The organism is Nocardia barduliensis (assembly GCF_013315795.1).
GTDB classification, from domain to species: Bacteria; Actinomycetota; Actinomycetes; order Mycobacteriales; family Mycobacteriaceae; genus Nocardia; species Nocardia barduliensis.
Genome location: NZ_JABLTE010000035.1, coordinates 1 through 57,671 on the forward strand (window position 1 = coordinate 1; position 57,671 = coordinate 57,671).

Annotated in this window: 49 protein-coding genes (1 of these 49 running past the window's edge); 19 read left to right on the top strand and 30 right to left on the bottom strand. The window is 68.8% G+C overall.

Annotated features, from left to right (window positions below):
- Positions 1-295 precede the first annotated feature (295 nt).
- From HOV91_RS16840 to lexA, 3 genes are all read left to right on the top strand, one after another.
- The gene (locus tag HOV91_RS16840; RefSeq protein ID WP_174186350.1) at positions 296-778 is read left to right on the top strand and encodes a nitroreductase family deazaflavin-dependent oxidoreductase; all 483 of its coding nucleotides are present in this window, start codon (positions 296-298) and stop codon (positions 776-778) included.
- Between the two features lie 64 nt (positions 779-842).
- Positions 843-3,137 carry a molybdopterin-dependent oxidoreductase gene (locus HOV91_RS16845; protein WP_174186351.1) on the top strand — a complete coding sequence of 765 codons (2,295 nt, stop codon included), beginning with the start codon at positions 843-845 and terminating at the stop codon, positions 3,135-3,137.
- Between the two features lie 142 nt (positions 3,138-3,279).
- Positions 3,280-3,942, top strand: coding sequence for a transcriptional repressor LexA (gene lexA / locus HOV91_RS16850; protein ID WP_174186352.1), 663 nt, complete (start codon positions 3,280-3,282; stop codon positions 3,940-3,942).
- Positions 3,943-4,587: 645 nt separating this feature from the next.
- Here lexA and HOV91_RS16855 read toward each other — a convergent pair.
- From HOV91_RS16855 to HOV91_RS16885, 7 genes are all read right to left on the bottom strand, one after another.
- A complete protein-coding gene (locus HOV91_RS16855) occupies positions 4,588-5,598 on the bottom strand; it encodes a DUF5914 domain-containing protein (protein ID WP_174186353.1) in 1,011 nt (336 codons plus the stop codon).
- On the bottom strand, positions 5,595-7,190 hold the full coding sequence (locus HOV91_RS16860; protein WP_174186354.1) for an FAD-dependent oxidoreductase: 1,596 nt from the start codon (positions 7,188-7,190) through the stop codon (positions 5,595-5,597). The genes HOV91_RS16855 and HOV91_RS16860 overlap by 4 nt, the downstream gene beginning before the upstream one ends.
- The gene (locus HOV91_RS16865; protein WP_174186355.1) at positions 7,187-7,519 is read right to left on the bottom strand and encodes a lycopene cyclase domain-containing protein; all 333 of its coding nucleotides are present in this window, start codon (positions 7,517-7,519) and stop codon (positions 7,187-7,189) included. The genes HOV91_RS16860 and HOV91_RS16865 overlap by 4 nt, the downstream gene beginning before the upstream one ends.
- On the bottom strand, positions 7,516-7,869 hold the full coding sequence (locus tag HOV91_RS16870) for a lycopene cyclase domain-containing protein (protein WP_174186356.1): 354 nt from the start codon (positions 7,867-7,869) through the stop codon (positions 7,516-7,518). Before HOV91_RS16870 ends, HOV91_RS16865 begins: the two co-directional genes overlap by 4 nt.
- A 9-nt stretch (positions 7,870-7,878) precedes the next feature.
- Entirely contained in the window at positions 7,879-8,877 is a 999-nt protein-coding gene (locus HOV91_RS16875) for a phytoene/squalene synthase family protein (RefSeq protein ID WP_174186357.1), read from the bottom strand.
- Positions 8,874-10,034, bottom strand: a complete 1,161-nt coding sequence (locus tag HOV91_RS16880) for a glycosyltransferase (protein WP_246350263.1) — start codon at positions 10,032-10,034, stop codon at positions 8,874-8,876. Before HOV91_RS16880 ends, HOV91_RS16875 begins: the two co-directional genes overlap by 4 nt.
- A gap of 671 nt (positions 10,035-10,705) precedes the next feature.
- Complete coding sequence (locus HOV91_RS16885) at positions 10,706-11,251, bottom strand: fasciclin domain-containing protein (protein ID WP_438822675.1); 546 nt, start codon at positions 11,249-11,251, stop codon at positions 10,706-10,708.
- 864 nt (positions 11,252-12,115) lie between these two features.
- On the opposite strand from HOV91_RS16885, the gene HOV91_RS16890 reads away from it, so the two are divergent.
- Positions 12,116-12,904 (top strand): 2-phosphosulfolactate phosphatase, encoded by a 789-nt coding sequence (locus HOV91_RS16890; protein ID WP_174186360.1) that lies wholly within the window; start codon positions 12,116-12,118, stop codon positions 12,902-12,904.
- Here HOV91_RS16890 and HOV91_RS16895 read toward each other — a convergent pair.
- The 5 genes from HOV91_RS16895 to thrS form a co-directional block, all read right to left on the bottom strand.
- Positions 12,901-13,518, bottom strand: a complete 618-nt coding sequence (locus tag HOV91_RS16895) for a TetR/AcrR family transcriptional regulator (RefSeq protein ID WP_312884659.1) — start codon at positions 13,516-13,518, stop codon at positions 12,901-12,903. The genes HOV91_RS16890 and HOV91_RS16895 overlap by 4 nt on opposite strands.
- Before the next feature lie 10 nt (positions 13,519-13,528).
- Positions 13,529-15,070 carry a flavin-containing monooxygenase gene (locus HOV91_RS16900; RefSeq protein ID WP_174186361.1) on the bottom strand — a complete coding sequence of 514 codons (1,542 nt, stop codon included), beginning with the start codon at positions 15,068-15,070 and terminating at the stop codon, positions 13,529-13,531.
- Entirely contained in the window at positions 15,067-15,222 is a 156-nt protein-coding gene (locus HOV91_RS16905; RefSeq protein ID WP_174186362.1) for a hypothetical protein, read from the bottom strand. The genes HOV91_RS16900 and HOV91_RS16905 overlap by 4 nt, the downstream gene beginning before the upstream one ends.
- On the bottom strand, positions 15,219-16,562 hold the full coding sequence (locus HOV91_RS16910; RefSeq protein ID WP_174186363.1) for a cytochrome P450: 1,344 nt from the start codon (positions 16,560-16,562) through the stop codon (positions 15,219-15,221). The genes HOV91_RS16905 and HOV91_RS16910 overlap by 4 nt, the downstream gene beginning before the upstream one ends.
- Before the next feature lie 126 nt (positions 16,563-16,688).
- Complete coding sequence (gene thrS / locus HOV91_RS16915; protein ID WP_174186364.1) at positions 16,689-17,909, bottom strand: threonine--tRNA ligase; 1,221 nt, start codon at positions 17,907-17,909, stop codon at positions 16,689-16,691.
- Positions 17,910-18,181: 272 nt separating this feature from the next.
- Between thrS and HOV91_RS16920 the strand changes: the two genes are divergently transcribed.
- From HOV91_RS16920 to HOV91_RS16945, 6 genes are all read left to right on the top strand, one after another.
- Positions 18,182-19,468: an ABC transporter substrate-binding protein gene (locus HOV91_RS16920; RefSeq protein WP_246350265.1), complete on the top strand. Its 1,287-nt coding sequence runs from the start codon at positions 18,182-18,184 to the stop codon at positions 19,466-19,468.
- Positions 19,465-21,279, top strand: coding sequence for a hypothetical protein (locus HOV91_RS16925; protein ID WP_174186365.1), 1,815 nt, complete (start codon positions 19,465-19,467; stop codon positions 21,277-21,279). The genes HOV91_RS16920 and HOV91_RS16925 overlap by 4 nt, the downstream gene beginning before the upstream one ends.
- Before the next feature lie 34 nt (positions 21,280-21,313).
- Positions 21,314-23,008 (top strand): tetratricopeptide repeat protein, encoded by a 1,695-nt coding sequence (locus HOV91_RS16930; protein ID WP_174186366.1) that lies wholly within the window; start codon positions 21,314-21,316, stop codon positions 23,006-23,008.
- A gap of 103 nt (positions 23,009-23,111) precedes the next feature.
- Positions 23,112-23,735: a phosphoribosylglycinamide formyltransferase gene (gene purN, locus HOV91_RS16935; RefSeq protein WP_174186367.1), complete on the top strand. Its 624-nt coding sequence runs from the start codon at positions 23,112-23,114 to the stop codon at positions 23,733-23,735.
- A gap of 222 nt (positions 23,736-23,957) precedes the next feature.
- Positions 23,958-24,257 carry a trypco2 family protein gene (locus HOV91_RS16940; protein WP_174186368.1) on the top strand — a complete coding sequence of 100 codons (300 nt, stop codon included), beginning with the start codon at positions 23,958-23,960 and terminating at the stop codon, positions 24,255-24,257.
- Positions 24,254-28,528 (top strand): HEAT repeat domain-containing protein, encoded by a 4,275-nt coding sequence (locus tag HOV91_RS16945; protein WP_174186369.1) that lies wholly within the window; start codon positions 24,254-24,256, stop codon positions 28,526-28,528. The genes HOV91_RS16940 and HOV91_RS16945 overlap by 4 nt, the downstream gene beginning before the upstream one ends.
- 77 nt (positions 28,529-28,605) lie before the next feature.
- Here the strand turns inward: HOV91_RS16945 and ligD are convergent, their stop codons facing one another.
- Positions 28,606-29,544, bottom strand: a complete 939-nt coding sequence (gene ligD / locus HOV91_RS16950) for a non-homologous end-joining DNA ligase (protein ID WP_174186404.1) — start codon at positions 29,542-29,544, stop codon at positions 28,606-28,608.
- A gap of 345 nt (positions 29,545-29,889) precedes the next feature.
- Complete coding sequence (locus tag HOV91_RS39895; protein WP_246350267.1) at positions 29,890-30,150, bottom strand: hypothetical protein; 261 nt, start codon at positions 30,148-30,150, stop codon at positions 29,890-29,892.
- A gap of 118 nt (positions 30,151-30,268) precedes the next feature.
- Here HOV91_RS39895 and HOV91_RS16960 point away from each other — a divergent pair, with 118 nt between their 5' ends.
- Entirely contained in the window at positions 30,269-30,862 is a 594-nt protein-coding gene (locus HOV91_RS16960) for a TetR/AcrR family transcriptional regulator (protein ID WP_174186370.1), read from the top strand.
- 33 nt (positions 30,863-30,895) lie between these two features.
- Here the strand turns inward: HOV91_RS16960 and HOV91_RS16965 are convergent, their stop codons facing one another.
- Positions 30,896-32,101: a site-specific integrase gene (locus tag HOV91_RS16965; RefSeq protein WP_174186371.1), complete on the bottom strand. Its 1,206-nt coding sequence runs from the start codon at positions 32,099-32,101 to the stop codon at positions 30,896-30,898.
- Between the two features lie 523 nt (positions 32,102-32,624).
- Here HOV91_RS16965 and HOV91_RS16970 point away from each other — a divergent pair.
- Both HOV91_RS16970 and HOV91_RS16975 read left to right on the top strand, forming a co-directional pair.
- Positions 32,625-33,056, top strand: a complete 432-nt coding sequence (locus HOV91_RS16970; protein ID WP_174186372.1) for a MarR family winged helix-turn-helix transcriptional regulator — start codon at positions 32,625-32,627, stop codon at positions 33,054-33,056.
- On the top strand, positions 33,053-33,898 hold the full coding sequence (locus tag HOV91_RS16975) for an alpha/beta fold hydrolase (RefSeq protein ID WP_174186373.1): 846 nt from the start codon (positions 33,053-33,055) through the stop codon (positions 33,896-33,898). The genes HOV91_RS16970 and HOV91_RS16975 overlap by 4 nt, the downstream gene beginning before the upstream one ends.
- An 81-nt stretch (positions 33,899-33,979) precedes the next feature.
- Here HOV91_RS16975 and HOV91_RS16980 read toward each other — a convergent pair whose 3' ends face one another.
- Positions 33,980-34,921 carry a sigma-70 family RNA polymerase sigma factor gene (locus tag HOV91_RS16980; RefSeq protein WP_174186374.1) on the bottom strand — a complete coding sequence of 314 codons (942 nt, stop codon included), beginning with the start codon at positions 34,919-34,921 and terminating at the stop codon, positions 33,980-33,982.
- Between the two features lie 10 nt (positions 34,922-34,931).
- Positions 34,932-36,122 carry an NAD(P)/FAD-dependent oxidoreductase gene (locus HOV91_RS16985; protein WP_174186375.1) on the bottom strand — a complete coding sequence of 397 codons (1,191 nt, stop codon included), beginning with the start codon at positions 36,120-36,122 and terminating at the stop codon, positions 34,932-34,934.
- Positions 36,123-36,699: 577 nt separating this feature from the next.
- Between HOV91_RS16985 and HOV91_RS16990 the strand changes: the two genes are divergently transcribed.
- Genes HOV91_RS16990 through HOV91_RS17000 form a run of 3 tightly spaced genes read left to right on the top strand, consistent with a single transcriptional unit; the run spans position 36,700 to position 39,794 of the window.
- Positions 36,700-37,656, top strand: coding sequence for a coiled-coil domain-containing protein (locus HOV91_RS16990; protein WP_312884660.1), 957 nt, complete (start codon positions 36,700-36,702; stop codon positions 37,654-37,656).
- Between the two features lie 56 nt (positions 37,657-37,712).
- A complete protein-coding gene (locus HOV91_RS16995) occupies positions 37,713-38,309 on the top strand; it encodes an HdeD family acid-resistance protein (protein WP_174186377.1) in 597 nt (198 codons plus the stop codon).
- Between the two features lie 54 nt (positions 38,310-38,363).
- Positions 38,364-39,794 carry a S8 family peptidase gene (locus tag HOV91_RS17000; RefSeq protein WP_174186378.1) on the top strand — a complete coding sequence of 477 codons (1,431 nt, stop codon included), beginning with the start codon at positions 38,364-38,366 and terminating at the stop codon, positions 39,792-39,794.
- A gap of 343 nt (positions 39,795-40,137) precedes the next feature.
- Here the strand turns inward: HOV91_RS17000 and HOV91_RS17005 are convergent, their stop codons facing one another.
- Positions 40,138-40,380: a MarR family transcriptional regulator gene (locus HOV91_RS17005; protein ID WP_157227173.1), complete on the bottom strand. Its 243-nt coding sequence runs from the start codon at positions 40,378-40,380 to the stop codon at positions 40,138-40,140.
- A gap of 199 nt (positions 40,381-40,579) precedes the next feature.
- On the opposite strand from HOV91_RS17005, the gene HOV91_RS17010 reads away from it, so the two are divergent.
- The 3 genes from HOV91_RS17010 to HOV91_RS17020 are packed head-to-tail and all read left to right on the top strand — an operon-like array spanning position 40,580 to position 42,244.
- A complete protein-coding gene (locus HOV91_RS17010; RefSeq protein ID WP_043725354.1) occupies positions 40,580-40,864 on the top strand; it encodes a hypothetical protein in 285 nt (94 codons plus the stop codon).
- Positions 40,864-41,457, top strand: coding sequence for a DUF6879 family protein (locus HOV91_RS17015; protein WP_246350271.1), 594 nt, complete (start codon positions 40,864-40,866; stop codon positions 41,455-41,457). The genes HOV91_RS17010 and HOV91_RS17015 overlap by 1 nt, the downstream gene beginning before the upstream one ends.
- Positions 41,408-42,244 carry a helix-turn-helix domain-containing protein gene (locus tag HOV91_RS17020; protein WP_174186380.1) on the top strand — a complete coding sequence of 279 codons (837 nt, stop codon included), beginning with the start codon at positions 41,408-41,410 and terminating at the stop codon, positions 42,242-42,244. Before HOV91_RS17015 ends, HOV91_RS17020 begins: the two co-directional genes overlap by 50 nt.
- Positions 42,245-42,439: 195 nt before the next feature.
- Here the strand turns inward: HOV91_RS17020 and nuoN are convergent, their stop codons facing one another.
- The 12 genes in view from nuoN to HOV91_RS17080 are tightly spaced (at most 20 nt apart) and all read right to left on the bottom strand, a layout consistent with a single transcriptional unit that may run on beyond the window.
- Positions 42,440-44,041 carry an NADH-quinone oxidoreductase subunit NuoN gene (nuoN, locus tag HOV91_RS17025; RefSeq protein ID WP_174186405.1) on the bottom strand — a complete coding sequence of 534 codons (1,602 nt, stop codon included), beginning with the start codon at positions 44,039-44,041 and terminating at the stop codon, positions 42,440-42,442.
- A 20-nt stretch (positions 44,042-44,061) separates the two neighbouring features.
- On the bottom strand, positions 44,062-45,687 hold the full coding sequence (locus HOV91_RS17030) for an NADH-quinone oxidoreductase subunit M (protein WP_174186381.1): 1,626 nt from the start codon (positions 45,685-45,687) through the stop codon (positions 44,062-44,064).
- A complete protein-coding gene (nuoL, locus tag HOV91_RS17035; protein WP_174186382.1) occupies positions 45,684-47,570 on the bottom strand; it encodes an NADH-quinone oxidoreductase subunit L in 1,887 nt (628 codons plus the stop codon). The genes HOV91_RS17030 and nuoL overlap by 4 nt, the downstream gene beginning before the upstream one ends.
- 1 nt (position 47,571) lies before the next feature.
- A complete protein-coding gene (gene nuoK, locus HOV91_RS17040; RefSeq protein WP_174186383.1) occupies positions 47,572-47,871 on the bottom strand; it encodes an NADH-quinone oxidoreductase subunit NuoK in 300 nt (99 codons plus the stop codon).
- Positions 47,868-48,698 (bottom strand): NADH-quinone oxidoreductase subunit J, encoded by an 831-nt coding sequence (locus tag HOV91_RS17045; RefSeq protein WP_174186384.1) that lies wholly within the window; start codon positions 48,696-48,698, stop codon positions 47,868-47,870. Before HOV91_RS17045 ends, nuoK begins: the two co-directional genes overlap by 4 nt.
- A complete protein-coding gene (nuoH, locus tag HOV91_RS17050; protein WP_174186385.1) occupies positions 48,695-50,560 on the bottom strand; it encodes an NADH-quinone oxidoreductase subunit NuoH in 1,866 nt (621 codons plus the stop codon). Before nuoH ends, HOV91_RS17045 begins: the two co-directional genes overlap by 4 nt.
- Positions 50,553-53,090, bottom strand: a complete 2,538-nt coding sequence (locus HOV91_RS17055; protein ID WP_174186386.1) for an NADH-quinone oxidoreductase subunit G — start codon at positions 53,088-53,090, stop codon at positions 50,553-50,555. Before HOV91_RS17055 ends, nuoH begins: the two co-directional genes overlap by 8 nt.
- A complete protein-coding gene (gene nuoF, locus HOV91_RS17060; RefSeq protein ID WP_174186387.1) occupies positions 53,087-54,409 on the bottom strand; it encodes an NADH-quinone oxidoreductase subunit NuoF in 1,323 nt (440 codons plus the stop codon). The genes HOV91_RS17055 and nuoF overlap by 4 nt, the downstream gene beginning before the upstream one ends.
- Positions 54,406-55,167: an NADH-quinone oxidoreductase subunit NuoE gene (nuoE, locus tag HOV91_RS17065; protein ID WP_174186388.1), complete on the bottom strand. Its 762-nt coding sequence runs from the start codon at positions 55,165-55,167 to the stop codon at positions 54,406-54,408. Before nuoE ends, nuoF begins: the two co-directional genes overlap by 4 nt.
- Positions 55,164-56,498, bottom strand: coding sequence for an NADH-quinone oxidoreductase subunit D (locus tag HOV91_RS17070; protein ID WP_246350275.1), 1,335 nt, complete (start codon positions 56,496-56,498; stop codon positions 55,164-55,166). Before HOV91_RS17070 ends, nuoE begins: the two co-directional genes overlap by 4 nt.
- Positions 56,498-57,274 (bottom strand): NADH-quinone oxidoreductase subunit C, encoded by a 777-nt coding sequence (locus HOV91_RS17075; protein ID WP_174186389.1) that lies wholly within the window; start codon positions 57,272-57,274, stop codon positions 56,498-56,500. Before HOV91_RS17075 ends, HOV91_RS17070 begins: the two co-directional genes overlap by 1 nt.
- On the bottom strand, positions 57,271-57,671 hold the 3' portion of the coding sequence (locus tag HOV91_RS17080; RefSeq protein WP_043691073.1) for a NuoB/complex I 20 kDa subunit family protein. The gene runs 154 nt beyond the window's last position; the window shows 401 of its 555 coding nt (coding positions 155-555); the start codon falls outside the window, past its right edge; it ends in the stop codon at positions 57,271-57,273. Before HOV91_RS17080 ends, HOV91_RS17075 begins: the two co-directional genes overlap by 4 nt.

The window sequence follows — 57,671 nt, forward strand, 5'->3', positions numbered from 1 at the left end:
GCCGTTGTACCGGTAACGCATACCGGGGTTCAGCAGCATGTCCGCGTTCCGGGGAGTGGGGAGGCGTGCGTGGAGAAGAGTCGCGGCACCTTTCGATGCCCCTGCGTGGCAGCAGTAAAACATATGGCTACGTAGATATGCGCATCCAACAATCAATCGAATCGATAGTGGCCTTCCACAGGCACCTAAAACAAACCAAGCAAGGAGCAGGGGGGTGGATACTCGCATGTGACATGCCCCTCCGTTCGCGGTTTGCGGAGGCCGCCCTGTCCCGGGGGCGTGTCAGGATTCGACTATGGTCTCGAATCCGTTGCCGCGAGTGGCCCGGCGCGTCGCCCAGCAGCGCTGGGTGATGCGGTCGGCGCCGGTCGTGCTCCGGTTGGAGCGCCTGCTCCGGCGGGTGAGCGGTGGGCGGATGGGCGTCCTGGACGTGGCGGGGTTGCCGTCGATCGAAGTCACCGTGGCAGGGCGCAAGACCGGGATACCGCGCACCACGTCGCTGCTGTATGTCCCGCACGGTGCGGACTTCGTCGTCCTCGGGTCGAATTGGGGAAGTCGCGCGCATCCCGCGTGGTCGGCGAATCTGCGCGCCGCGCAGACCGCCTCGGTTCGGCACAAAGGGGAGCAGTTCTCGGTGACGGTACGGGAGATCACCGGCGTGGAACGAAAGCCGTTCTGGGATCGCGCGGTCGCGTTCTGGCCGGGTTACGCGATGGAATACGAACTATCCGGCGGCAGGGTGTTCCGCATCTTCGAGCTGCGTCGGCAATCCGCCTGAGCCGGGCGCGGGATCGGGAACGAGCGGCGGGCGTGGTGTCGGTGGGCGCGGCTACGGTGGGACGGTGACCACGCATCTGACTCACTGGGGCGCGTTCGAGGCGGACAGCGATGGTGAACGGCTCACGGGGGTCCGGCCGTGGCGTGGTGACCCGGAACCGACGCCGCTGATCGACAATGTCGCGTCCGCGCAGCATCATCCCACTCGGATCGACCAGCCGTACATCCGGCGCGGCTGGCTGGAGCACGGGCCTGGCGCCGGTCCGCGCGGCTCGGAGTCCTTCGTCCCGGTCTCGTGGGACCGAGCGTTGGACTTGCTGGCCGCCGAGCTGCGGCGGGTGTACGGGCGGTACGGGGCGGAGGCGGTGTACGGCGGTTCGTACGGCTGGGCCAGTGCGGGCCGCTTCCATCACGCGCAGAGTCAGTTGCACCGGTTCCTGAACTGTCTCGGTGGCTACGTCCGGTACGTGAACAGCTACAGTCTGGGCACGTCGACGGTGTTCCTGCCCTATGTCCTCGGCGATATCGGCTGGGTGACGCAACGGGCGACGGCCAAGACCGTGCTGGCCGAACATTCCGAGCTGGTGGTGGCTTTCGGCGGTCTGTCGCCGAAGAACGCGGCGGTGTCGCCGGGCGGTGTCTCGCGGCACAACACCCGCGGCTGGATCGCGGCGGCGCGGGCGCGGGGCTGCCGGTTCGTGTCGATCAGTCCGCTGCGCGACGACACCCCGCCCGAGAGCGAAGCGGAATGGATCGCGCCGCTGCCGGGGACCGACGTGGCGATGATGCTCGCGCTCGCTCAGGTGCTGGATGCGGAAGGCTTGGCGGACCAGGAGTTTCTGCGCGAATACACGGTCGGCTACGACCGCTTCTCGGCGTACCTGCGTGGCGCGGTGGACGGCGTCGCGAAGGATCCGGAGTGGGCGGCGGCGATCACCGGCGTTCCCGCGAACCGTATTCGGGCGCTGGCACGTGAGATGGCGGCCGTGCGGACGCTGGTGACGGTGAGCTGGTCACTGCAGCGCGCGCGGCATGGTGAGCAGCCGTTGTGGGCTGGTGTGGCGCTCGCGGCGATGCTCGGGCAGATCGGGCTTCCCGGCGGCGGGTTCGGGCACGGTTACGGGTCGGCCGCCGGCGTAGGTGAACCGGCGCGTGTGCCGGTGCCGCGGCTTCCGCAGGGGCGCAACGGCATCGACGTCTTCATTCCGGTCGCACGGATCGCGGACATGCTGCTGAACCCCGGTATGCGTTACCGGTACAACGGCCGGGAGCTGGTTTATCCGGATGTGCGGTTGGTGTATTGGTGCGGCGGGAACCCGTTCCATCACCACCAGGACCTGGCCCGGTTGCGTACGGCGTTCACGCGTCCGGACACGGTCGTGGTGCACGATGCGTTCTGGACGGCGACCGCGCGGCACGCCGACATCGTGCTGCCGTCGACGATGTCCATCGAACGCGACGATTTCGGCGTCGGTGAGGGCGACAGCGTGTTCTTTCCCATGAGGGCGCTGACCCGCCCGCGTGCCGAGGCGCACGATGACTATTCGATTTTCGCCGCGGCGGCCGATCGGCTCGGTGTCGGCCCGCAGTTCACCGAGGGGCGCTCCGCCGGTGAATGGTTGCGGCATCTGTACGAGCAGTGGCGCCTCGCGCAGTCGCGTGCGGGCCACGAGCTGCCGGATTTCGATGCGTTCTGGACGGGCGAGTGCCTCGAGCTTCCGGTGCTCGACCCGCGGCAGGTGCTCGCGGCGGATTTCCGGGCCGACCCGGCCCGGCATCCGCTCACCACGCCCAGCGGAAAGATCGAGCTCTTCTCCGCGACCATCGCCGGTTTCGGCTACGCCGATTGTCCGGGACATCCGGTGTGGTTGGAGCCGGAGGAGTGGCTCGGTGGTCCGGCAGCCGAGCGGTACCCGTTGCAGTTGGTGGCGAACCAGCCGCGGACCAAGCTGCACAGCCAGCTCGACGTGGGGGCGCACAGCCGGTCGGTGAAAATCGCTGGGCGGGAGCCGATTCGGATGCACCCCTCGGACGCCGCCGCGCGTGGTCTGCGTGCGGGTGCGATCGTGCGGGTGTTCAACGAGCGGGGTAGTTGTCTGGCCGGACTCGTGGTCGACGACGGGGTGCGGGCTGGTGTGGTGCGGCTGTCCACCGGGGCGTGGTACGACCCCGACCCGGCCGACCCGAGGTTCTGCCGTCACGGTAATCCGAACGTGCTCATCGCCGACCGTGCCTCCTCCACGCTGAGTCAGGGGTGCGCGGGGCAGCTCACACTGGTGGAGGTCGAGGGCTATGCGAGTCCGATCGCGGAGGTGGACGTATTCCGGCCGCCGCGGGCCGAGGTCGTACCCGGACAGTAGGTCACGGCGGTGCGGTGGTTGGCCGCGTCCGAACGTGCGGCGTTTTGGCGATCGTCGGCCCACCCCGGCCCATCCGCTGGCGCTGGTGTGGTCGACGGGTAACCGGCACGGGTCGTCCGCCTGTGCCTCTACCATTCCCCGGGTGACCGGATACGACCAGCTCGACGCGTTCGAGCATCTCGACACCTCGACGTTGCCGCCGCGACAGCAGCGAATTCTCCTCACGATCCGGGACTGGGTGCTGCGGTACGGGTATCCGCCGAACACGCGCGAGATCGGTGATGCGGTGGGTCTGCGGTCGGCGTCGTCGGTGTCCAAGCATTTGCGGAGCCTGGAGGAGCGTGGTTTTCTGCGGCGCAGCCGGACGGTGTCGCGTCCGATCGACGTGCGGATGTTCCTGCAGACGTCGGCGCGGCGGGAGATCGCGGAGGACGCGGTGGCAGTGCCGGTGGTCGGCGATATCGCGGCGGGCGCTCCGATCCTGGCCGAGGAGCACGCCGACGACACGATGACGTTGCCGCGCGAGCTCGTCGGACGGGGCACGGTGTTCGGGCTGCGGGTGCGGGGCGATTCGATGATCGAGGCGGCGATCTGCGACGGTGACATCGTGGTGGTGCGCAAGCAGCACGAGGCGCATTCCGGCGAGATAGTGGCGGCGATGATCGATGGGGAGGCCACGGTGAAGGTGTATCGGCGACGCAACGGTCACGTGTATCTGGAGCCGCGCAACCCGGCGTACGAGGTGATCGACGGCGACGAAGCGATCGTGCTGGGGAAGGTCGTTTCGGTGATGCGGCGGGTTTGACCTCCGCGATCACCCCTGTGCCGGAGGGCGCCCCGGTGGCGGCAGTGTGGTCACCGGTAGGGTGGCTCTCGGGTGGCGGCCCCTGGTTCCTGTTATGGAACGAGATCGAGCACGGCGGACCCCGTCTCGAAATCCGTAGGGGCGGAGGTGTGGTGGTGGACTACGAGCCACCGGAAGGCTTCGACCCATTCATCGATGATGTGGCGGATCGCTGTTTCGTCTCGGCTGCTGCTCATTTCGCCCCTGGCGGTCGGTACTGCAGCGCGGCGCAGATGGCGCACGGGCGCTGCGACGGCGGGATGCCGACCTTCGTAGTTTCTTACCGTCGCTCGGTACGGGCCGAGTACGCACGTTCCACCGGGTTACCTACGCGCAGGTAAGTGACCAGCGCTGAGGACCGGCATGGGCAATTCGACTGAGGCACATCACTTTCGGCAGCGTGCCGTCGAACGGCTGCCGGGTAGTGGTCGAGACGGGCGAGTCAGGGTTTCGAGCACGGGATTCCGTGAGGTGATGACATATCCATTCCGGGGTAGTTCAGGATCGCGGTGAACGCGATTATTTTGCGCGTCGGCCACGCGCCTTACTGTTCCGGACAGTACCGATGCTTCTTCCACGAGGACGGGCGAGTGCTCGAGGGCGCGTCTACCGCCGGCGGGTGCGCAGCTGATACCGGCGCTCGGCGTACGCCAGGTCGTCGCGCCACAGCCGGGCGGCGGCGCGAGTCATCAGCGGGCGCAACACCGGCAGGGCTCGACGCGCGTACCGGAACCCCGGCCGCTCCGAATTCGCGATCACAGCTTCGATCACGGCGGTGCGCGGTCGGCCGTCGGGGCCGTGACCCAGCGGCGTCGCGTGGGTTTCGACCACGCTTCCGGTTCCCTCACCGGCCACGATTCGCATGACGATCGTGCGCGGATCCGGACACGTGAACTCGGCCTCGACCGGTATGCCGAGCCGCCGGCTCACCCGGAACGTCACGGTGAGCACGAACCGGTGGTTCTCCTCGGTGATGTCGTGCCGCGGCGGAGCCTGTGTCACATCCAGACGGGTGAACGAGTAAGGATGCAACCAGGAGCCGTGCCATGGGTCGAGTCGGTTCTCGATGATGTCGCGGGGCTCGCAGACGCCGGTCAAGCGCGTCACCGCGTGCACGGTGGTGTCGTTGGGGCGAGGGCCGAGGATCGGAGCGTCGGTGGCTGTCTGCTGTCCGATCGTGTCGAGGCGCACCCAGGCCAGTACACCGTCGTCGTAGCCGGGTAGCGAGCGCCATCGAGCGAACCCGGTCGCTTCCACCCGCAGACCGTGCCACCGGCAGATCAGCGCGGCGTCGTCGACCTCGGCGTCGTCGAGCGGTGCTCCCAGGTGCGGACACGCTCCCGGACCGACGTGCAGGGTGTTCCGCTCGTCGCGCCAGGCAACGAGTTCGACCCCGCCGATGGTGGTCCCGTACGGGCGATCACGACCGATATCGCGACTGGCGGCGAAGGCGTACCAGTTACCCGACGGCCGCTGTTGTGACCATCGCAGTGCGGCGGCGATCAGACCGGGGTCCGCGTCCCGGTGGGTCGGTTGCCGCCGGGACCGATCCTCGGGCGAGAATCGCTGTAGTGGATTTCCTTTCGGCCGTCTGCCGAACTCGGCGCGCTTGCTCATGGTGTCCTCTGACGAGTGGCGAGTGTGCGCAGGATCGCCGATCGACCCTGGCTCGGGACCGTCTGCAAATCGTGTCCCGCGCCGGACCACTGACGCAGCAGGGTGTTCGCCGCGATCCATCCGGTTGTCGCGGCCCGTTCCATGAGAGCGACCGGCAAGTCGACACGTATCCCGTCGCCGGCCAGCACCAACCGGGGATGTGGGGTGGACACGCCGGGCCGCCGAGCGAAGTCCCCTGGTGCGAATCGGGGGCAATCCTGCCGCCACAGCGTCTTCTCTCCCACGATGCGGGCGTCGGCGACCTCGGGGTAGATCTCGTACAACCGGGCCAGCAACCGCTCGCGCACCGCATGGCGTGCCGCGTCGTGCGGGATGTGGTCCGCGACGGCATAGGCGTGCAACTCGAGGACGCTCCCACCGTTTCTCCGCGCCCAGTCCGCTGCTTGCTTCTCGTATCTGTCGACCACGCTGATGTTGTCGAGCGGATCGAGATTTCCGGTGCCGAGAAAACCTGGACGGTGGATGCGCACCGGTCGGTCCAGCCACAGGCGATGCACAGCGAAGGACGGTGCGACAGCCAGGTGGGCGACTTGTGCACGCCACGGGGCATCGCCGAGCGTCGGTGACGCGGCGACGACGCGACGCAGCCCGGCGACATCGACGGCGAGCACCACTGATTCGGCGATCATCTCGGCGCCGGTGTCATCGAACAGCCGGAACCCGGTCGCCCCGTCGGCGTCGATTCGCTGGACGGAGACGCCCCTGTGGAAACGGACCGTGCCCGGCCGCTCGGGCACGTGGGGCGCGGTGAGGTAGTCCGCGAGCGGTGTCCACAGACTGACATCGAAATTGTCCTCCGCCACATCGAAGATCAGGCCTTCACCGGAGCCCAGGAAGTAGATGTGGAACATCACCGCCAGTTCGGCGGCGGACATGTGCTGCGGCGCGACGAAGAAACTGCGCGAGAAGACATCGAACGCCAGGTGGCGGGCCGCGTCCGGGAAGTTGATTCGACGCAGGAATGTGTCCGCGTCCAGGTGATCGATCCGGTGGTAGATGTCCGGCACCGAGACCGCGGCCAGCGGCGCGGCAGCGCGTGGGTCCATGCGGATCAGGTCGCGCAGTCGAAAGGTCGGGCTGCGCAGCGCGAAAGCGAGCGCGTTCCACGGCGGGGTGCTCGGCAGATGGCGGAAGGTGTCGCGGCGGCCCTCGGCGTCGATGAGCGGGTAGTCGTCCAGCCGCCGCAGCCTGCGTAATCCGGGATCGGTGCGAGCCAGCAATTTCCGCAGGTTGTAGTACTGCGCGAAGAAGGCGTGGAAGCCACGATTCATGCCGACCGCGCTGCGGTCGGGCAGCTGTTCGGTCCAGCCCCCGACGCGTCCACCCAGGTACCGCTCGCGTTCGATCACCTCGACGTGGAATCCTCGTTCGGCCAATCCCGTCGCGGCCGCCAAGCCCGCGATGCCGGCGCCGACCACGACGGCCCGCGGCCGCTGCCCGTCCCGGCCGACGTTCATGTGCCCCGGAACTGCCGGATAGCGCACTCGCCGGGGATCCCCACCCCGGCGAGAACTGGACACACCGAGTCTCATTGCCGCACGTCCCGCTGCCGCTGCCGTGTCCATTCCCAGCCGAGTAGCGCCGACGTCACCAAGGCGAAGCCGAACAAGAAGTCTTCCACCGGGATGTCCCATGGAAATCGAAGTCCGAGGATGTGGTCCGGGTTGTACCGCACGATCGGTGCGTCGAGCCTGGTCAACCACCCGTCGACGGGGATCTGGAACCCCAGGACGATCAGCATCGTCAGCCAGTAGCCGGGTCGCCGAAACAGTCCGGTCCGCAACAGCGTGCACTCGGCCAGACACACCACGACGACCGCCACAACGGCGGGCAGCGTGTAGCCCGCACCCGCGACGCTCATCGCCGTAACCCTTTCGACGCGTTTCTGCCTGCGCGGCGGCGACCCAGGTCGAGCAGCGATTCGACCGCGACATAGGTCAGCAGCCCGCACAGGGGGACGACGAAGAAGAACAGCAGCTCTTCCAGCGGAATCCCGTCGGGCAGGAACACACCGAGGAGATAGCGGGGATTGAAGTCCCACACGCCGGCGGAAGACGCCAGCAGGTCCCAGACCACGAACACCGTGACGGTGGGCAGCAGGGCGCCGAGCAGCAGCCGCGGCCTGCGGTAGACACCGGGACCGAGGAACTCCAGCGGAGCGGTCAGCGCCAGGCAGGCGAGGAGAACAAGGAGATAACGCCAATGGTCCATACCAACTCCTCATTCGCGCGAATCGGCGGAATCGAGTGGAAACGCGGAATCGCTCGGCGTCGCGGGCGAGGATTTCGGAGCAGCCGCTGCGGCTGGTCGCCGGGCCCACCACGCTCGCAGCTGGCCTGCCGCGCCGACCTGTAGTCGCCGACCGGTTCCGACGCTGGCACGTCGGCCGAACACCTCGAAATCAGCGGCTTCGATGCGGTCGAGTATTTCCGCGTACAGCCTCGACGCGGTCGTCACGCATGGCCGCGAGCGGGGCGCGAGCAAGTCGATCCCGCCGCGCGCGTGATCGTAGATTCTCCTGGTGATCGCGTGTTGTGCCGCCAACGCGCGACGCACTCGCGGCTCGACTCGGCCATGCCGGCGGCACCAGGACAGCAACTCCCGGTCCACACCGTTTGCGGCCAGCTCGTCCGCGGGCAGATAGATGCGACCACGAGCCAGGTCCTCGTCGACATCGCGCAGGAAGTTGGTCAGCTGAAACGCCTTGCCGAGGGCTGCCGCGTACGGCGCGGCCGCCGCCGGGTCCTCGGTGCCCAGTACCGGCAGCAGCTGTAGTCCGATCACCTCCGCCGAACCGTAGACGTAGCGGTCCAACGCGGCGCGGTCCGGGTAGTCGGTGACGGAAAGGTCCAGACGCATCGAGGCCAGGAACGCGCTGAACAGGTGGTTCGGTATCCGGTAGTTCCGGGCGGTGTGCAGCACTGCGGCCACGACCGGATCGCCACCGGTATCGTGCGCCTCCAGTTGCCGTGCCAGCTCGTCCAATCGGGCACCGCGTTCGGCCGTGGACAACGACGGATCGAATTCGTCCAGGATGTCGTCAGCACGTCGCGCGAATCCGTACAGCGCGTGCACGGCGGGCCGTTGGTCGGGTGCGAGCAGTCGAGTGGCGAGAAAAAAGGTTTTTCCGTGGCGGGCGTTGAGTTCGCGACAGATCCGATACGACCGGCGTAGTCGCTGGTCCCTGATGCCGGCGGCATCGAGTTCCGTGCCTATCATCTTCCACCTCCTCTGCCAAGGGTCGGAAGGTGCCGCATGGCGCGGCGTTCTCCGGTGCTCGCACTCGGATGTCGTTCCCGAAAACCGGACGCGGTGGGTCGCGGGCCAGAGCCGGCCTCGGCCAGTACGGCCGTGACTACGTCGAAGGGCGACCGATTCGCCATTTCCGCGGCCAACCGGCTCGCCGTGGCGCGGATGCCGCCGGAGGCCAATACCGTGTCGACGGCCGACGCGATGGCGGCGGGCCGTGGCCATGCGGTGCGGAGATCGACGCCTGCCCCGGTGTATGCCACCCGGGCGGCGGTTTCCGGCTTGTCGGCGGCGTCGCCCGCGACGATCACGGGCACCCCGTAGCTCAGTGCCTGGTTGACGCCGCCGTAGCCACCATTGGTGATCATCACCGCCGCGCGCGGTAGCAACTGTTCGTAGGGGAGGAAATCGGCCGCGTACGCGTTCGGGGGCAGGGGCCCGATGGGTGTTCGTGAGCCGCCGGTGCACGCGACGACCAGTACATCGGAGCGTCGGCTCAGCGCGGTGAGGGTCGGGCGGAGCAACTGATCGAAACACCGGTTGTCCCATGTGCCCTGTGTGACATGAACAATTCTCTTCCCGCTCTCGAGGGCCGGCCACCAACTCGGCAATTCGGCGTCCGTGCGAGCGGGGCTCGGAACCGGTCCGGTGAAGACGACCGACGGAGGCAGATCACCGCGCGGGTACTCGAATCCGGGCACAGTGAACTGCAGGATTCGATCGGCGAGGAGGGGCCAGTCCAGCAGAAAAACCGGCAAGGGCGCCAGGCCGAGCGCGCGCAGAATCAGGTCGAGCCTGGCTTGATCCGCCCGGAACAACACCTGCTGCACAAACCGATGCATTCCTGTGTAATCACGACCGGGGCGCGGCTGCCAGCCGATCCCGAACGGCGGGCAGTCGGCGCTGGACAGCATCAAGGGAACGACGCCGCAGACGATCACCGGCGGACGCTTCTGCTGCGACAACAACAGCGGAATGGCCCCGGTGAACATCACGTCGACGAGGACTGCATCGAATTCCGTTCGATCCAACTCGGTGACCAGTGCACGGTACTGCGCCGGCAGCGGGGCCAGAAAAGCGGATCGCAGTTCCGCCCGACCGGTTCGCCACCGCCTGATCAGGTCCAAGACCCCACCCCGTGGCGGCGCGGCTCGCGCCACCTCCGCCGCTCGAGGCAGCGCCGAGAATTCGACGCCCGGCGCTCGGGGGGATGCGCGAAAACCTGTCCCGGTAAGCAGGCGCACCTGATTTCCACGCTGCCGCAAGTCGCTCGCGACGGCCTGCATCGGCGCCACATGCCCAGGTATCGGACTCGCTGCCACAAGATACTGAGCCATGCCGAGATTTCCTTCGCTGATCGCCTGTCGCATCGCAATGGATTCGAGCGCGTCCGCCATACCGAAAACGTCGGCTCGATATCGCCGACTCACGCACCGCATGCTCACGGCGGTGCAAGTCGCAGCCTCTGACGCGAGGACGAGACGCTCGGTTGCACACACCGGTCTGTCGCCATACCTATTGTCGCAAAACTGCGCAGGTCATCGGACCGGACACGCAAAAGACACGCCAATCCCGGCCAGAGCGTCTCAGCTGATGCCCAGCGTCGCAGGACGCGTCAGAGCTCCAGCCACCAACCGCGGCGGACCCACAGAAGCGAGGGGGTGCGGGGGCATGCGGCGGCCGGAGGGTGGTTTCACCTGCTCGCCCCACTCGACGAACCCGGGCATCGAGGCCGCGTGCAGTTCGTTGACCGGACGGGAGCGGGCGGCTCACCGCCCGCTCCCGCCCGAGGTCGGCCTCATGCCGCCGGGGGCGTCAACACCGTGTCGATCAAGTACACGGTGGCGTTCGCGGTCTGCAGGCCACCGCAGATCACACCGGCGCCGGCTACTTCGAGGTCGTCGCCGCTGCCGGTCACCGTGACCGTGGAGCCTTGGACGGTCTTGTGGTCTCCGGCGATCTCGCCCGGTCCGATGCGCCCTGGCACCACGTGATACGTGAGGAGCGCGTTGAGCGCGGCCGAGTCGGTCTTCAGTGTTTCGATCGTCGCGGGATCGACCTTGGCGAAGGCGTCGTCGACCGGTGCGAACACGGTGAACTGGCCGCCGTCGAGCGTGCCGACCAGGTTCACCTGCGGGTTGAGCTGACCGGAGACCGCAGCGACGAGCGTGGTGAGCAAGGGGTTGTTCGCCGCGGCGACAGACGCCGGTTCGGTCGCCATGCCGGCCACCGAACCCGGCCCGGTCGGCACCTGCTCGGCATACGCGGCGCAGCCCGGCCCGACAGGAGCCGCCGCAGGCGTTCCCGTCGAGGGGGGCGATGTCTGCGCTGCCGTCGTCGTCATGGCGGCCGGACTGGTGGTCGAGGTAGCGGAGGACGTGTCGTTGTCATCCGCGCAGGCCGACGTCCCTAGGACGGCGGCGGTGACGGCCGTAGCCAGAAAGAATGATCTTTTCGCGTTTCGCATAACGGGTTGCTTCCTTCGGTTGGAACCTCAGCGGTCGTGATCCTCATGGCGTGCGAGTGTCGGCGCCTTGGCGGTTCGTTAGCGAGACAGCCACCGCCGCGTTCACGCGCCCCGTGCGGGAGCGCCCGCACAAGCGGATATTCACATCTCGAAGTCTGGCACTGATCGCATCTAAATGCATCGTTTTTGCGTCGATTGAGACTGAATTTTTGCTGAGAGTTCGCCATATCGAGCGTCGATGGTAGCGAAGGGGGGTGTCAGCGATGCACTGTTCCGCATCGAAATCACGAGACAGAGGCGGCCGCAGTCGCGGCAACCAATGACGGTGTCGGACTCCCAGCATCTGCCACACTGCGGCCAATATGCGGTCGTCTGCGGTGTGATCTTTCGGTGTCGCGGCCGCCGCCGGGTGCGTCAGTGGGTGGTGACGGCGGGAGATCAAGTAGCGGACCGCGTAGTCGGCGATTCAGCAGGAAGGTCGCTGTGTTCGAGATCGACCAATCGAGCGAGGACCAGTTGCGCGAGGTGTTCGGTGCGGATCGGCGGTGGTCGCGACAGGCAGTCTCGTCGCGGTGGGTCCGCCTCTACCGCACGGCGCCGCGTCGGCGCGGCTGCCGAAACGGTGCACGAAGCTTCCGGTGTGACCGCCATCCTTCCCGCCACGCAGCGGGGACGCCATCAGGTTTCGGAGACATGGGAATGCGACGCCGGAGCGTCGCGGGAGAATATGGGAGGAAGTGCATGCGGGAGATCGCCGAGTGGGCGCGGCAGCGGCCCTGGGGTGTGGGTCTGGAGTGGGGCTCGGCGGGTGCGATGGCGCTCGGGCCCGGCAGCGCGTGCGTGGTGGTGGTCGACGTGCTGTCGTTCACCACGGCGGTGTCGGTGGCGGTCGAAGCCGGGACACGTGTGCTGCCCTACCCGTGGCGGGACGGCGGGGCCGCGGAGTTCGCGGACCGGCACGACGCACGGCTGGCGGTGGGGCGGCGAGCGGTGTCCGAGCGACAGCCGTGGTCGCTGTCTCCTGCGGCGTTGCGGGCCGCGCCGGTCGCGGCGCGGCTCGTGCTGCCCTCACCCAATGGGTCGGCCATCTCCGCGGCCGTCAGCGGGGTGCCGGTGGTCGCGGCGTGCCTGCGCAACGCCGGCGCGGTCGCCCGCTGGATCGTGCGGCACGGATGGGGCAGTGCTGAGCGGCCGGTGGCCTTGATCGCGGCAGGCGAGCACTGGCCCGGACGCGACATACTGCGGCCCGCGGTCGAGGATTGGCTCGGTGCGGGTGCGGTCGCCGCGGCGCTGGCGCGTATCGGAGCAGGCCCGCTGTCGCCGGAAGCTCATGCCGCAGCCGTGGCGCACGACGGGGTCGCTGACGTCGCGGCGCTGATCCGAGACTGCGCCTCCGGCCGGGAACTCTCCGGCGGCGGTTTCGCGCAGGATGTCGCGGTGGCCACCGAACTCGACAGCAGCGAGGTGGTGCCGGTGCTGACCGACGCGGCATTCGCCGACGCCGCCGGGGAGCCGGAGCGGCCGCGCTAGCGGTGTGGTCCGACCAGCGCGATCGCGGATTCGACCGCCACGTCGACGATTCCCGCGATGTCGTCGCCGTCTTCCACGGTGGTGGCGATGAGTTCCCGGAAGCCGCCGAACAGGATCGTCGCCACCTGGCGGGACGGCGGCCGCAGTCCGGCGGCGGCGAATTCCGGTGTGTCGGCGAGTTTCTGGATCAGTGTCACGAACGCCTCGCCGACCTCGCGCTGCAACTGCCGCGTGTCGTCACCGAGGGCGGGGACGACACGGATCCAGCTGAGGGTCAGGGAGGGCTCTTCGCGTGCGGTGCGTATCCACGCTTCGATGGCCTGGCGCACCTGTGTGCGCCAGGGCATGTGCGGGTCGACCGCGGAATCGATGCGCTGGATCATCTCCTTGTGGTGCTCGCTCAACAGGGCGATGAAGCAGTCCTGTTTGCTGCTGAAGTGCTCGTAGAAGGTGCGGCGCGAGGTGCGGGCGTGACGGACCACGTCGGCGACGGTGGTCTCCTGGTAGCCGCGCTCGCGCACCGCGACGGCCATGGCGTCGAGCAGGCGGCGGCGGAACGCCGAATCCGAGCCGTTGTCGGCGGAGGTGCGGGATACGGGCGCGGCGCGGGTCACGAGAATCAGGTTAGTTACTCCGTTCGGTTCCTCGTGTCCGGCCCGAGCCCGGGGCCGCGCGCTTGTCGTGTCCCGATGTCACGGCGTGGTGATCGTCGGACGGTGCGCCGCCACGGGTGAAGCGGAGGGCGCCGTCATCGATGCGGCCGTAGCGGAGGGTGAGCACGTCGTGGGCGTAGCTCATGCCCAGCCGCCACGGAGCCCGGGAGCCCGCTGTGGGGAATCGGTCGATGTCGCGCAGTACGTACCCGGCCTGGAAGTCCAGCAGTGGCGCCGGCGTCACGGTGGAGTCCGGCCACGGGGTGGTCTGGCGGTAGCCGCCCGCGTCCATGTGCCGCAACAGCCGGCAGACGAATTCGCTGACCAGATCGGCTTTCAGGGTCCAGGACGCGTTGGTGTAGCCGATGGTGAAGGCGAAGTTCGGTACGCCGCTCAGCATCATTCCCTTGTAGGCCATGGTTTGTGGCAGCGCGACCTGTTGCCCGTCCACCGTGAGGCGGATGCCGCCGAGCGCGAGCAGGCGCAGGCCGGTGGCGGTCACCACCACATCGGCCTCGAGGTCGCGCCCGGAGGCCAGGCGCAGCCCGGTCGGGGTGAATCGTTCGATGTGATCGGTGACCACCGTGGCGCGGCCGTCGCGGATCGCGCGGAACAGATCTCCGTCCGGTACCAGGCACAGGCGCTGATCCCACGGCTGATAGACGGGCTTGAAATGGGTGTCCACGTCGTAGCCCGGCGGCAGTCGCTTGACGGTCAAGTCGCGGATGAATTTTCGCATCTGCTGGGGACGCCGCCGGCTCAGTTGGTAGATGAGTGTGCTGACCAGCACGTTCTTCCACCGGACCACGGTGTAGGCGCGTTTCGGTCCGAGCAGTGTGCGCAGCCGGTCGGCCAGGGCGTCCCGCGCGGGCACCGGGAGGATGTAGGTGGGGGAGCGTTGCAGCATCGTCACGTGCGCGGCGGTGGCGGTCAGGGCCGGTACCAGGGTGATCGCGGTGGCGCCGCTGCCGATCACGACCACTCGCTTGCCCGCGTAGTCGAGGTCTTCGGGCCAGTGCTGCGGATGCACCACCCGTCCGTGGAAGTCGCCGATTCCGGCGAATCGCGGTGTGTAACCCTCGTCGTAGTGGTAGTAGCCGCTGCACACGAGCAGGAAGTCGCAGGTGAGTTCGCGGGTGTCGCCGTTGTGCTCGGCCAGCACGGACCAGCGTGACTCGGCGCTGGACCAGGACGCTTCGGTCACCCGATGCCCGTAGCGGACGTGCCGGTCGATGCCGGCGTCGGCGGCCGTCTGGTGGATATAGCGCAGGATCGCGGGACCGTCGGCGATAGCTTCCGCTTGCGTCCACGGGCGGAATCGGTACCCGAGGGTGTGCATGTCGGAGTCCGAGCGCACTCCCGGGTAGCGGAACAGGTCCCAGGTCCCGCCGATGGTGTCGCGCGCCTCCAGGATCGCGTAGGTGCGGCGCGGAAATGCCGCCCGCAGGTGGTGGGCCGCGCCGATGCCGGAGAGGCCGGCGCCGACGATCAGGACGTCGAGGTGTTCGCTCATGCTCGCGCTCCTTCCGCGTCGCGGGTGCGCAGGCGGCGCTCCAGCAGCGCGACCACACCGTAGTAGTGGCGGCCGGACAGCGGCCTACGGGTGCGGGCATGGGTGTTCCTGCTTTCGCGGGTGCGGACGAGGTCGGTGAACCGCTCGCTCATGCTGTCGCCTCGACGGCGCGGTCGAGCGTTCGTTCGCCGGGACGCGGCGTGCGCCGGTGCACCACGGCGCGGCCCTTCCCGGCCGGGACGAGCGCGACGCCGCGGAAGTGGGTGCGCTCGTCGCGGGCGGCGGTGGGCTCGAGGGTGAAGTCCCGCAGCAGCGTGCGCAGCACGACGTTCATCTCCATCGTGGCGAACGCGGCGCCGATGCAGCGGCGGCTGCCACCGCCGAACGGGATCCAGCTGAACGTGCCAGGACGGACCCCGAGGAACCGGTCGGGGTCGAAGGCGCGGGCATTCGGGAAGAGGTCCTCGTTGTCGTGCATCAACCGGATGTTGACCACGATCTTCTGGCCCTTGGGCAACGTCCATCGGCCCAATGGCAAGGTATCGGCCCGGACCTGGCGCAACGTCATGTCGATGACCGGCCGTACGCGCTGCACCTCCAGCAGCGTGGCCTCGCGCAGTTGCGAACCACCGGCATCGGCTTCGGCGACCAAGCGGCGCAGGACATCCGGGTGCCTGCGCAACCGCTCGATCGTCCACGACAGCGTCGTCGCCGTCGTCTCGTGCCCGGCGGTGAGCAGGGTCAGCAGTTCGTCGGCGATCTCCTCGCGGGACATGGCCGTGCCGTCGTCGTAGCGAGCCTGCAGCATCATCGCCAGCACGTCGTCGCGCTCGTCGACTCCGTCGCGGGTGGCGCGGTCGATGAGTCGGCCGACGATCTCGTCGTAGCGGCGACGGTAGGCCGTGAAGCGTGCCCAGGGACCGAATCTGCCCAGCGCACGCTGGGGAACCGGGATCGCGGCGAGCGCTGACGCGATCAGGACCAGTTTGGGCAGCAGCCGGCGCAACTCCTCGAACTCCGCGCCCTCGGCGCCGAAGACCGCGCGCAGGATCACGTTCAGCGTGATCCGCATCATCGAGTCCATCGTCGCGAACTGGCGGCCCGACGGCCACTCGGCCATCTCGCGGACGGCCTCCTCTTCGACGAGCGATTCGTACACGGCCAGCCTGCGGCCGTGGAACGGCGGCGTGAGCAGTTTGCGCTGCTTGCGGTGTTCGGCGCCGGTCAGCGCGAACAGCGAGCCCGGCCCGAGGAATTGACCGAGGTTGACGTCGATGTTGTCGACGAGGTCGGTGCTCGTGGTGAACAGGGCTTTGATCTCGGCCGGGTCGGCGAGCACGACGCAGTCTCCGAATCGGGGCAGCTGGATGCTGAAGGCCGATCCGTAGCGGCTGTGCATGCGGCGCCAGGTCCGGGTGCGCCCGGTCAGGATCTGCAGGTTCTGCACGATCGGCGGGGTGGATGGCCCGTCGGGAAGTCGCACAGCGGGCATGCGCCCACCTCCTCGTGTGGTACTTCGATGTACCACCCGTACGGTACGCGCATGTACCGCGCTGTGACAAGGGTTACACAACAAGCATCGGTGCGCACCGGTCACCGTCGGCCGGGCACTTCGAGCTCACGCGCCATCCCACAGGTCGGCGCTGTGCACGGCGAGCAAGGCTCCGATGCGCCGGAGCGCTTCGTCGACCGGCAACGAACCTGGGCGGCGTCCGTCGCGCAGGCGCAGCGCCACCTCGCCGACCGCTGCCTCCTCGGCGCCGATGATCGCTTGATAAGGCACGAAGCGGTGATCGCGGACGCGTGCGCCGAGGCTGCCGCGATCCGGCGACGACACCGCTACGCGCAGCCCCAGGTCACCACAGCGGCGCTCGAACTGCGCGGCTTCCGACCGCTGGGCATCGGTCACCGGCAGCACGACCACCTGGGTAGGCGCCAGCCAGGCCGGGAACCGGCCGCCGTGGCATTCGATCAGGTGCGCCACGGCCCGCTCGACGCTGCCGATGATGCTGTGGTGCACCATGACCGGCCGATGTGCCGCGCCGTCGGCGCCGGTGTAGCGCAATCCGAACCGCTCGGGCTGGTGGAAATCGACCTGCACGGTGGACAGGGTGGACTCCCGTCCCGCGCTGTCACGGACCTGCACGTCGATCTTGGGCCCGTAGAACGCCGCCTCGCCTTCCACCGCGTCGTAACGCAGGCCGCAATCGTTCAGGACAGCGGTGAGCAGGGCGATCGATTGCTCCCACAAGCGCGGTGCGGCAACGTATTTGCCATCCGGACCGGGCAGCGACAACCGGTAGCGGGCGGCACGGATGCCGAGCGCGGCATAGGCGTCGGCGATCATCGCCAGCGCCGCGGCGACCTCGGCGGCAGCTTGATCGAGGGCGCAGAAGATGTGCGCGTCGTTGAGCTGGATCCCACGCACCCGGGTCAAACCGCCCAGCACGCCGGACAGTTCGGAGCGATACATGCCACCCAGCTCCGCGATCCGCAACGGCAGTTCCCGATAGCTGTGCGCGCGCGAACGGAACAGCAGCGCGTGGTGCGGGCACAGACTCGGGCGCAACACCACTTGCTCGCCGCCGAGGTCCATCGGCGGGAACATGTCGTCGCGGTAATGCTGCCAGTGGCCGGAGATTTCGTAGAGTTCGCGTTTGCCGAGCACCGGCGAGTACACGTGGCGGTAGCCCGCGCGGCGTTCGGCAGTGCGGATGTAATCCTCCAGTGCCTGGCGCACGATCGCGCCGTCGGGCAGCCAGAACGGCAGGCCGGAGCCGATCAGCGGGTCGGTATCGAACAAATTCAGCGCACGGCCCAGGGTGCGATGGTCGGGCATGGTGGTCTCCTCGTCGACAGGGGGCGAGTGACCACGAGACGAAGCCCCAGGGCACTCGCCCCGGGGCTCGGACAAACGTGGATCAGCGCGCCGGGACGGATTCCGGCGTCGTCGTCACAGCAGCACGCTTCACACGGGCGACCGTAGCAGAGGCCGCCGCGGCCACGCACGGGAATTTCCGGGGACAGCGGCGAAGATCGCGAAGCGCCCACCATCGCGACGACTTTGCCGCATAATCGGGTTCGATTGGCACGCAAGGGCATCGGGGGTCGATGGGGACGCGCAGAGCGCTGCTGCAAGCGGGAATGGTCCTCCCGCTGGCCGCCGCGTGCGCGCCGGACCTGCTGCTGGGCAGCTCGGCCGCGGTACGCGTCGGCGTGTCCTGGAGCGGGGCGGAACTGGCCGCCTTCCACGCCGTGCTGGACGGCCTGGACCTCGCCTTCGACGTCGAGGTGATCCCCCTCGGGGACAACACCGACACCGCCTTCACCGCAGGCGGTCGCTCCGCCCCGGACGTGGTGCTGCTCCCGCAGGCCGGGCGGGTTCGGGAGCTGACCCGCGAACTGCGGCCGATCGCCGAGACGGTGTGGACCGACGAACGCGGCGCCCGCTACGCCGGGCACTGGCAGCTGTTGCTGCGCCACGAGGGCCGGGCGTTCGGGGTGCCGTTCAAGGCTGCCGACAAGTCACTGGTGTGGTTCGACCGGCAGCAGTTCGCCACCTACGGTCTGGGCGATCCGACGGGATGGACCCTGCCCGACTGGGTGGACCGGATGGAGGTCCTCGCGCAGTCACCGATCCGCCTGCTCGCGCTGGCCGCCGCCGACGGGTGGGTGCTGACCGACTTCTTCGAGAACGTTCTGCTCGCCGAATCACCGCGCATCTACGACGAATTGGCGTCGAGGAACCAGCGAGAGTGGGACAACCCGGCAGTGCGGGCCGCCCTGAAACATCTCGGAATCCTGTGGGGACACCGGCACGCCTTCCCCGGAGGCGTCGGAGTCGCGTTGACCCGGCAGTTCTCCGACGCCGTGCGGGACGTGTTCCAGCATCGCCGCGCCGCGGCCGTCGTCGCCCCCGATTTCGCGGAACCGATCGTGCGCAGCGGGGTCCGCGCGTCCGGCCGCGAGGTCCGGGAGGTGGTCGGTGTGGTGCCCTTCCCGGCGGTCACTCCTGTGTCGGGGCGGCCGAAGATCGTCGGCGGCGACGTGCTCGTGGTGACCCACGAAGCGAACCGGCGCGCGGAGGAACTGGTCGAGAAACTGGCCGGTGCCCGCGCCCCGCTGCCCTGGATCGCGCGTTACGGCGGTTTCCTCGGGCCGAACCTGCGCACCGAGGCGGAGTACTCACCGCTGCTGGCGCCCTCCGCGCGTGAGCTGAACTCCCGCAGCGCCTTCGACCTGTCCGACCGCATCGGCGCGGTGGGCGGACGGGCGGGACTGTGGCGGGTGCTGACCGAATTCCTGATCGCGATCGGCGACGGAGCGCGGACACCGGTCACCGAGGCAACCGACCGCGCCATCGCCGCGCTGAACGACTTCGAGCGGCGGCGCCGATGACGCTGCCCCCGGATTTCGAAGTCAACGGCCTGCGTATCGAACTGGCCACCCGCCGCATGCGCGGACCGCTGGTTCCCGGCGGACGCCCGCGGCGCTGGCTCGGACGGCTCACCGGACTGCCCGCGGCGGTGCTGACCGCGGCCCTGCTGGTGCTGCCCGCGACCTGGACGGTGGTCATCGCCACCCGGGCGCGCCCGGCGGAGGTGCTCGCGTGCGCGATCGTCGCGGTGAGCGCGCTACTGCCGGCCGCGCTGCGCAGGCGGTCGACCGCGCCACGGATGAGAATTCTCCTCTGGCTGACGGCGATCGGCGCAACGGCAGGCGGACTGTGGCTGCTGGCTGTCGCGATGAGCCCCGACGGGAGAGGCGCGTACCTGCGCACACTGGTGTGGGTGGCGTTCGCGGTGGGGTTGCTGATCGTGGCGTTGGCGCTCGCGTGGTGGGGGCGCGCGGCGCGCTGGCTGTGGCTTCCGCTGATCGTGCCCTTCGGAGTGTCGGCGTTCGTGTCGGGCGTGGCGTTCCGGGTGATCTTCGGTTCCGGCGCGCGATGGCTGGACATCGAGGACGCCGGGATCTACCGATGGTGGCTCGCGGCGATGCTGGGGTCGGCGTTCCTGTGGACCTGGCTGGGCTTTCTCACCGCGCTGTTCCGCGCCGGAATCCATGCGATAGAGGCCGATCCGGCGCGCGCGGGGTACCTGTACCGCGACGACGGCAGGCCACTGGCGCTGCGACTGTACGAGTTGCTGCGGCCGGTGCTGCTGATCGCCGGGCTGGCGGTGGGGGTCGCGGCCGCGCGCGTCTTCGATGTCGTGCTGATCGGGGTCCCCGGCGCCCTGGAGTACCAGGTGGACAGCGCCACCGTGCGCTGGTGGCGCCTTTCGGCCGACACCGAGCCCGGTGCCGCGGCGGCCTACGCGCTGCCGCTGGCGGTGCTCGTCGGCGCGGTCGCCTGGCTGCTGCAGGTGGACGTGCGCAGACATCGCGCGAGCTGGTCGGCGGTGCGCGCGATGACGGTTCCGGGGCGGCGGCGCGTCGGCCCGGTGCGGGCGGCGGGCATCGGGCTGGTCTCGGTGCTGGCGTTGTTCCCGATCGGCGTGCTCGCCTACACCGGCGTGCACGGGCACGACGGATTCGGATTCTCGGCGTTCGGTCTGGTGTGGGGCGACGACGGGCTGTGGCGTTCGTTGCAGACCACGGCGTGGGTCGCTGGGATCGTGACAGTGGTCGTGGTGACGGCGGCGGCTCCGGTGGCCTACCGGCTGGCCGCGCTGCGTCCCGACGGCACTGCCGCGCGAGTTGCCGTGGTGGTACTGGTGGTGCTGGCGGTGATCCCGGCACAGACCTACCTCGGGCCGATCGACGGTCTCGTCGAGGCTTACGAGCTGTCGGGAACGCGGATTCCGCTGATTCTCGTACACGCCGCGGCCGGGTTGCCGATCGCCATCCTCGTGTTGCGCGGCGCGATGCTGGCGCCGCCGGGCAGTGGCGCGGCTGATGCCCTGCACGGCTTGGCCAGCCCCGGCACCATCGCGCGGCGAGTGCTGGCGACCTCAGGGCCCGCGCTGGGAGCGGTGGCGGTGCTCGAATTCGTCCAGGTGTGGAACGACTTCTTCATCGGCTTGGTGATCAGCGGGGCGGGGGCGAGCCCGTGGTCGCTGCTGCTGTGGGGCGAGGCGCGGCAGTTCGGCGAGAACGCCGCGCAAGTGGCCGCGGGATCGCTGGTGTCGGCCGTGCTGCCGGTGGCGCTGCTGCTGGTGACCTGGCGGCGCTGGGTGGTACCGGGACTGACCGGGGGAGTGCTGCGATGAACCCAACCGAGCGATCGGCCCACGAGGAGCCGCGGTGAGCGCGCCGACCGGACCGACCGAAGCGGCCGGGCAGACCGCGACGCCGAGATCGACGGTCTGGCTGGGATTTCTGGGCACCGCGTCGGTGGTGGCCTACACGGTGCTGTTCGAGCTGGTGCGCACCCTGGTGGTGAACTCCTTCGGCGAGAACAGCGTCGTGCAGTTCTTCAACGGCCCGCTGCGGTGGTTGTCGGTGCTGTTCATCGCCGCGGCGGCGACCTATGCGCTGTCCCGGTTCGCCCGCGGATACCGCATCAGGTTGCGCACCGCCCGCGACCTCGATCTGATCGCGGGTCTGGTCGAACCGGGGCCCGCGCTGGCAGACCCGAGACCACGGGCGGCCGCTCCGCCCCCGCGCCGGGTCGCCGCACTCGACGGGCATCTGATCGCCGCGGTACTGCGCGACCTGCCGGTGCACGACTACGAGACGGTCGCGCTGTTGGCCGTGCTCAACGCCATTCGCGACACACCCGGCCGGTTGCCGTTGGCACGGGAACCCTCGGCCCGCACCGCGACGATGCTGCTGGAGGGCCTGTGCCGCCGTGGCGTCCTCGCGCGCGACGGTGCCCAGCGCTTCGCGGTCCGGCAGGTGCCCAGGCTGCCGGATCGAGCGACGGTCACCGCGGGCCCGCACTGGGGCGCGGCGCTCACCGCGCTGCTGCACCACTACGCGGATCGAGCCGGACGGTGGGCGGTCGCGCTGGAATCGCGGCGCTTCGCCGTGGGCGCGCGCCGATGGTTCGAAGTCGAGGAGCCTTACCTGCGCGCCCTGGTGTCGGCATGCGCGCGTCCCCGCGGGGATTACCCCACCGCGGCGCTCGCGCACCTGATCGACATCGGCAACGCACTCGACGTCTGGTACGCCCGCATCGGATTGCGCGAGAACGAGCGCGGTGTACCCGGGGATCTGTGTTCGCTGCCCGGGCTCGACGAGCTGAACCGGGATCTGGTGGCGCTGCGGGCGGACCTGCTGGCCGAGCGGCCGCGGGACTACCGGCCACGGCGGCTGTCCACGAGCCTGGCCGCCCGCTGGGAACACCACGCGGCGCTGCGCGGGCTCACCACGGCGCCGCTGAATCTGGACGAGGCCGCCGACCGGCTGGAATCCGCGTGGTGGCTGCTCCCCCGCGACGATGTCGCGGGCGAGGTGTGCGCGCTGATCAACCTCGCCGTCGTGCACATCCGGCAGGGCCGCCTCGATGCCGCGCAGGATCGTCTGGAACTGGCCGAATCCCTCACCCGCGCCGGCATCGATCCCGACGGCCGCGCCCAGACCCACGAGACGATGGGGGCGCTGTGGTGGGCACGCGGCGAGCCCCGCCGTGCCCTGCGCTGCTGGCAGCTCGCCCTGACCGCCTACCGCGCCCTCGCCGACGACCCGGGCATCGGCCGCTGCCTGCAACACCTCGGCTCCGCGATCGTCGTCGACCCGGACCACGCCACCCTGCTGCTGCCGACCGACCCACCCCTCACCCGCGCCGAGGCGCTGCGCCAAGCCACCGGATGGCTCGCCGAAGCCCGCCGCAGGCACCCGGCGGCCCGCCACGCCGAAGAGTATGTCGCACAGGCCCGTTCGACCCTGCGCGCCGACCGCGGCTTCCGCGACCTGCTCTCAGCCCGCCGCCGCACCGCCGCGCTGTCCCACATCGACCAATGGCCCGCCCCTGTCGAGGACCACGCAGCTCGCTGACATCGCCGGGCTGCGATCGAGTCCGGCCTTCGGCGTAGCACTCGACCTCGGCGACGCTCGTACCGCCGCCCGTGAACGAGCGCGTGTGCGAAACTACCCAACCATGACGGAGCTTCGAGTGGCGGTGATCGCCTCCCACAACGGGTCGAATCTCCGTGCGCTGCATCAGGCTTCCCTCGTCGCTGACGCACAGTTCGGCATCGTGCTGGTCATCAGCAACAACAGCGAGTCCGGCGCGCTGCGCTACGCCCGGGACAACCGGATCCCCGCCCGGCACCTGTCCGGGCGCACCCATGACGACCCGGACGAAGCCATGCGCGCCGCACTCGTCGAGCACCAGGTCGGCCTGGTGGTGACCGCGGGATACCTGAAGAAGATCGGGCCGCGGACCAGGAGCGAATTCGCCACCCGGATCATCAACGTCCACCCCGCGTTGCTGCCCCGCCACGGCGGCCCCGGAATGTACGGCAGGCACGTGCACCAAGCCGTCCTCGACGCCGGAGACCAGGTCAGCGGCGTGTCGGTCCATCACGTCTCCGGTGAATACGACGCCGGTGCGGTCATCGCCCGGATCGAAGTGCCGGTGCGGCCGGGCGACACCGCCGAGACGCTCGGTGCGCGGGTCCTCGAAGCCGAACACACTCTGCTGCCCGACGTGGTACGGCGAATCGCCCACGACTCGAACGCGCTGCGCTCGCGCCCACTCGAGCCCACCTCTGACCGGTGACTCGCGATCATCCCGCGACCTGCGCCCGGCTCGTCCGACCGGAGAATCGGCTCGCCTGCACGGGAAGCCGCCGACTTCGGCGGGTGCCGCGGTGACAGTCGCGCCGGCTGTCTTGTCGGTGGCGTGACCGTACCCGGTCCGAAACGGTAGGGGTACTCGTGCTGGCGTAACAGTCAACCCTCTGCGACGATCATCCGGTAGAAACCACCATCGGGGAGGGTCATGGAAATCGATCTGGCGGAAACGGTCGAGGCGTTGCGTGCCGAACTGCGGAAAGCGGTTTTGGCGGGCGAGGATACGGAGATCCAGTTCCCGGTGACGGGGGTGCAGGTCGAATTTCAGGTCGGCATCAAGAAGACGGCCGACGGTAAGGCGGGGCTCAAGTTCTGGGTCGTGGAACTCGGCACGGGTGGCGGATACGCGGCCGAATCGGTGCAGAAGGTCATCCTCAATTTCGGGCCGCCGGTCGATCGCAGCGGGGCGCCGATCAAAATCGCCAGGCAGGCCCAGCGTAAGCCATGACCGAGGGGCCGGTCCTGGCTGATCGGGTCGTCGAAGTATTGCATTGTGAAGACGGCCGCTGGCAGGTGGGTTCGGGTTTCGTCGTGCGCGACGGGGTGGTGCTCACGGCCGCGCACGTGGTCGGCGCCGGGACGATATCGGTGCGATTTCGTGGGGCGTGGGAGCGGCCGGCGCGACTGTGTCGATTGTCGAACGGGCGACTGGCGTTCGATGAGAAAATGGATTTGGCGCTGATCGAATTCGACGGCGTCAGCGACGGGGCCGTATCGTTCGCGCTGCTGCGCGATGATCCGGCACTCGGCACGCCGAATCTGCGCGACTGTGTCGCCTTCGGTTTCCCTACCTTCGCCGAGAAGGACCGCGAAGGACGTGAGGTGCCGCTGCGTGAGGTAGTGCGCGTCGACGGGTACGTCCCGACCGGCGAGGGTGCGGTGGAAGGACTTGCCACACTGCGGGTTCCGGACGCGCCGCGCGATCTTCCGGACGGGCCGCTGACCGGTTCGCCTTGGCAGGGTTTCTCCGGTTCGGTCGTCTTCGCCGCTGCGCATGTGATCGGCGTGATCAGCGAACATCATCGGCCCGCCGGGATGAACGGCCTGACCATGGTTCCGCTGAGCAGGCTCGACACGCTCGAGGACGGCGCGTGCTGGTGGGAGGTACTCGGTGTGGCCGACGCCGCCGCCTTGCCGCGACTACCCGCCGATATCCGCCTGGAAGCACGGCTGCCCAGCGACGAGGTGGAGCGGCGGCTGCGGGCGCTCATCCTCGCTCAACCCGAACTCACGGTGCTGTCGAGTCCCTTCGGCGGCCTGCCCACCGATTTCTTCCGGCAGCGACTGCTGGTTTCGGAGCGACCGGGCGACAACGGACAAGCGAGTCCGGTACCGGATGTGATCGGCTCCGTCGAGCGACTGGTGATCATCGGCGAGGCGGGAATCGGCAAAACCACCCTGCTGCACGAGATCGCGCGACGTATGGCGGCGGGCGACTATCCCGGTATTCCCGTTCTGGTCCGGCTGCACGATCTCGCCCGGCGCGGGATGGACACCGACCTGCTGACCTTCGCGATCACCGAACATTTCGGTGACGCGCTCGGCGGGGCGGAAATCGCGCGGTTGGTCGAATTTCTGCGCGAGCGTGACGATGTCGTATTCCTGTTCGACGCGTTGGACGAAGTGGCGGTCGGCCAAGTGGACGATGTGCTCGCCAGGGTGCGGCGGGCCCGCAGTTTCATCATGACGACCCGGCCGATGGCCAGGAGCGATGTCTTGCAGAACGTCGCGGCGACATTCCGGATCACCGAACTCTCCGATGCCGATATCGCCGGATTCGTCCAGCAGTGGGTGGTGCGGGAACCGCGCGCGGCGAATCTGCCGGACCGGATCGCCGAAGACCGGGGGATGGCCGAACTGGCCCGATTGCCCCAACTGCTCGTACTGCTGTGCTGGCTGTGGCAGTCGACCTCGAACGCCGGATTCGAAACGACGGCACAGATTCTCGCCAGCGGCGTGGACGAGGCGATCGCCCGCGCGGTACGGATCAGCAGACTCGCCGACGGCGAGGAGGAAGTGGTGCCCTGGCAGGTGCGCGGAGCATTGCGGGCACTGGCGCTCGAGGTGGCGAGCGAGGGCGACGGCACCTCCATCGGTTTCACCCGCGGGCGCTTGCTGGCTCTGCTGGAGGAATCGGGCGGCCGGGACCGGGCGGGTGCGCTGCTGGCCTTCACCCGACGCACCGGACTCGTGGTGGCCGCTGGTGGTTCCGGCGACGAATTGTATTTCCTGCATTCGCTATTCCGTACATTCCTCGCTGGCGAAGCACTCGCCGAGATGCCGGATCCGGTAGCCGATATCGATCGGCTCGCGGACCGGTTCGCCGGGCACGACATCCTGGTCGTGGCCGCTGCGTTGGATTCACGGCGGATACCCGGGCTGATCCTGGACCGGATGTCGGCGCGCGAACCGGATATCTTCGGCATGAATTCCTGGTTGGCCGCGCTGTGTATGGGAGGTGTGCGGGATCAGCGTGCTATCGCGCACCGGCTGGTGGCGGTCGCGGACGAGGTGTTCGCGCGGGCGTGCGAATGGTGGTCGCGGGACCGGTTCGCGCCGGTGCTCGGTGGTTTGCGCACCGATTACGTGCGCGGACTGCTCTTCGACGGGCTGTTCGACTCGGAGATGTTCGTGCGGTGGGCGTGCGCGCTGGCGTTGGATCATCGACGTGAGTCGGACGCGGTGCCGTATTTGCTGGCACGGCTGCCGGACGAGACGGCGCCCCCGGTGCGGTCGGCGATCATGGAAGCGCTCGGCAGGTTACGCGATCGCTCGGCCGTGCCCGGTCTCTGGCAGGAATTTAACAAACGTGCCGACGAGGACGGGATGACCGCGAATATGACGATCGGGGAAAGCCTCGCTCGGCTCGGCGCGGCGCGGGAATTGCGAATGCTGATCGAGCGGGCCGAGCAGGAATCGGCGACCGAGGCGCTGATCGGTGCGATGCGGTTCGTGGGACAACCGCTGCGAGGAGAGATCCTGGACGCGCTCGCGAGCCGGGGTGTCACGGCATCGGCCTCCGACCACCACCGGCAATATATCGACGATCTCTACGACGGCGACGTCACATTGGCGCGCAAGCACAACGCCCTGAACGGACTGGAGGACGTGGCCGACGACGCGGTGATCGACGCGCTGCTGTGGACCGTCGCGTACGCCGACGACGACAGTTTGCGCGATCACGCCGCAGGCGTATTGCTGCGGCTACCCGATGACGGCTTCGTCCGCGTCGTCGACTATCTCGTCACCGACTTCACGCATCCCGCAGCCGAGTACGGCGAGGCAATAGCGTGGGTGTTCGTGGTGTTGTGGAATTCCCCAGCAGTAGACGCCTTGGCAGATCTTCGGTTTCCGCCGCCGCCCGATCCCGATGAGTCCGATGAGCCGCTCGGCGCCTATGCCTCGGTGGTCTGGATCCTGATCGCGGTACTCAGCGGCGGAGACTACGGCGAGAACCTGGCCGGTTTGATCCGCGACGCGCCTGACCCCTGGATCAGGGGTGCCGCGATCACCGTCGGCGCGACCGCGGGAGTGACGGCCGCACTGGACCCGACGGTGGGGCTGTTGCGGGTGGAGGACGTGCCGAGGGTGCGCTACGCGTGTCTGGAGGCATTGCGACGTTTCGCGCCCGGCGATATCGCCGAACTGGTCGCACCGTCGCTCGACGCGTCCGATCCGCACGAACGCCGACTGGCGGTACGGGCCCTGGGGGAGCGCGGCGCGCTGGAGCCGTCCGAGATACTCGCCCGGCTCGAGACCGAGTCCGATCCGGCGGTGCAATTGACACTTGTCGAAATGCTTCAACTGGCTCCATTCGATGAGTCGTTCATCGATTCGTTGATCCGCGAACTCGACAATCCCGACGACGCCGTGCGGGAAGAGGCGGTCACGGCGGTCGGTGCGGCGAAAATCACCGAATGCGCGCCGCGGCTGCGCGCGATGATGGCGGACCGGTCGGAAGGTGTAGCCGATGCCGCGGCGAAATCCTTCGGGCTTGTCGCGACCGGCGAGGAGCTCGTCGAGATCATCGATGAAATGATCGTCGAGGATTTTCCACCGGTATGGATGCTCGCGATCGCGAGCGCGCTCATCGAACGTCCGGAACTCGGTGATCTCCTGCTCGACAGAATCGAGGCGACCGGTGGCACCGCACTCGTCGCGGGGGACAGCGCCACCGTCCGCTATCCGGCGAATACCTACAACCTCATCGGCGTGGACGACCGCGAGCCGTCCGCGCTTCTCGAAGCGCTCGCCGATTCCGACCCGAGGCAGCGGTGGCTCGCGGTGGTCGCGAGCGAACCGCACCTGGCCTTTCGCGGAATGCTGGGGGCCGTCGGGCTCGCGGTCCTTGATCAGCACCCATGTGTCGCCGATCGCGCGGTCTCGGTACTCGGATCGTTCGAAAGTAAATACGCCATAACCCAACTCGACGACCTCAGTCTGGCAGTGCTCGGCGCGCCGGACGCCTTCGCCCGATTGGCCGACCGGCTCGCCGCAGATGATTCGGCGGCCAGGATCGTTTCCTGGCTGCTGGAACAGCGGGAATTCCTCCCTCAACTCATGCGCGCCTATGTGGACGGGCGAACCGAATTACGTCGTGTGCTCTGGTACCTGTCGGACCGTCACGGACTGCGCCTGTTCGCCGACGGCACCGCCCTCCTGCCCTCCGGCGAGACCGTGTCCTGGGAGCGATTCGCCACCGCGCAACTGCCCGCCTGACCCCACACACGACCTGGAGATTCGGGTGATCTCCGTCGTCGCGCGCGTCAGCGGTTCGACACCGAACGGCTGAACCGCTACTCCCATTTCGCTTCGTGCGGGGCCTTGTCCGGGCGCAGGCCCCGCCAGCTGGGATGACGCAGCCCCTCGGAGGTCGCTTCGCGATATTCGATGTCGGCGACGAGGACGGGCTCCACCCAATGGGCGACCGCGGCGAGCGCGCGGGGAGGTGGAATGTCGAAGGGAGTGTCCGGACGTGCAAGCTCGTCGAGGCGGGCTTGCAGGGAGCGCCGGCCGTGCATGGTCCAGCCGGTACCCACATTGCCCACGTGCACCAGCTGGTCGTCAGCGTCGTAAGCACCGAGTGCGAGCGAACCGAACGTCGCGGAGAAACGACCCGAGCCGGGCAGCCAGCCCGCGACGACGACCTCCGTCGTCCTGCGCAGCGGTGTCTTGATCCACAACGGGGAGCGGCGGCCGGGGTAGTAGGCCGAATCGAGGCGCTTGGCGACTACTCCCTCCAGCGCGTGCTCGCGGGCGACGTCCATCAGGGTGCCGGGATCGACATCCGAGTAGTACGGCGGAGTGCGGGCAAGCGGCCGGTCGAGGGCGAGCTGCGCCAAACGCTCGCGCCGCTCGGTATAGGGCAGCTCCATGATGGAGGCACCGCGCACAGCCAGCAAATCAAAGGCAAAGTACTGCGTCGGGACTCCGCGCAGCAACTCCGCCCCGGGTGAGATCACGTGCATACGCCGCTGCAAGCGGCCGAACGACGGAGCCCCCGTCGCCGGATCGGGCGCGACGATCTCCCCGTCGAGAAATAGCTCACCGCGCTCGCCCAGATCTTCCAGTACCGCCGTGAGCTCGGGGAATGCGCCGCTGAGATCTCGATTGTTGCGACTGTAGAACCGGCAGCCCCCGTCGCGGCACCGCGCTATGGCGCGAATGCCGTCCCACTTCATCTCGAAGGCCCACCGGCCGTGCTCCTGCGGTGGCCGTCCGGAGACGGCCAGCATCGGCGCCGGCACTGACAGCACACAGCCAGCATATCCCCAGCATCGGACGCCGCCTCGTCTGTCCCGGCCCCTTCGCGGTGGTCGACTCCGGTCATGTGACGCAGCCCAGGGCCGGCCGATGCGCCGCACCGATGAGGGCAGGGCGTCCGGATGACGAAACGCAATGTGCGCATTTGCTCGTCACGCGCCTGCACTCGATTGCCTTACAGAACCACTCGACTCGCGCGCGGTCGCGGCTCCCGCGCGGCGTATTCCGACCGCCAGCAAGATCACCGCGACCATGAAAAGCGGCCAAGGCGTGAGCAGGAGGACTACGGCATCGACCACGGTCCAGATCCCGAGGATCTAGGCGATGAAGGGCGGCGGTGTGATGCCGTGGCGGTCCAGCCACAGCACGGTCAGGCCCACCACGATGAGGGGCACACCGAAACTTTCCAGCGACAGCCACAGCGCGCTGTTCGCCGGGCTCATCGCGGCGAGGTCGTCGTGCCACAGCTGCCCGCTGAACCACGCTCCGGCGTAGCGCGCGGCGCCTTCCAGCGTCAGGGCACCGATCGTATGCGCGGTCCCGAAGAACACGATGAGCCGACCAGCCCACTTGATCATGGAACTCTCCATCCTCTTCGCAGAGCCGGGCGGCTCGTTATACGGTAGCGTATAACGAGAGGTTAGCCTCGTTATACGGTGCCGTACAACTGCTTTCGGAAGTGAGGTTCATTACCCGATGGGTGCGTTGCGCACGACGCGCGAGAGATGGATCGAGGAGGGTCTGCGGGCACTGGCGGAGGGCGGTGTCGGCGCGGTGCGCATCGAAGCCATGGCCAAGGCGCTCGGTGTGACCAAGGGCGGTTTCTACGGCTTTTTCCCCGACCGCGACGCGCTGCTGGCGGAAATGCTCGACACCTGGGAGCGCGAGGCCGTCGACGAGGTGCGCGAGCGAGTGGAGAGCGAGGGTGGCGACCCGCGGGAGCAGGTCCGGCTGGCCGGGCAGCTCACCTTCTCCAGCGACCGTCTGCTCCCCATCGATCTGGCCATCCGCGACTGGGCCCGCCGCGACGAAGCCGTCGCCGCCCGCCTGCGTCGCGTGGACAACGCGCGCATGCAGTTGGCGCGCGACGCGATCGGTACCTTTTGCGCCGACCTCGACGAGGTCGAAGCGCGCAGTCTGCTGGCTTTCTGCTTGGCCATCGGCAACCGCTTCCTCGCCGTGGACCATCCCGGCCGCGCCCGCGACGAGATCATGGCCCGCGCCGCGAACCTCATCCTCGATCTACCTCTCGAAGCCCCCGCGCCCGGCCTCGGTGGCCGAGACAGCTAGTAGACCCTGGGGCACGTGTCACAAAGCGACCGTTCACAAGCCCAGCTTGGTGACCGCATTGTCTTCCAGTGGGTTGGCGGTGCGAATGTAGCCGTGGACGGTGCGCGGGTTGGACCAGCGGCCCTGACGCATGATCTCGCGGTCGCTCGCGCCGCCCAGGGCTGCCTGCGTGGCGAACCCGGCGCGCAGCGAATGACCCGAGAACAAAGCGGGATCGAGTCCGGCCCGCGCGGCATAGCGCTTGACCAACTCGGCGACCGCGCGCCCGGACATGGCGTTTTCGCCGATCACACCATGGCGGTTGATGGTGGGGCAGAGGGGAAGTTCCGCGTCGCTGAGCGTGGTCCCGGTGAAGCCGTGGCAGCGGTGTATCTCGGGAGCTGTCTGCTGCGTGTCGGCCAGCCAGGCCCGCACACCCGAAGTTCCGCCTTCGGCGTGGATCTCCCGCAGCCGCAGCCAGTCGGCGAAAGCGCAGACCGGACAGGTCGCGGGTCGGCGACCACGCGGGAGAACCACACGCTGTTCGGCCGCGCCGGTCGGATCGGTCTTCGTCGCGGGCAGCCGGATCAGCAGTAGCGGCTCACCGGTGGTGTGGTCGAGGCCCACTTCGACATCACCGACGCGCAATCCGGCCAGCTCGCTGCGGCGCAACGCGCCGGCGAAACCGACGAGCAGGACGAGTGCGTCCCGCCGGCGGGCGGGTTCGGTCGGCCAACCCGGTTCGGGAAGCCCGCTCAGGAGCTGATCGAGGGTGTGCAGCAGTACGGGGCGTTTGCGTTGGGGCTGAGTGCGCCGAGTGCGACGGATGCCGCGCAGCGTCAGGCGCACCACGTCCGACCGCGTCGGCGACGGCAGGCCGTTCGCCGCGTGCACCGCCGCGATGGCGGCCGACTTGCGCTCCAATGTCGCCGGGCTGAACGCCCACCCGCCGGTGTCGCGGCGCGCGTCGGCGGCCGCGGCGAGATAGACCGCCACGTCGAGCGCGTCGGCGGGCAGCGCTTGCCTGCCTTCGGTGGCGCACCACGCCGACCACGCCACCCAGTCGGCCCGGTAGGCGCGCAACGTGTTCGCCGATTGGGACGCTTCGAGATACCGGCGCAGCGAACCGGCTTGGTCGTCGTCGAAGCGGTCACGCACCAGCCGCAAGGCCACGGCGTCGACCAGCACGCTGCGCACACCACGACGCAACTCGGTGCGCACCGACTCCGGGACCGCCACCACGCTGGATCGATCGTCCATGGCTCGGGCTCCCGCGTTCACATCGGCGACTGACTGTCCGCGCCGGAGCACTCGGCGCGAGTAGTCAGCCTACGACACCGTGGGCCGCATGTTTCCGCGTCGGAAGGTCCGCTTACGGCGGGTTTTCCACGCGGCCGATCCGTCCGTCTCGGGGCACCCAGTTTTCCGCCGTTTTCGTTGGTGTTTCATTTCGTTGGAGCAAACGCTACGAAACGAATCCATTCGGAAAGGTAACTCGAAGGCGTGGGCTTGCTGACCGCCGATAAGGTTCACTTATCGGCGGTCAGAAGATGTCTTGGTTCGGTGACTTTGCGGAGGTGTCCTGGCCCAGTGCATCTGGAAGATCGGCCGATTGCGTGGGGAAGCGATGCGGACAATGGTGCGTACCGTGGCGCAACCGACGCGCTCCAATCCTTCCCGGCCTCAGTGAATCTGGTGAACCGACCCGAGCCCGCCGCCGCGGCAGGGGAAGCGAGCCGACGACAGGGAATCACTTTCCGACTTAGCATGTTAAGTTACCGGGGTGGATCGGAAACTGAGCTTCGACCTGCACGTTCTCACGGCCCGCTTGGACCGGGCGGCAGACCGGATCCTGCGTGCAGAGCACGGCGTGTCCTACAGTCGATTCCTTGCTTTGACGTTCGTCGGCGAGTTGGGAGCCTCGACGCAACGGGCGCTCGCCGACCGGCTCGGCGTGACCGAGCCGTCGGTCAGCCGCATGACGGCCGTCCTGGCCGCAGAAGGGTTACTGGTCGTCCAGCCCGGCCCGGCAGGCGGGCGAAGTCGGCGGCTCAGCCTCACCGGCAAAGGAAAACAGCTGGTGGCCGCGGCGCGGCAAGGCCTCGAAGAGCGGCTGGCGGCCGTCGTCGCCGAAAGCGGTGTGTCCTACGAGGAATACACGCGGCAAACCGCGCGCCTACTGACCACCTTCGAGCATCTGGAGGGCCTCGAATGAGTTATCGCACCCCTGACCCGGCTCGGCAACGCTCGGTCGTCTCGGCGGACGGCACATCCATCGGCTACCGATCGATGGGCAGCGGACCCGGTGTGATCGTGGTCGGCGGCGCGCTGTTCACGGCACAGGACTACCTGCCGCTGGCGGCCGAACTGGCTCGGTCGTGCACAGTGCATCTCGTGGAACGGCGTGGGCGCGGCGCGAGCGGACCACTCGGGCACGACTACAGCTTGCAGAAAGAAGTCGATGACCTGCTCGCCGTTCACACCGCCACCGGCGCGCGACTGGCGTTCGGGCACAGCTACGGCGGGCTCGCGATACTCGAAACCGTGCGGTCCTCGCCGGTGTTCGACCGCATCGCCCTCTACGAGCCGGGAACCCCCGGCGGCCATGTCGCCACCGAATGGATGGCTCCCTATCGCGCCCGCCTGGCTGCCGGCGATCCCTACGGCGCATTCGCGTACTTCATTCAGGGATCCGGTGGTGCACCAGCATTCGTGGCCAAGCTGCCGCACTGGTATCTGCGCGCCGCATTGCGCATCGGGTTCAGCGGACAACGGTGGCAGCGAATGCGACCGCTCCTGGAAGCCAACCTGGCCGAGCATGAGCAGTTGGCCGCACAGCAGGACCGGCTCGAGGAGTTCACCGACCTCACCGCCGCGACGCTGATCCTCTGCGGAACTCGCACGTCTTCGACAACCCGAGCAGAACTCGACGCCCTCACCGGCACACTCCCCGACGCCACCCGCGACACCATGAAGGGACTCGATCATTTCGGGCCCGAAGGGAAGTCCGGACGAGCCGTCGCCGAGCGAGTCGTCACCTTCATCCTCGAACACTGAGGGCCACGCGAACAATCGAGCCGTGTTCCGCACCTCTGCCGGAGGGCCACGGCCGCTGGGCGATCTGTTGCGGGACGCGGGTTACCACGATTCGATCAGCGGGACCTCGTGCTCCTGCCGCTGCCATTGCTCGGTGAGCCGACCGAGTCGGTGCGGGGCGGCGATACTACGCACGCCTGCGATCTTGTCGTCGCGGATCTCCAGGATCACGACGCCCACGACCCGGTCGCCGAGCGTGGCCAGCATGGCAGGGCAGCCGTTGACCACCACGGCATGGAACGACGGCGAGCCACCGGTGAGTCTCCGCTTGGCCGGAGACGGTTTGAAGCCGGCCCGCACCGCGCTGGCGATCCGCTCCCGGGTCGAGTACCGGATCAGCTTGCCGGCCGTCCCCAGCCCAGCGCCGTCGGAGATGCCGGTCGCGTCGTCGGTGAGCAGCGCCACCAGTCGTTCGGTCCGGCCCGAGGATGCGGCATCCACGAACGCCTCGACGATTCGACGCGCGGAGGCATGGTCGATATCGGTAGTGCTACCGGCCGCGGCGATTCGACGCCGGGCTCGGTGGAGGTGTTGCTGACTCCCGGACTCGGTGATGCCGAGAATCTCGGCGATCTCCGCGTGGCTGTACGCGAAGGCTTCGCGCAGCACGTAAACGGCCCGTTCGACCGGCGAGAGACGCTCCATGAGCGTCAACACCGCCAGGGTCACCGATTCGCGCTGCTCGACGGTGTCGGCCGGACCCAGCATCGGGTCGCCGTCGAGCAGCGGTTCGGGCATCCACGCGCCGACCGCGCGTTCGTGGCGCGCCTTCGCCGAACGGAGCCGGTCGAGCGCCAGATTGGTGACGATCTTGGTCAGCCAGGCCTCCGGCGCATCGACGTACTCCCGGTCGGCGGCCTGCCACCGCAGGAACGCGTCCTGCACCGTGTCCTCGGCGTCGGCGGCCGAGCCGAGCAGACGGTAGGCGAGCGAGGCCAGCCGGTTGCGGCTGGCCTCGAAACGCGCCACGGTGGCGGTGTCCATGAGGACGACTCTATCCGGCGACCATGTGCGGCGAGCGCTCTCGAATGCTGGACAAACGGTACTTGTGACCCGGCTTTCCGAAGGTCGGGTGGCTAAGGCTCCAGGCAGCAGTGTCGAGGATCGCCGACTTGACGCGCGCGGCCTTGCGGCCACACAGGGCCCCCGACTTGGCTCGCGCGTCCCCGTCGACCAGCTGAATGATCGCGTCCTTGCGGCCGAGGCTGATGTGGTTGCCGATATACGTCAGCGAGGCGGGCGCGATCTTGTGCCCGGTGCGGTCCTCGATGATCGCGGCGATCGCCCGCTTGCTGGTGGGTCCCGCGGAAGCGCAGGACATCGGCAACGGCTGACCGTTCTCACGGATGGCGAAGACGCTGTCACCGGCAGCGTAGACATCCGGGTGCGAGACCGACCGCATCTGACGGTCGACCGCTATCTGGCCGTTGGGTTCCACCGCGAGCTCGCTGGCTGCGGCGATCGGGTGGACGGCGAAGCCTGCGGCCCACACGGTCGCGTCGGAGACGAACACGGTGCCGTCGGCGGCGACTGCCGCCGCCTCCTCGACGCGCACGATGGTGGAGTGCTCGTGGACGGTGATCTTGAACCGCTCGAAGGCCTGCGACAGGTGACGGCGGGCCTTCGTGCCCAACCAGCCGCCCAGTTCCCCGCTGGTGGCGAGGCTGACCCGAAGTCCAGGACGGGATTCGGCGAGCTCGGTGGCGGCCTCGATCGCGGTCAGATTGCCACCGACCACCAGTACCTTGCCGTCCTCGCCCAGCTCGTCCAGGCGTGCGCGCAGGCGCAGCGCGGCCGGCCGCGCGGCCACGTGGAAGGCGTGCTCGTCGACGCCGGGAACGCCGTGGTCGGCGGCGGTGCTACCGAGCGTGTAGAGGAGGGTGTCGTATGCGAGCCGGTCGATGCCCGTGCCGTCGGTGACGGTGACAGTCCGGTGCTCGACGTCGAGGTCGGTCACCCGCGCCACTCGCAGCCGGATGCCGGTGCCCGCGAACAGCTCTGTCAGCGGCCGGTGGCGGAGTTCCCGCCCGGCGGCGAGCTGGTGCAGGCGCAGCCGCTCGACGAAATCGGCTTCGGCGTTGACGACGGTGATCTCGAAGTCGTCGGGGTGGAGTTGGCGGGCCAGGTATCCGGCGGAGAAGGCTCCGGCGTATCCCGCTCCGAGGACGACGATGCGGTGCTTCATGGTTCGCTCCTGTCTGGTTCGCGTGCTTCCTGAACGAGACAGCCCCCGAATTCCTGACAGCATCGACCAGTGACCTGTATCACCTCGAATCTCGCGCAGAGGATGAACTCCATGCCGAACCCCGCTAGTCCCAGCACGTTCTCGATCTCATCGTCGAATGTCGCTCACCAACGGGTGAGGTGTTCGATGCACACCACCCAGCACGGGAAGCCCGATCCCACGATGCCGGAATCTATTGGCCGAAACCACTCGAACTGACTCGATAGATCTGGCATTTCGCAGGTCGGCGACAAACCGAAATACCAGTTACCCTTGTTCAGGACACAACCGGAACGCATTTCGTTGCGTGGCCATTCGTCGTCGGCGACGAAACCAACGCTACGATTTCGCCGTGTCGAGCGTGTGCAACTATCCGGGCTGTTCCCGCCCCATCACCAGGGGAGCCGGACCCGGCCGTCCCTCGGAGTATTGTGACCGTCCCGAACACACGCGATGGCGCGCATGGCGGGAGCGGCAACGCCAGCAACAGGAAGCAGAAGACGCGACCGCTGCCGTCACAGTGACGCAACCGGGCCCGGTGACCATTGCCCGCCTGCGCGCCGATGAGTTGCTCACCCAGTTCCGCGGGCTCGCCGAACAGCTGAACAGCACCTTGAACGCCGCTGTCGCGGAGCTGTCCACGCTCGCGGATCCGGCGATCGCCGAAGCCCAAGTCCAGGCAGCGCAGGTGGACGCGGCACGGCGGATCGCCGAGGCGGAAGGCGCCGCCGTGGCGGCCGAGCAGGCGCGGCGAGAGGCGCAGGAGGCCAAGGAACTCGCCGAATCCGCCGCCGAGGACGCGGCAGCCGCCGCCGAACAGTCCGAAGTGCTGATCGCGGAAGCGAACTCGGCGCGCGAGGACGCGCTGCGCGAAGTCGAACGCGTCAGCAAACAGGCCGCCGACGACGTGTTCGCCGCCCGCAGTGACGCCGAAGCCGAGATCCGCGCCGTGCGGCGCGAGACCGCCGAGCAGATCGAACGCATCGAACAGCAAGCCGCAGAGCAAGTCCAGCGCGCCGAGCGCCGCGCGGAAACCGAGATCGCGCACGCCCAGCAGGAGGCGGCGGCGCGGGTCGCGGCCGCGCAGTCCGAACGAGACCTCGCCGTGCAGCGCGCGGCCGACGCCGAGCGAGGGACCGAACGCGCCGAACAAGCCGCCGCCGAACGAGCCGAAGCCGCCGAAGAGGCGCGCGCCGAATGGCGCAGGGTGCGTGCTGAACTCGACACCACCCGCGCCGAACTCGCGCAAACCCGGGCCGAGCTCACCGACACCCGCCGCGCGGCCGCCGCCGAACTCGCCTCCGCCCGAGCCGAGGTCGCCATTGCCGTCGAGAAGGCGCGTGCCGAAGCCGCCTCGCGGCTCGAAGCGCTCACCGAGGCTCGTGCGCAAACCCTGGCTCGCGCCGAACGCGCCGAAGCCCAACTCGACGCACTCTTCGCCCAAACTCGCCGCAAAGCAACCGCTACCGAACTGGAGCATCGTCCCGACGCCTGACCAGGGGGCCGGTCTGGCTCCACCGCCGAACCTCGCCTTGGTCATATCATGTAGCTATGCCCGAAACCGGAGTTGCAGGGCGTACGGAACCACTGGCCGGCGAAGCGCGGCAGACAGTACTGGTGGTCGGTGCCTGCTCGATGATCATGGGTGTGGCCCTCGCGGTGTGGCCGCACAAGTCGTTGCCGACGGCGGAGCTGCTGTCCGGCTGCTACCTGCTGCTCAACGGGGTGCTTCAGCTGGTCGTCGCGGTCGGTGCTCGTTTCGCCACAGCGCTGCGGGTGCTGGTGCTGGTCAGCGGCGTGCTGTCGGTCCTGCTGGCGGTGTTGTGCTTCGCGGGCGGGAATTCGACCCTGCTGCTGTCGTTCTGGATCGGGTTGGCCTGGGCGATCCGCGGGATCTGCCATGCCACCGTGGCGGTATGGGTCGACGACCTGCCCGGCCGTGGGAAGCAGGAGCTGTTCGGGCTGGCCACATTGGCATTCGGCGTGCTGGTCGGTGCGCTGCCGTTCGAGTCCCTGGACGCGGTGGGCTGGGTGGCCGGAGCGTGCCTGCTCGCGATCGGGGCCACCGAAGCGTTCTTCGCCGCGAGCCCCCGGCGCGACACGGTCGCGGCCCCCGGCGTGGCGCCGACCGTGCAACTGCGTGGCTGACCAGCACAGCGCATCCGGTGGCGAGCCCGCCGCACTCCAGGTTGACTGGGCGCCATGGCATCCCAGGATTCAGAGCTCCGGTCGCCCGCCGAGCTGATCGTGATCACCCACGGCGCCGACACCGCGGTCACGCCGATCGCGCTGCGCGACAGCCGCAGCACCCAATCACGTCTGAACGAACTGCTTCCCGCCGGAGGCGAACTGGTGCGCATCTTCGGACCGGCCAACCGCTTGGCGGGCAGGCTCACCGGCACTCCGCACGAGGAAGCCGGCGCGGAGTACCTGAACTACTTTTCCGTTCGCGGCGTCACCGGCGAACTCGACGATCTGGCGGCGCGGTTGCGCACCGCCGACGAGGTGGCGGCAGCGTATGTGAAGCCGCCCGCCGAACCGCCGATCGCGCCCGGAGGCGCGGTGCCGGTCGCCGATCGCTCGACCGACGAAGCGCCGCCGGTGACCCCGGATTTCGGCGAGCGGCAGGGCTACCTGGACGCCGCCCCGCAGGGAATCGACGCCCGCTGGGCCTGGACGGTGCCCGGTGGCCGTGGGACCGGGGTGCGGGTGGTGGACATCGAGGGCGCGTGGCGGTTCACGCACGAGGACTTGCGGGTCAACCAAGGCGGCGTGATCGGCGGCAGCCCCGCACCGCAGCAGGGCTGGCGCGATCACGGCACCGCCGTCGCCGGCGCGATCAGTGGCGACGTGAACGCTTACGGCATCACCGGTATCGTGCCGGAGGCATACATTCGCGCGGTCTCGATCTTCGGATCGGGGTCGGCGGTCGCCATCCGCTCGGCCGCGGACGTGCTGAACCCCGGCGATGTGATCCTGGTCGAAGTGCACCGTCCCGGACCGCGTTTCGCCTACGTCAACCGGGCGGATCAACGCGGGTACATCGCGATCGAATGGTGGCCCGACGACGCGGCGGCGATCCGGTACGCGGTCGGGAAGGGCGTCATCGTGGTGGAGGCGGGCGGGAACGGCGGCGAGGACCTCGACGCCGCGCTCTACGACACCCGGCCCGAGGAGTTTCCCAGCACGTGGCGCAATCCGTTCCGCGGCGGGGAGGCCGACTCCGGAGCGATCATCGTCGGAGCCGGCGCACCCCCACCCGGATTCCACGGTCGCGACCACGGCCCGGCTCGCTCCCGATTGGCGTTCTCCAACTTCGGTGAGCGAGTCGACGTGCAGGGATGGGGCTCGGAAGTCACCACCACCGGGTACGGCGATCTGCAAGGAGGTCCGGACGAGGACCTCTGGTACACCGACGTGTTCAGCGGAACCTCGAGCGCGTCCCCGATCGTTGTCGGCGCGGTGACGAGTTATCAGGGAATGAGCGCGGCCGCGGCGGGGCGGAAGAAGCCCGCCGAGGTGCGCGCCCGGCTGCGCGAAACGGGCTCGCCGCAAACCGATGCGCCAGAACGGCCCGCGACCCAGCGCATCGGGAACCTACCGAATCTGAAGGCGATGATTCTGCCTCGGTAGATCGAAACGAAAGAGCATCGCACAACTCTCGGAGCCGGAACAAATCGCGGCGCGGGTCGCGTACCGATTCCGGCTAGTGAAATCGAATGCAGGGATAATTGTCCATGCTGGAATCCGTTCTTGATCTAGTGCGGTCAGCGGCCTTCGACTCCGCAGCCCGGCCGTGCGTCCATGCCCGTAGGCGCGCGGCATTCCGTAGGTGAGTTCGACTGCGCGCAACGTGCCGGGTGCGGTGCGCGCCACCTCGGGATCGACGATCCGGCCACCGTCGCCGGCTGCGCGAAAGCCTCCCCGCACCAGCGAATCCGATGCGCCGCATCAGTGACCACCCCTCCGGTTCCGCTCACAAAGTGAACCGGCGTCCTTTCGCGGCCCATTCGCCCCGGCCCCTGGGCGTGATGGCCCAGCGGCCACGGTGGCGGCAATCCATGATCAGACCACGCGCGTGTAGGCGCAGCAACGCGCTGCGCACCGACCATGCGGTCAGTCGCGCCTGCTGAGCCAGTTGCTCGACGGTGAGCAATCCACCCGGCGCCAGCACACCCAGCACCGCGAAATCAGCGGCAGTCCTGGGTCGTCTCATCATGTCGGAGCCTTTCCTTCGGGGAGAGGACAACCGGGGAACGACATCGGCGCGGTGGCCCCGAGTTGCCGAATCGACGGTAGAAGGCGCACCGATGTCCCCGCCACGATTTTGCGCGACTTTGCGAACCACGTTGACCGGCAACGCATGCGGTGGGGACGATTGCACGACATCGCCCGTCAGCTCTCGCAAAGGATCAGCTATGAACCTGCGACTTCTCGGATCCGGATCCGACCATGGAGCTTGTCCCGCCGTGTACGCCACCGACACGGGCGTGCTCGTGGTGCAGGGCGATGCGACCGACCGCACCGGGACGGTCCTGGTGCCACACCAGCTGCTGGACTGGCTGGAACCGGGGATGCGGCTACGGGTCGAGGCGAGCGGGACGTGCGGTGCGGTGCTGGTGGCCGGCGAACCGGTCACCGACCCCGAATTGCTCGCCCAATTGACCCTCGATTGTCACGAAACCGCCGTGGTGGTGCGCTGATGCTGCACGTGGTAGGCGACCGCTGTTTCGAGCCGCTCTTCCGGGCGGCTCGAACGCGCGCCTTCCATCTCGAGGTGAGAGACGACTACGTGCTGGAGGACGAGCAGGAAGCATTGCGCCGCTTCGGCGCCGGAGTAGCGTACGAACGAGAGGAACAGCCCGAGTCATGGAAAGCCTGGGATGCTCTGATGGTCGAGTCCGCTGGTCGCGGGGTCGCGCTCGAACGACTACGGGTCGTGACGGTCCCGCACTCCGACTACACCCGGTGGCTGTTGTCGGCGACCGACGACAACATCGCCACAGGCGAGATCGTGCGCTGGCTGCCACGGCATCTGGTCGACCCGGCCGACCTGCCGCACGACGACTACTGGCTTTTCGACACGAACACGGTCGCGTTCAACACCTTCGCCGAGAACGGGGCATTCATGGGGTTGTCGATCACCAATGACCCGGCGCTGGTCGCCCGCTGCCTGCAGGTGCGGGAACGGCTGTGGCCTCAGGGCATCGACCATCAGCGATATTGCGAGAGTGAGCACGTGCACGATGAACGGAGTGTCGGACGCACGCGAGGTGCTGGGTGCGCGCCTGCGTGAACTGCGTCGCGCCGCCCACCTGACCGGCCTGGAACTGGCCGCCAGGTGCGGCTGGCATTCGAGCAAGGTGTCCCGGATCGAGGGCGGCAAGCAGACGCCGTCGGAAGCGGACCTCGCCGCCTGGTGTGAGGCGTGCGGCAATACCGCCGTGCTGGACGACCTGGTCGCCAACGCGCGCAATCTACAGTCGATGTATCTGGAATGGCAGCGCAGCGTCGCCTCCGGACACGCGCGCAGGCAACGGCAATCGATCGACTTGGAGGCGCAGACTACGCAGATCCGCTGGTACGCGCCGGACACGCTGCCGGGACTGCTGCAAACCGAGGGCTACGCGCGCGCGATCCTGACCGCCTGCATCGCCGTCACCGGCGGACGCGACGACCTGGAGGAGGCGGTGGCCGCGCGGATGGCCCGCAAACAGGTGCTCTTCCGGGCGAAACACCGATTCCACTTCGTGGTCAACGAGACCGCGCTGTGGCGCACGGTCGGCGACGCCGCCGTCATGGCCGAGCAACTGGCCTACCTGCTCGCGGTGATGGCCAACCCGAGGGTCCGGCTGGGCCTCATCCCGATCTGCGCGGACTACCGCGCCCCCGCGACGAACTTCGTCATCTACGACCGTGCGCAGGTGCTGACCGAAACGGTCTCGGCCGAGTTGACCATCACCAGACCGTCGGAGATCGCGCTGCACGAGAAGACCTTCGCGATCCTGGCCGACCAGGCCGAGTACGGCGACCGGGCCCGATTGCTGATCGCGACCGCGCTGGAACGCAGGCGCGGCGCCTAGGTAGCGTTTCGAAGCCGGCGGGGGTGTCACCCCTTCGGGGTGCCCGGTGCGACCACGTCCCAGCCCGATTCGACTGATTCCTGCATCGCTCGGGTTCGTCGCCCGCGGCGACGAAGAGTGCGGTGATCAGAGGGTGCTGAAACAGCGATGCCGCCGCTGTCGAACAGCGGCGGCACCAGCGCACCCGAGGGTGGATCAGCGGACGAGTATCGCCGCTTGGTCGGCCAGATCGAGCAGTGGCTGCGGATAGACGCCGAGCGCGAAGGTGACTGCCGCGGTGATCGCCACGATCGCCGTGGTCAGCGGAGGGCTGACCGGTACCGGCGCGTCAGCGGGCGGATCGGTGAAGAACATCAGCACGATGACCCGCAGGTAGAAGAACGCCGCGACGGCACTGCAGATCACGCCGATGATGACCAGCGGTGTCGCGCCTCCCGAGGCAGCGGCCTCGAATACGGTGAACTTGCTGACGAAACCACTGGTGAGCGGCAACCCGGCGAAGGAGAGCAGGAACAGCGCGAAAATCGTTGCCAGCCAAGGGGAACGGCGGCCGAGCCCGGCCCAGCGCGGCAGGCCGGTAGCCTCCTCGCCGTCCGCCTCGCGGACCAGGCTGACCACGGCGAACGCGCCGAGCGTGCCGATGCCGTAGGCCGCCAGGTAGAACAGCACCGCCGCGACGCCGCGGTCGTTGGCCGCCACCGGACCGACCAGCAGGAAACCGGCATGGGCCACCGAGGAATACGCCAGCATCCGTTTGACGTCGGTCTGGGTGATCGCCATGACCGCGCCGACGGCCATGGTGGCGATCGCGACGGCCGCGAGGATCGGCCGCCAGTCGTCGCGCAGACCCGGCACGGCGACCTGCAGCACGCGCACCAGCGCACCGATCGCCGCGATCTTGGTGGCCGCCGCCATGAAACCGGTGATCGCGGTGGGGGCGCCCTGATACACGTCGGGCACCCAGGACTGGAACGGTACCGCGCCGATCTTGAACAGCAGACCGACCGCGAGCATCGCGACACCGAGCACTGCCAGTGTCGCGTTCTCCGGATGCCGGGCGATCGCGTCGGCGATGCCGCCGAGCCGCACCGTGCCCGCCTGGCCGTACAGCAGCGCGACGCCGTAGAGGAAGAACGCCGAGGAGAACGCGCCGAGCAGGAAGTACTTCAGCGCCGCCTCCTGCGAGAGCAGCCGGTTGCGCCGGGCCAGCCCGCACAGCAGATACAGCGGCAGCGACAGCACTTCGAGGGCGACGAACATGGTCAGCAGATCGTTGGACGCCGGGAACAGCAACAGGCCGCCGATGGCGAGCAGGGTCAGGGGGAACACCTCGGTGGTCGCGACGCCCGCGCGCAGCGCCGCTGCTTCGGCCGCGCTACCGGGCACCGCGGATGCCTGCGGCGTGAACGCGTCCACCCCGCGTTCAATGGTGGCGGCGGCCCGGCTCCAGGTTCCCGGGCCCGATCGCGCCTGCTGCCGCGGTTCCGCTCCGCGCTCGGCGATGAACAGGACACCGAGGATCGACACCACCACGATCGTGCCCTGCAGGAACAACGTGACGCCGTCGATGGCCACGGCGCCTGCGACCGCGGTGGTTTCGGTGCCTGCGAGCGCCACGACGGCGACCAGCGCCGCGACCAGCCCGGTCAGGCTCAGCACCAGATGGCTGGCGTAGCGGTAGCGCCGGGCGACGAACGCTTCGGCCAGGACGCCGAGCACGGCCGCGCCGAACACGATGAGCATGGGGGACAGGGCGCCGTACTCGATGCTGGGCGCGGGAACGCTCGCGGCGAGCATCGTGGTGGAGGCTGGGTCGGTCACTTGTGGGCACCTCCGGGATGTTGGGCCGATCCCGCTTCGGGCCTGGGTGGTGCCGCGGGGGCGGGATCGGTCCGGCCGATGGTGGTGAGCGTCTGGCTCACCGCGGGATTGATGAAGTCGGTGAGGACTTTCGGGTAGACGCCGAGGAACAGCAGCGCGGCGATCAGTGGCGCCACCACGGCGATTTCGCGCGGCGCCAAGTCGTGGATCCGCTCGTTGCCTTCCTTCACCGGCCCGGTCATCATCCGCTGGTAGAGCCACAGCACGTACAGTGCGGCGAGCACCAGCGCGACGGCGGCGACCACGGCGGCGACCTGGTATCGGGCGAAGGTGCCGATCAGTACCAGGAACTCGCTCACGAACGGGGCCAGACCCGGCAGCGACAGCGTCGCCAGACCGGCGATGAAGAACGTGCCCGCGAGCACCGGGGCCACCTTCTGGACGCCGCCGTACGCGGCGATGAGCCGGGTTCCGCGCCGCGACACCAGGAATCCGGCCACCAGGAACAGCGCGGCGGTCGAGATGCCGTGATTGACCATGTACAGCGTCGCGCCGGTCTGGCCCTGGCTGGTCATGGCGAAGACGCCGAGGATGATGAAACCGAAGTGGGAGATCGACGTGTAGGCGATCAGCCGCATCACGTCGGTCTGCCCGATGGCCAGCAGGGCGCCGTACACGATGCCGATCACCGCGAGCGTGATCACCAACGGCGCGTAGGTGTCGGACGCGCCGGGGAACAGCGGCAGGCAGTAGCGCAGCATGCCGAAGGTGCCCACTTTGTCGACCACCGCCATCATCAGCACCGCGCTGGAGGGCGTGGCCGCGACGGCGGCGTCCGGCAGCCAGGTGTGCAACGGCCACAGCGGCGCCTTGACCGCGAAGGCGAACATGAATCCGAGGAACAAGGCGTTGAGCACCGCGGGCCCGGCGCCGAGTTCCCCGGCGTTGGCGGCGGCGACCACGGTGCGCAGATCGAAGGTGCCCGAGGAGCCCTCGCCCAGTCCTTCGCGGGCGGTGAGCACGTACAACCCGATGACCGCGGCGAGCATGATCAGCCCGCCGAACAGGTTGTACAGCAGGAACTTCACCGCCGCGCGGGAGCGCTGTCTGCGCACCAGAGCGTCGCCGGTGCGCGGCCCGAATCCGCCGATGAGGAAGTACATCGGGATGAGCATCGCCTCGAAGAACACGTAGAACAGCAAGATGTCCAAGGCGAGGAAGGAGATCAGCACCATCGCCTCGACGAGCAGGATGAGCGCGACGTAGGTGTGCGCCACCCGCTTCCCGCCGCCCACTTCGCGTTCGTCGTGCCAGCCCGCCAGGATCAGCAACGGAACCAGGGCCGCGGTCAGCAGCACCAGCACCAGCGCGATGCCGTCCAGCCCGAGGGTGTAGCCCGCGCCGAACGCCGGAATCCACTGATGGGATTCGACGAACTGGTACTGGTCGCCCGCGGTGTCGAACCGCACGGCGAGCCCGACGCCGATGCCGAGCACGAGCACCGAGAAGCACAGTGCCACAGCGCGTGCGAGGGTGCGTTGCGCGGCGGGCAGCACGAGCACGATCGCCGCACCGGCGACCGGGGCCAGCCACAGCGTCGTCAACCAGGGGAACTCGCTCACCACAACCTCACCGCCAGCAGGGCTGCGGCCACCAGGGCCGCGCCGGTGAACATGGACAGGGCATAGGACCGCACGAACCCGGACTGCACTCGCCGAGCCCGCGCGGACAACCCGCCGATCAGCGCCGCGGTGCCGTTCACGACGCCGTCGATGCCGCGGTTGTCGAGGAAGACCAGCGCCCGGGTCAGGTACTGGCCCGGCCGCATGAACGCGGCTTCGTTGACCGCGTCGCCGTAGAGGTCGCGGCGCGCCGCGACGGTCAGCCCGGAGACGGCGTCGGGTGCGGCTTCGGGGATGTCGCGTCGCGCGTACTGCGAGTAGGCCACCGCTACACCGACGGCGACCACGCCGAGCGCGAGCACTGTGACCAGCGCCGCCGGAACAGTTTCGGTGCCGTGGTGAGCGCCGACGACCGGTTCGAGCCAGTTCTGCAACGAGGAGCCGAAGACGAACACCGCGCCCGCGCCGACGGAGCCGATGGCGAGCAGGATCATGGGCCCGGTCATCACCGCTGGGGACTCGTGCGGGTGGGTGTCCGGTTTCCAGCGGCGCTCACCGAAGAACGTCATCAGCATGACGCGCGTCATGTAGAACGCGGTGAGTCCCGCGCCGAACAGCGCGATCAGACCAAGCGCGATCCCGCCGACGCCGCCTTGGTTGAACGCCGCCTCGATGATCCGGTCCTTGGAGAAGAACCCGGCGAACGGCGGGACCCCGATGATGGCCAGGTAGCCGAGGCCGAAAGTGACGTAGGTGATCGGCAGCAGGGTGCGCAGACCACCGTAGCGGCGCATATCCGTTTCGTCGTCCATCGCGTGCATCACCGAACCGGCGCCGAGGAACAGCCCGGCCTTGAAGAACCCGTGGGTGAGCAGGTGCATGATGGCGAAGGCATATCCGGCGGGGCCGAGTCCGGCGGCCAGCACCATGTAGCCGATCTGGCTCATGGTGGAGGCGGCCAGGGCCTTCTTGATGTCGTCCTTGGCGCAGCCGATGATCGCGCCGAACAGCAGGGTGACCGCGCCGACCAGCACCACCCCGAGCCGCGCGTCCGGGGCGAGGTCGAAGATCGCGTTGGAGCGCGCGATCAGGTACACACCGGCGGTGACCATCGTGGCGGCGTGGATCAGCGCCGACACCGGGGTGGGGCCCTCCATGGCGTCACCGAGCCAGGATTGCAGCGGCACCTGTGCGGACTTGCCGCACGCGGCCAGCAGCAGGAGAAGGCCGATCGCGGTGAGCGTGCCCTCGCTCGCGGCGGGCGCGGCGCCGAACACGACCGCGAAGTCGACCGATCCGAACGTCGCGAACATGACCATCATCGCGATCGCCAAGCCCATGTCGCCGACCCGGTTCACCACGAACGCCTTCTTGGCGGCCGTTGCCGCCGATGGCCTCGCGTACCAGAAGCCGATCAGCAGGTAGGAGGCCAGGCCGACGCCCTCCCAGCCGAGGTAGAGCACGAGATAGTTGTTCGCCAGGACCAGCAGCAGCATGGCCGCCAGGAACAGGTTGAGGTAGGCGAAGAACCGCCGCCGCCCTGGGTCGTGGCTCATGTAGCCGATCGAGTAGACGTGGATCAGCGACCCGACGCCGGTGATCAGCAGCGCGAAGCACATCGAGAGCTGGTCCAGCTGTAGCGCGAAGTCGACCTGGACACCGGCCACGGGGACCCAGCTGAACAGGTCTTCGTGTATCGCCCGGTCGGCGGTGTCGCGCCCGAGCATGTCGGTGAAAGCGAGCACGGCGACCCCGAACGAGGCCAGCGCCGTCGCGGTGCCGAGCAGATGACCCCACTTGTCGGCGTAGCGTCCGGTCAGCAGCAGGACGATCGCGCCCGCCAGGGGGAGGGCGGGCAGCAGCCACAGCGTTGCGGTGTCCACGTCAGAACTTCAGCAGGCTAGCGTCGTCGACCGAGGTCGAGCGGCGGGTGCGGAAGATGGTCATGATGATGGCCAGGCCGACGACCACCTCGGCGGCGGCGACCACCATCGTGAAGAACGCGAACACCTGCCCGTCCAGGTCGGCGTGCATCCGGGCGAAGGTGACGAAGGCGAGGTTCACCGCGTTGAGCATCAGCTCGATGCACATGAACACCACGATGGCGTTGCGCCGCAGCAGCACCCCGGCCGCGCCGATGGTGAACAGCAGGGCGGACAGGAACAGGTAGTTCTCGGGATTCACCGGTTGCCTTCCTCGTCGCTGGGGGTGTCGGTCCCGTCCGATGCGGGCGTGGTGCCGACCGAGATGACGGCCGCTTCGGTGAGCGCCCTGGTGCGGCGGTGCCGCAGGATGGTGCTGACCGACAGCTCCTCGAACGACCCGTCCGGCAGCCGCGCGGGGACGTCCACCGCGTTGTGCCTGGCGTAGACGCCGGGGGTCGGCAGCGGTGTCGCGCGATGTCCCTGCTCGCGGAACCGGCGGCGTGACAGCTCGCGCTGGTCGGTGCGTGGCCCGAACTGCTCGCGGTGGGCCAGCACCATGGCGCCGATGGTGGCGGTGATCAGCAGGGCGCCGGTGAGTTCGAAGGCCCACACGTAGCGCAGGAAGATCAGTTCGGCCAGTTCGGCGATCACGTCGCGGCCCGCGAAACCGGAAGCGGGAAAGGCGATGCCGGATTCGCGGATGCCGTGGGCGATGCCGCCGCTGAGCAGCAGCCCGAAGCCCACGCCGACCGCGGCGGCGGCCAGGCGCTGCCCGCGGATGGTTTCCTTCAGCGATTCGGCGGAGTCCACGCCGACGAGCATCAGCACGAACAGGAACAGCATCATCACCGCGCCGGTGTAGACCACGATCTGCACGACGCCGAGGAACAGCGCGTCCTCGGCGATGTAGAACGCGGCCAGCGCGATCATCGTGGCCGCCAGGCACAGTGCGGAGTGCACCGCCTTGGGGGCGAACACCATGCCGAGCGCGCCGAGCACGGCCAGCGGGGCGAGGATCCAGAACTGGACCGTCTCGCCGGTGGAGGCGCGGGTCAACGGCTCCGCGGCCAGGATCAAATCGGTCACCGTGGTGCTCCTTCCACGCCCGCGGCGGCGGGTTGCCTGGGCGTATCGGTCGCCGTGGCGCCGCTGGTGGCCGGCGCGTCGCCGGGGACCCGGCCGAGGTAGTAGTCCGCCTCGTCGGCGCCGGGGTGCATGGCGTGCGGCGGCGCGGTCATCCCGGGCTGCAGCGGGGCGAGCAACCGGTCCTTCTCGTAGATCAGGTCGGCCCGGTTGTCGTCGGCCATCTCGTAGTCGTTGGTCATCGTGAGCGCCCTGGTGGGGCAGGCCTCGATGCACAATCCGCAGCCGATGCAGCGCAGGTAGTTGATCTGGTAGACCCGCCCGTACCGTTCACCGGGCGAAAAGCGTTCGGTCTCGGTGTTGTCGGCGCCTTCGACGTAGATCGCGTCGGCGGGGCAGGCCCATGCGCACAGCTCGCAGCCGATGCACTTCTCCAAGCCGTCGGGATGCCGGTTGAGCTGATGCCTGCCGTGGTAGCGCGGCGCCGTCGGCGTCTTCTGCTCGGGGTAGAACTCGGTGTTCGGCTTCTTGAACATGGTCGCAGCGGTGACCGCGAAACCGGACAGCGGCTCGAACAAGCCTGCCTTGGCGCGGGTGGCGTCGCGGGCCTGCGCGTCGGCGGGCAGCGGCGGCACCGGGAAGCCGAGGAACACCGTCGAATCGGCGGCATCGGCCACCACGGGCTCCTCGACCGGTGGCGCCGTGCCCGCCGCCCGGCCCGCCCGCAGGAACCGCAGCACCAGCAATCCGGTGACCACCAAGCCGCCGATCACCAGGATCGGGGTCTGCACCGAGTAGCCCTCCGTTTGCAGCACTCGCGCCGTTGCCACAACCATGACCCAGGCCAGCGAGGTCGGGATGAGCAGTTTCCAGCCGAGGTTCATGAACTGGTCGTAGCGCAGGCGGGGCAGCGTGCCGCGCAGCCAGATGAACACGAACAGGAACGTCCAGACCTTGGCGGTGAACCACAGCAGCGGCCACCACCCGGAGTTCGCGCCGTCCCACATGTTCAACGGCCACGGCGCGCGCCAGCCGCCGAGGAACAGCGTGGTGGCCAGCGCGGAGACCGTTGCCATGTTGACGTATTCGGCCAGCATGAACATGGCGAACTTGAGCGAGGAGTACTCGGTGTGGAAGCCGCCGACCAGCTCGCCCTCGGCCTCGGGCAGGTCGAACGGCGCACGGTTGGTCTCGCCGACCATCGAGACGCAATAGATCAGGAACGACGGCAGCAGCAGGAACACATACCAGGTGCCTTCCTGCGCCGACACGATGCCGGAGGTGGCCATGGTGCCGCCGAGCAGGAAGACGGTGGCGAAGCACAGTGCCATCGCGATCTCGTAGGAGATGACCTGCGCGGTCGAGCGCAACCCGCCCAGCAGCGGATAGGTGGAGCCGGAGGACCATCCGGCCAGCACGATGCCGTAGACGCCGATGGAGGTGATCGCGAGGATGTACAGCACCGCTACCGGAAGGTCGGTGAGCTGCAGCGGGGTGGTGACGCCGAAGACGGACACCTCCGGCCCGAAGGGGATCACCGCGAACGCCATGAACGCGGGCACCACCGAGATCACCGGAGCGAGAATGTAGATCGGCTTGTCCACGATCGCCGGGACGATGTCCTCCTTGAGGGCCATCTTCACGCCGTCGGCGATGCTCTGCAGCGAGCCGAACGGCCCGGTGCGGTTCGGGCCGATGCGCATCTGCATGCGTGCCACGATCTTGCGCTCCGCGAGCACCGCGACCAGCGGAATCAGCATCAGATAGACGAAAACGGCGACGGCTTTGGCGATCACGAGCCACAGCGGGTCGTGTCCGAAGCCCGTGGGGGCGTAAGGGGCGGCGAGCGCGGCGAGATCACTCATGGCGGTGCTCCTTCATCCTCTCGTCGGCGTGCCGCAGGTGCACGATGGCGCCGGGCTGCACGGCGAGCTGCTCGGCGATGGAGCAGCCGGGCGAGTGCTGCGGCAACCACACCACGCGGTCGGGCAGGTCGCTGATCATCAGCGGGAGCGTGACGGCGCCGCGGCTGGTGGCGACGGTGACCGGATCGTCGGGTTGCACGCCGAGCTCGGCGGCGGTGGCGGCCGACAGCCGCACCACCGGTGGGCGGGCGATGCCGGCCAGATTCGGTTCGCCGTCCTGCATGCGGCCCTCGTCCAGCAGCATCCGCCAGCTGGCGAGCACCGCGGTACCGGGCTCGGGCCGCGGCAGCGGTTGCGGCCGGTGCGTGGGCGCGGTGACGGGTGGGCCGTCCCATGCGCCGAGTTCGGCGAGTTCGGCGCGGGCGGATTCCACGTCGGGCAGGTTCAGCCGCACCGACATCTCGCCGGCGATCGCGTGCAGCACCCGCTGGTCCGACAGCGGCGCGGTCTGGCGGCGCACCATATCGTCGCCGAGCGCGGCGGCGAACGGGCGCGGCCTGCCCTCCCACGTGCGGAAGGTGCCGGATTTCTCCATGGCCGCCGCTACCGGGAACACCACGTCGGCGCGTTCGGTGACCGGGCTGCGCCGCAGTTCCAGGCTCACCACGAACCTGGCCGCGTCGATGGCGGCCAGCGCGGCGGCCGGATCGGGCAGGTCGGCCACGTCGACGCCGCCGATGACCAGCGCGCCGAGTCCGGAAGCCGCCTCCAGGATGGCCGTCGTGTCCCGGCCAGCGCCGACCGGCAGTTCCGGCACGTTCCAGACCGCCCGGACCTGTTGGCGGGCACGGGGATCGGCGACCGGCCTGCCGCCGGGGAGCAGGCAGGGCAGGGCGCCCGCTTCGACCGCGCCGCGTTCGCCCGCTCGGCGCGGCACCCAGGCGAGGGCGGCTCCGGTTTCCTCGGCCAGACGCACGGCGGCCGACAGCGTGCCGGCCACGCCGGCCATCCGCTCACCGACCATGATCACCGCGCCGGGTTCGCGCAGCAGTCGGGCCAGGTCGGCGAGCTGGGCCGGGTCCGCCCCCGGCGTGGTGATCTCGCCGGTGCGGATGGCGTCGAGCAGATGCGGTTCGGCGCCGGGCACGGCGCGCATCAGCCGCCCGGACATCCGGTCGAGCCCGCGTGAGGAGTACGGCGCGAGGGAGTAGATCGGCAGGCGTCGCTTGCGCGCGGCCTTGCGCAGTCGCAGGTAGACGATCGGCGACTCTTCCTCGGGTTCGAATCCGACGAGCAGGACGACCGGCGCGGCTTCCATGCTGTCGTAGGTGACCGTGCCGTCCTGACCCGCGACCCGGGCGGCGAGGAAGTCGGCTTCCTCCGCCGAGTGCGCGCGGGCGCGGAAGTCGATGTCGTTGGTGCCGAGGGCGACCCGCGCGAACTTGGCGTAGGCGTAGGCGTCCTCCTCGGTGACCCGGCCGCCGACGAGCACGCCCGCGTTGCCGAACGACGCGGCCAGTCCCTCCGCGGCCGCGGCAAGCGCCTCCGACCAGGAGGCCGGGGCGAGTTCGCCGTTCCAGCCGCGCACCAGCGGGGTGGTGAGCCGATCGGGTTCGGTGGCGTAGGCGAAGGCCCAGCGGCCCTTGTCGCAGTTCCACTCCTCGTTGACCTGCGGGTCGTCACCGGCCAACCGGCGCAGCACCTTGCCGCGGCGGTGGTCGGTGCGCTGGGCGCAGCCGGAGGCGCAGTGCTCGCAGACGTTCGGGCTGGACACCAGGTCGAACGGGCGCGCGCGGAATCGGTAGGCGGTGCCGGTGAGCGCGCCGACCGGGCAGATCTGCACGGTGTTGCCGGAGAAGTAGGAGTCCAGCGGTTCGGCCTGCGCGGTGCCGACCTGTTGCAGCGCACCGCGGTCCATCAGCTCGATGAACGGGTCGCCCGCGATCTGCTGGGAGAAACGGGTGCAGCGGGCGCAGAGCACGCAGCGTTCCCGGTCCAGCAGCACCGCTGTGGACAACGGAATCGGTTTGGGGTAGGTGCGTTTGCGTCCGTCGAACCGGGATTCGGCGCGTCCGGTGGACATCGCCTGGTTCTGCAGCGGGCATTCGCCGCCCTTGTCGCAGACCGGGCAGTCGAGGGGGTGGTTGATCAGCAGCAGCTCCATCACGCCCTCCTGCGCCTTGTCGGCGGCAGGGGAGGTGAGCTGGGTGCGCACCACCATGCCGTCGGCGACGGCCATGGTGCAGGAGGCGACCGGTTTGCGCTGCCCTTCGACCTCGACCAGGCACTGGCGGCACGCGCCGACCGGGTCGAGCAGCGGATGGTCGCAGAAGCGGGGGATCTGGATGCCGATCAGTTCGGCGGCCCGGATCAGCAGGGTGCCGGGCGGCACGCTGACGGCGGTGTCGTCGATGGTCACGGTGACCAGGTCGGCGGGAGCGGGCCCGCCGGTGTCGCCGCCCACGACGGCGGGCCTGCCTGTCGCCCGGCCGCCGCCGGTGATCGAATCGCTGCGCGAGACCGGTTTCATCGGACCTCTTCTCCTGACTCGGCCCATGCGGTGCAGCGCGCCGGGTCGAATGGGCATCCGCCGAGCCGCAGGTGTTCGGCGTACTCCTCGCGGAAGTACTTCAGCGAGGAGATGATCGGGCTGGCCGCGCCGTCACCGAGCGCGCAGAACGACTTGCCGTTGATGGTGTCGCTGATGTCGAGCAACTTGTCCAGGTCGGACGCGGCGCCGGTGCCCGCTTCGATCCGTTCCAGCAGCTGCACCAGCCAGTAGGTGCCCTCCCGGCACGGGGTGCACTTGCCGCAGGACTCGTGCGCGTAGAACTCCGTCCAGCGCAGCACCGCGCGCACCACGCAGGTGGTGTCGTCGAAGATCTGCAGCGCCTTGGTGCCGAGCATGGATCCCGCGCCCGCGACGCCCTCGTAATCCAGTGGCACGTCGAGGTGTTCCGCGGTGAACAGCGGCGTGGACGAGCCGCCCGGGGTCCAGAATTTCACACGGTGCCCGGCGCGAACGCCGCCCGCGTAACGGAGTAGTTCGCGTAGCGTGACGCCCAGTGGCGCCTCGTACTGCCCCGGCCGGGTTACGTGACCCGACAGCGAGTAGAGGGTGAAACCGGGGGACTTCTCGCTGCCCATCGAGCGGAACCAGCCGATGCCGTTGCGGATGATGGGGGGCACGCTGGCGATGGACTCCACGTTGTTCACCACGGTGGGGCAGGCGTAGAGGCCCGCGACGGCGGGGAACGGCGGACGCAGGCGGGGCTGGCCGCGGCGGCCTTCCAGCGAGTCCAGCAGCGCGGTCTCCTCGCCGCAGATGTAGGCGCCCGCGCCCGCGTGCACGATCAGCTCGAGGTCGTAGCCGGAACCGAGAATGTCGTGACCGAGGAAACCCGCCTCGTAGGCCTGGGCCACCGCGGCCTGTAGCCGCCGCAGCACTGGAACCACCTCGCCGCGCACGTAGATGAACGCGTGCGCCGCGCGGATGGCGTAGGCGGCGATGACGACGCCTTCGATCAGCGCGTGCGGCGCTGCGAGCATGAGCGGGATGTCCTTGCAGGTACCGGGTTCGGACTCGTCGGCGTTCACCACCAGGTAGTGCGGTTTGGTGACGCCGTCGGGCCCGGGGCCCTGCGGGATGAAACTCCACTTCATGCCGGTGGGGAAGCCCGCGCCGCCGCGGCCGCGCAGGCCCGCGTCCTTGACGGTCTGGATGACCTGGTCCGGCTGCATCCGCAGGGCGGTGCGCAGCGCCTGGTAGCCGTCGTGGCGCAGGTAGGTGTCCATGGTCCAGGACTGCGGGTCGTCCCAGTAGGTGCTCAGCACCGGAGTGAGCGTCATCGCGAGCCCTCCGGATCCTGTTGCGGCGCGGGCGCTTGCATGCCTTGCTCGCGCGCGATGCGCAGACCGGCGAGGGTCGCCTCACCCGCGGCGCCGTCGAGCGCGCCGGGGCGCTCGTCCGGGAATCCGGCCAGGATGCGCGCGGTCTGCTTGAACGTGCACAGCGGCGCGCCGCGGGTCGGGGTGACCTGCGCTCCGGCGCGCAGCGCGTCCACCAGGGCACGCGCGGATTCGGGGGTCTGGTTGTCGAAGAACTCCCAGTTGACCATGACCACCGGCGCGAAATCGCAGGCCGCGTTGCACTCGACGTGCTCGAGCGTGATCGACCCGTCCGCGGTGGTCTGGCCGTGCCCGATGCCGAGGTGGCGTTCCAGCGCGGCGAGGATGGCGTCGCCGCCCAGCACCGCGCACAGCGTGTTGGTGCAGACACCGACGTGGTAGTCGCCGGTGGGCGTGCGCCGGAACATCGAATAGAAGGTGGCGACCGCGGTGACTTCGGCACCGGTCAGGCCCAATTGCTCGGCGCAGAACTCGATCCCGGTGCCGGTGACGTAGCCCTCCTCGGACTGCACCAGGTGCAAGAGCGGCAGTAGGGCCGAGCGCGGGTGCGGGTAGCGCGCGATGATCTCCTTGGCGTCGGTTTCCAGCCGGGCGCGCACGAAGGGCTGGTAGGGCTCGGGCCGGGTGCCGAGCTTCAGCAGGACCGGTGTCCCATCCGGCACGCGGTCGGCGGATTCGCTGTGCGATGTCAGGCTCATCGGTCTACTCCGCCCATGACCGGGTCGATGCTGGCGACCGAGGCGATGACGTCGGCGACCATGCCGCCCTCGCACATCGCCGCGACCGCCTGCAGATTGGTGAAGGAGGGGTCGCGGTAGTGCACCCGGTAGGGCCGGGTGCCGCCGTCGCTGACCATGTGCACGCCCAGCTCGCCGCGCGGGGACTCCACGGCCACGTACACCTGGCCCGCCGGAACGCGGATGCCTTCGGTGACCAGCTTGAAGTGGTGGATCAGCCCTTCCATGGACTTGCCCATGATCTTGCCGATGTGCTCGGGGGAGTTGCCGAGTCCATCCTTGCCGAGCTGCAGGTCGGCGGGCCAGGCGATTTTCTTGTCGTCGACCATGACCGGTCCGGGCCGCAGCCGGTCCAGGCACTGCTCGACGATCTTCAACGATTCCTTCATCTCCTCCACGCGGATGACGTAGCGGCCGTAGCAGTCGCATCCGGTAGTGGTGGGGATGTCGAATTCGTAGTTCTCGTAACCGCAGTAGGGCTGGGCCTTGCGCATGTCGTGCGGCAGGCCGGTGGCGCGCAGCACCGGGCCGGTGATGCCGAGCGCCATGCACCCCTGCAGGTCGAGATAGCCGATGTCCTGCGTGCGGGACTTCCAGATCGGGTTCGCGGTGAGCAGGTGTTCCATGTCGCGCAGCCGCTTGGGCAGCAGTGCGAGCAGTTCACGGACCTTGGTGACGCCGTCGTCGGGCAGATCCTGGGCCAGGCCGCCGGGGCGGATGAACGCGTGGTTCATGCGCAGCCCGGTGATCGTCTCGAACACGTCGAGGATCAGCTCCCGTTCCCGGAAGCCGAACAGCATGGGAGTCAGCGCGCCGAGTTCCATGCCGCCGGTGGCCAGGGCGACCAGGTGCGAGGAGATGCGGTTGAGTTCCATCAGCAGCACGCGGACGATCGTGGCGCGCTCCGGGATCTGCTCGGTGATGTCGAGCAGTCGCTCCACGCCCAGGCAGTACGCCGTCTCGTTGAAGAACGGCGACAGGTAGTCCATGCGGGTGACGAAGGTGACGCCCTGGGTCCAGTTGCGGAACTCGAGGTTCTTCTCGATCCCGGTGTGCAGGTATCCGATTCCGCAGCGGGCCTCGGTGACCGTTTCGCCTTCGATCTCCAGGATCAGCCGCAGCACACCGTGGGTGGACGGATGCTGCGGGCCCATGTTGACCACGATGCGTTCCTCGCCCGCGCCGGCCAGCGTCTCGGCTACCTGGTCCCAGTCCTGCCCGGCCACGGTGACCGTGGTGGGCCCGGGCGCGGTGTCCGGCGCCGCGCCGGGCTCGGTGTCGGTGTGGTTCATCAGCTGTATGCCCTCCGCTCGTCGGGCGGCGGGATACGCGCGCCCTTGTATTCGACCGGGATCCCGCCGAGCGGGTAGTCCTTGCGCTGGGGGTGGCCGCGCCAGTCGTCCGGCATGGTGATCCGGGTCAGCGACGGGTGACCGTCGAACCGGATGCCGAAGAAGTCGTAGGTCTCGCGCTCGTGCCAGTCGGTGGTCGGGTACACCTCGTAGAGCGAAGGAATGTGCGGGTCGGCGTCGGGGGCGGAGACCTCCACCCGCAGGCGGCGGTTGTGCGTGATCGACATGAGGTGATAGACGGCGTGGAGTTCGCGGCCGGAATCCTGCGGGTAGTGCACGCCGTTGACGCCCAGGCAGAGCTCGAAACGCAGTGCGGGATCATCCCGCAACGCGCGGGCGACCGACGGCAGATGCTCCCGGTGCACGTGCAGGGTGAGCTCGCCGCGGAAGACGATCACCTTCTCCAGCGCCGCGTCCAAGCGGGTGCCGATGGCGGTGAGCGCGGCGTGCAGCGCGTCGACCACCTCGTCGAAGTACCCGCCGTAGGGGGCGGGAGTGCTGCCCGGCAGGATGACCGGCCGGACCAGGCCGCCGTAGCCGGATGTGTCGCCGGTGCCGGACACGCCGAACATGCCGCGGCGCACGCCGATCACCTCGGCGCCGGGCTGCGCGGAATCCTGCTCGGGCAGGGTGCCTTCGGGGCCCGCGGTGGCCGCGGCATCGATCGCGTCGTGCGCGGGCGGGGCGTCGGTGTCGTCGGGGGTGTCGAAGGTCATCGGAGTAGACCCTCCATCCGGATTGTCGGGGTGGAGGCGAGCGCGGCCTGTTCGGCGGCGCGGATGGCCTCTTCGCGGTTGACCCCGAGCGGCATCTGCTGAATCTTGGCGTGCAGTGCCAAGATCGCGTTCAGCAGCATCTCCGGCCGGGGTGGGCAGCCGGGCAGGTAGATGTCGACCGGAACCACGTGGTCGACGCCCTGCACGATGGCGTAGTTGTTGAACATCCCGCCCGACGACGCGCAGACGCCCATCGCCAGCACCCATTTCGGTTCGGTCATCTGGTCGTAGACCTGGCGCAGCACCGGGGCCATCTTCTGGCTCACCCGGCCCGCCACGATCATCAGATCGGCCTGCCGCGGTGAGGCGCGGAAGGCTTCCATGCCGAAGCGGGCGA

Coding starts and splice junctions, on each gene's coding strand:
- HOV91_RS17020 (WP_174186380.1), top strand. CDS start 41,408: ATGAACGGAGTGTCGGACGCACGCGAGGTGCTGGGTGCGCGCCTGCGT.
- HOV91_RS16995 (WP_174186377.1), top strand. CDS start 37,713: ATGCCCGAAACCGGAGTTGCAGGGCGTACGGAACCACTGGCCGGCGAA.
- HOV91_RS17000 (WP_174186378.1), top strand. CDS start 38,364: ATGGCATCCCAGGATTCAGAGCTCCGGTCGCCCGCCGAGCTGATCGTG.
- HOV91_RS17010 (WP_043725354.1), top strand. CDS start 40,580: ATGAACCTGCGACTTCTCGGATCCGGATCCGACCATGGAGCTTGTCCC.
- nuoE (WP_174186388.1), bottom strand. CDS start 55,167: ATGAGCCTGACATCGCACAGCGAATCCGCCGACCGCGTGCCGGATGGG.
- HOV91_RS16855 (WP_174186353.1), bottom strand. CDS start 5,598: ATGAGCAAGCGCGCCGAGTTCGGCAGACGGCCGAAAGGAAATCCACTA.
- HOV91_RS16905 (WP_174186362.1), bottom strand. CDS start 15,222: ATGAGCGAGCGGTTCACCGACCTCGTCCGCACCCGCGAAAGCAGGAAC.
- HOV91_RS16965 (WP_174186371.1), bottom strand. CDS start 32,101: ATGGACGATCGATCCAGCGTGGTGGCGGTCCCGGAGTCGGTGCGCACC.
- HOV91_RS16865 (WP_174186355.1), bottom strand. CDS start 7,519: ATGAGCGTCGCGGGTGCGGGCTACACGCTGCCCGCCGTTGTGGCGGTC.
- HOV91_RS16910 (WP_174186363.1), bottom strand. CDS start 16,562: ATGCCCGCTGTGCGACTTCCCGACGGGCCATCCACCCCGCCGATCGTG.
- purN (WP_174186367.1), top strand. CDS start 23,112: ATGACGGAGCTTCGAGTGGCGGTGATCGCCTCCCACAACGGGTCGAAT.
- HOV91_RS17015 (WP_246350271.1), top strand. CDS start 40,864: ATGCTGCACGTGGTAGGCGACCGCTGTTTCGAGCCGCTCTTCCGGGCG.
- HOV91_RS16840 (WP_174186350.1), top strand. CDS start 296: ATGGTCTCGAATCCGTTGCCGCGAGTGGCCCGGCGCGTCGCCCAGCAG.
- HOV91_RS17075 (WP_174186389.1), bottom strand. CDS start 57,274: ATGACCTTCGACACCCCCGACGACACCGACGCCCCGCCCGCGCACGAC.
- HOV91_RS16975 (WP_174186373.1), top strand. CDS start 33,053: ATGAGTTATCGCACCCCTGACCCGGCTCGGCAACGCTCGGTCGTCTCG.
- HOV91_RS16940 (WP_174186368.1), top strand. CDS start 23,958: ATGGAAATCGATCTGGCGGAAACGGTCGAGGCGTTGCGTGCCGAACTG.
- HOV91_RS16890 (WP_174186360.1), top strand. CDS start 12,116: ATGCGGGAGATCGCCGAGTGGGCGCGGCAGCGGCCCTGGGGTGTGGGT.
- HOV91_RS16875 (WP_174186357.1), bottom strand. CDS start 8,877: ATGATAGGCACGGAACTCGATGCCGCCGGCATCAGGGACCAGCGACTA.
- HOV91_RS16870 (WP_174186356.1), bottom strand. CDS start 7,869: ATGGACCATTGGCGTTATCTCCTTGTTCTCCTCGCCTGCCTGGCGCTG.
- HOV91_RS16920 (WP_246350265.1), top strand. CDS start 18,182: ATGGGGACGCGCAGAGCGCTGCTGCAAGCGGGAATGGTCCTCCCGCTG.
- thrS (WP_174186364.1), bottom strand. CDS start 17,909: ATGCCCGACCATCGCACCCTGGGCCGTGCGCTGAATTTGTTCGATACC.
- HOV91_RS16860 (WP_174186354.1), bottom strand. CDS start 7,190: ATGAGACTCGGTGTGTCCAGTTCTCGCCGGGGTGGGGATCCCCGGCGA.
- nuoN (WP_174186405.1), bottom strand. CDS start 44,041: ATGCTCGCCGCGAGCGTTCCCGCGCCCAGCATCGAGTACGGCGCCCTG.
- HOV91_RS16900 (WP_174186361.1), bottom strand. CDS start 15,070: ATGAGCGAACACCTCGACGTCCTGATCGTCGGCGCCGGCCTCTCCGGC.
- HOV91_RS17055 (WP_174186386.1), bottom strand. CDS start 53,090: ATGAAACCGGTCTCGCGCAGCGATTCGATCACCGGCGGCGGCCGGGCG.
- HOV91_RS16960 (WP_174186370.1), top strand. CDS start 30,269: ATGGGTGCGTTGCGCACGACGCGCGAGAGATGGATCGAGGAGGGTCTG.
- nuoF (WP_174186387.1), bottom strand. CDS start 54,409: ATGACGCTCACTCCGGTGCTGAGCACCTACTGGGACGACCCGCAGTCC.
- HOV91_RS16945 (WP_174186369.1), top strand. CDS start 24,254: ATGACCGAGGGGCCGGTCCTGGCTGATCGGGTCGTCGAAGTATTGCAT.
- nuoH (WP_174186385.1), bottom strand. CDS start 50,560: ATGAGTGATCTCGCCGCGCTCGCCGCCCCTTACGCCCCCACGGGCTTC.
- HOV91_RS17070 (WP_246350275.1), bottom strand. CDS start 56,498: ATGAACCACACCGACACCGAGCCCGGCGCGGCGCCGGACACCGCGCCC.
- HOV91_RS16980 (WP_174186374.1), bottom strand. CDS start 34,921: ATGGACACCGCCACCGTGGCGCGTTTCGAGGCCAGCCGCAACCGGCTG.
- ligD (WP_174186404.1), bottom strand. CDS start 29,544: ATGCTGGCCGTCTCCGGACGGCCACCGCAGGAGCACGGCCGGTGGGCC.
- HOV91_RS16985 (WP_174186375.1), bottom strand. CDS start 36,122: ATGAAGCACCGCATCGTCGTCCTCGGAGCGGGATACGCCGGAGCCTTC.
- HOV91_RS16925 (WP_174186365.1), top strand. CDS start 19,465: ATGACGCTGCCCCCGGATTTCGAAGTCAACGGCCTGCGTATCGAACTG.
- HOV91_RS16885 (WP_438822675.1), bottom strand. CDS start 11,251: ATGACGACGACGGCAGCGCAGACATCGCCCCCCTCGACGGGAACGCCT.
- HOV91_RS17005 (WP_157227173.1), bottom strand. CDS start 40,380: ATGATGAGACGACCCAGGACTGCCGCTGATTTCGCGGTGCTGGGTGTG.
- HOV91_RS39895 (WP_246350267.1), bottom strand. CDS start 30,150: ATGATCAAGTGGGCTGGTCGGCTCATCGTGTTCTTCGGGACCGCGCAT.